Origin of the sequence: Arthrobacter sp. NPDC093128 (assembly GCF_040683875.1) — a bacterium.
Classification (GTDB): domain Bacteria; phylum Actinomycetota; class Actinomycetes; order Actinomycetales; family Micrococcaceae; genus Arthrobacter.
Genome location: NZ_JBFBEY010000009.1, coordinates 168065 through 222417, shown reverse-complemented (window position 1 = coordinate 222417; position 54353 = coordinate 168065). Strand labels below are relative to the sequence as shown.

The following is a 54353-nucleotide window of genomic DNA, read 5'->3' as shown; positions in this document are numbered from 1 at the left end:
GCGGTGCGCATCAGCGCGATCCCGGCTGCCTGGGAACCGGTGAAGCCCACGGCCTTGATGGCCGGATCGGCCACGAGGGCCTGGCCGATGCTGGCCCCGGGGCCATAGATCAGGGAGAAGACGCCCGGGTGCAGACCCAGGTCCTTGACGGCCTTGACCACGGCCTGACCCACGAGCTCGCCCGTACCGGGGTGGGCGTTATGGGCCTTGAAGACCACCGGGCAGCCGGCGGCGAGGGCGGAGGCGGTGTCTCCTCCCGCCGTCGAGAAGGCCAGCGGGAAGTTGCTGGCGCCGAAGACGGCCACCGGCCCCAGCGGGATTTGGCGCTGGCGGATGTCCGCCCGGGGGAGCGGGGTGCGCTCCGGCTGGGCGGGATCGATGCGGACGCCGCGGAAGTCGCCCTGGCGGACGACGGAGGCGAACAACCGGAGCTGGCCGGTGGTGCGGGCACGTTCGCCCTGCAGCCGGGCCGCGGGCAGGCCGGTCTCCTGTCCCGCGCGGATGATCAGCTCGTCGCCGATGGCCTCGATGTTGTCCGCGATGGCATCGAGGAATGCGGCGTGGGTCTCGGGATCGAGAGTGCTGAAAGACGCGTACGCCTCAGCGGCTGCGGCGGTGGCTGCCTTGAGCTGCTCTTCGGTGAGCAGGGTGTAGGCGGGTTCCAGCTGTTCGTTGCTGGCGGGGTTGAAGCCAAAGGCGGTCTTGCCTTCGCCTGCGACTGCGTGCCCTGCGATGAGGGAATGTCCGGTGAGTGTCACTGTGGTTACTCCTAGGAGATGGTGGATCAGGAGACGGTGGCGATGAGGGCTTTGAGGTCGGCCAGGTCCTGCGGTGCCAGGTTCTGCAGCGGCGGGCGGACTCCGCCGGCCGAGCGGCCGATGGCGTCCAGGCCGCCCTTGACGATGGACACGGAGTAGCCCTTGACCCTGTCGCGGATATCCAGGTACGGGATCACGAAGTCGTTGAGCTTCTTGTTGACGGCGACGCGGTCCTGGTTGCGCACGTCCTGGTAGAAATCCAGGGCGAACTGCGGGACGAAGTTGTACATGGCGCTGGAGTAGGTGCTCATGCCCAGCTGCAGCAGCGGGAGGGCAAAGGTTTCCGCCGTGGGCAGGCCGCCCAGGTAGAACAGCCGGTCACCGAGCTTGGCGTAGACGCGCGCGTCGTGTTCGAGGTCGCCCACACCGTCCTTGAAGCCGATCAGGTTCTCGTGGCGGTCGGCCAGGGTGGCTACGGTGGTGTCCTTGTAGATCGCGTTGGCGCGGTTGTAGATGATGACACCGAGCGAGGTGGAGCTGCAGACCGCGCTGACGTGGTCAATCAGGCCGCCCTGATCAGCTTCGGTCAGGTAGGGCGGCAGGAGCAGGATGCCGTCGGCGCCGGCTGCTTCGGCGGCCTGGGCGTTTTCAATGGCCTGGGCCGTCGAGCCGCCGGCCGAGGCCAGGACGGGAACAATGTTTCCCACCTCCTCGACGGCGGCGCGGACCACGCGGGCCGATTCGGCCGGAGTGAGGGAGAAGCCCTCGCCGGTGCCGCCGGCGGCGAAGAGGCCTGCCACCGGGAAGCTGGCCTGCCAGGCCAGGTGCTTGCGGTAGTTCTCCTCGTCGAACTGGAGCTGTGAGTCGAACGAGGTCACCGGGAAGGAGAGCAGCCCGTCTTTCAGAACGCTGGCAAGTTCCTGGGGTGAATGTTTGGCCACGATGAGTCCTCCATGTCGGCGCCGCGTCGATGCGGCAGTTGATGTCTTCTCCTTCAGCCTAGGGAGCCTGATGATGCATGTCTAAGTTCATTTTTGTATGCATTGATACCATCCGTGCATCACTCGTGTTGGGTCAGTTCTCCTGGAACTCGAGGGACCTCAGGGCCCGGGCGAGGGCAGGGTTGGTGATGCTGCGGTTCCAGATGGCGTGGAGCTCCACGGGATCGTTGACGCTGCTCTGCAGCGGCAGGAATTCGACGCCGTGGACGCCCAGCAGGGTCGCCGAGTGCGGCACGAAGGCCACACCCCTCTTGGCGGCGACCAGGGACACCATGGTCAGGATCTGGCTGACGGTGTGGACCACGTTTGCGTGCTGGATGGAGATCATCCGGACCACGAGGTCGTAGAAATACCGGGCTTGGGTCGATGAGTGCATGATGAGCGGCTCGTCCCGGAGGTCCTCTTCGGTGATGTTCCTGGTGAGGCCGGCCAGCGCGTGGCCGGACGGCACTGCCAGCACCATGGCTTCTCGGTACAGCAGGTGGGAATCGAAGACCTCATTGTCAAAGGGTGGCCGGGCAAGGCCGAGGTCGAGTTCACCGGACTGCAGCCCGGCGATCTGCTCACCGGTAACCAGTTCCTGCAGGTCGATGTCGACGTCGGGGAGCGTGGCTGCGATCTCCTCCAGCAGCGGGCCGAGGATACTGAAGCCGCTGGCTGCCGTGAAGCCGATCCGCAGCAGGCCCGACCGCCCCGAGGCGATCCGCCTGGCTGTTATGGGCGCCCGGTCCGCCAGCGCCATCAACCGGCGGGCTTCGTCCAAAAAGGCGCGGCCTGCGGCGGTGAGCTCCACCTTGCGGTTGTCGCGTTCCAGCAGTTCTGCCCCCACCGCCTTTTCCAGCTTCTGGATTTGGCGGCTCAGGGGCGGCTGGGTCATGTTGAGGCGTTCGGCAGCCCGGCCGAAGTGGAGTTCCTCCGCCACGGCAATGAATCCTGCAAGCTGGTCAAAGGTAAACATGATGCCTTCCGGGTATCACTCGATGCATATTCGGGCTTAGACATGCATCATAGTGGCTTCTTACACTCGATACAGCTAACCGGCCGTGATCCGGTTCACAAATGCCCGGGGCTGTTGCCCCACAGTGCTAACGAGGAGTTCCAATGATGCACTTCCCCACCCGCCGAGACTTACTTGGGACGGCTTCGGCCATAACGCTCCTGGCCCTGACTGCGTGCGGCAACGTTGCCGGCGGCAGTGCCGATTCGTCGAAATTCCCCAGCGGACCCATCAACGTGACCGTGGGGCAGGCCGCGGGCGGCAGCACGGACCTGATTGCCCGGGCCGTCGCCGAGGGTGCCTCCAAGACCCTCGGCACCCCGATGCCCGTAGTCAACAAGCCTGGCGCCAACGGCGCCCTCGCCACCAAGGAAGTGGCGGGCAAGCCTGCCGACGGCCAGAACCTGCTCCTGGTGACGGCATCGCTCGTCACCATCACGCCGCTGGCGGTCACAGCGGACGAAGCGGTCAACATCGACGACCTTGACATCATCACCGGCCTGTCCCAGGACGACTACGTGCTGGTTGCCAGCACCCAGTCCGGGTTCAAGAGCATCAAGGACGTGACCGCGGCCGGCCGCAACATCACCTTCGGCACCACGGGCGTGGGCACCGGCAGCCAGCTGGCCCAGACCGTGCTCTTCAAGCAGGCCAACGTACAGGGCACCGACGTTCCCTTCGACAGCGGCAAGCCCGCGCTGACGGCTGTCCTGGGCAACCAGGTGGAGCTGGCGACCATCCAGCTTGGCGAAGCAATGCCGCAGATCCAGGCCGGAAAGGTGGCGCCCCTGCTGGTCTTCTCCGAGGAGCGGAACAGCTTCCTCCCCGAGGTCCCCACGGCCAAGGAGTCCGGCTATGACGTGCCGGTGGCCCAGTACCGCGCCGTCGCAGCCCCCAAGGGGACCCCGCAGAACGTGAAGGACAAACTGCTCGCTGCCTTCAAGGAGACCTTCAAGTCGGATGCCTACAAGGAGTTCAACAAGAAGAACATGCTGACCCCGAAGGAAATCTCCGGCGAGGAAGTGGTGACGCAGTGGAAGGACTACGCCGCCAAGTACAAGTCCCTGGTTGAAAAGTACGACATCAGCCTCAGCGGAACGAAGTGATTCCAGTGAAGGAAACACCTGCAGCGGGGGCCGGCCGCCAGCCGACGGAGCTGCCGGCAGGGCTGCCGGAGGAGTTGCCGGCTGACCTGCCGGACGACCTGACGCCGGAACAGCTTGCGGCGCAATGGGAAGAGGAGAAGCCGCCGGCTGCGGGCCCCCTTGCCAACGCCGCGTCATCCCTGGCGGTGCTCGGCGTCGGCATCGGTGCGCTGGTCCTTTCCGTCGCTATGGGCCTGGGTACTCCGTCAGCACCGCAGCCCGGGCTGTGGCCCTTCATCATCAGCTGCGTCATGGTGGCCCTGGGCCTTTTCCAGCTCATCGCGGGACGCCACAACAGGGACGCGGAGAAGTTCACCCGCATGTCCACGGCCCCGCTGACCGGGCTGGTCACGCTCGCCGCCATGGTGGCACTGATGCCGCTGATCGGCTTTGAACTGCCCGCACTGGTGCTGTGCATCATCTGGATGCGTTTCCTGGGCGGCGAGACCTGGCGGTCCACGCTGCTCATCAGCACCATCGTCGTCGCGGCGTTCTACGGCATCTTTGTCCTGGCGCTCGGCACGTCCATCCCCCACCTCTTCTAGGAGACCCCCGTGGATTTTCTGAATCCCGTTATCAACGGATTTGCGGTTGTCCTGGAGCCGACCAACCTCCTGTACTGCCTGATCGGCGTCGTCATCGGCATGCTGATCGGTGTGCTGCCCGGACTGGGGCCCGCGGCAACCATCGCCATCCTCCTGCCGCTCACTTACAACGTGGAGCCTGTCACCGCCATCATCATGCTGGCCGGCATCTTCTATGGCGCCCAGTACGGCGGCACCATCACGTCCGTGCTCCTCCGGCTGCCCGGTGAAGCGTCCTCCGTGGTTACCGTCTTCGACGGCTACCAGATGGCCAAACAGGGCAAGGCCGGGACCGCACTGGGACTGGCCTCCATCGGCTCATTCGTCGGCGGCACCGCATCCATCATCGGCCTGACATTCCTTGCTCCGGTCGTGGCAAGCTTCGCACTGGATTTCGGCCCGCCGGAGTACACCGCCCTGGCGATGCTGGGCATCCTGCTCGTGGCCACCATCAGCAGCGGGTCCAAGGCCAAGGCGCTCGTCGCCGCTGCCCTCGGACTGCTGCTTGCGACGGTGGGCCGGGACATCTTCACCGGTGAAAGCCGGTTCACCTTCGGCAGCCTGGACCTCGCTGACGGCATCGACTTCGTACCGATCGCCATGGGCATCTTTGGCCTCGGCGAAATCCTCTACAACCTCGAGGAGCGCCACCGGGCTGCGAAAGCGCCCTCCAAGGTGGCCAATGTCTGGCCGTCACGGAAGGACCTGAAGCAGGCCTCCGGTGCGATCGGGCGCGGCTCCGTCCTGGGATTCTTCCTGGGAATCCTCCCCGGCGGCGGCGCCACCATTGCGTCGATGGCGTCCTACGCCATGGAGAAGAAGCGGGCCAAGCAGCCTGAACGATTCGGCAAGGGCGCACCGGAGGGCGTCGCCGGACCGGAAACGGCCAACAACGCCGCGGCAACGTCGTCCTTCATCCCGCTGCTCACCCTGGGCATTCCGGCCAACGCCACCATGGCACTGATGTTCGGCGCCCTGCTGATCCAGGGCGTGACCCCGGGGCCGCAGCTTGTGGAACAGGATCCGGAGCTCTTCTGGGGCGTGGTGAACTCCATGTACATCGGCAACATCCTGCTGCTGATCATGAGCCTTCCGCTGGTGGGCATCTTTGTGAAGATCCTCCGCGTCCGGGCCGCCATCCTGGCTCCCGTCACGGCCCTCATCACGCTGATGGGCGCCTACACCATCAACAACAGCATGTTCGAGGTCTCGCTGGTGGTCGTCTTCGGCATCGTTGGCTACCTGATGAAGAAGTTCGGCTTCGAACCGGGGCCGCTGGTGCTCGCGTTCGTGCTCGGCGAACTGCTGGAAAGCTCCATGCGGCGTTCACTTCTCGTATTCGGCGGCGACCCCATGGGCTTCTTCGGCCGTCCGATCTCCGCCACGCTGATTGTGGTATTCGTCCTGGTCGCTGTGCTGCCGGGTGTCAGGGCCATGCTGGCCAAGCGCAAGGCCTCCGCAGCAGCAGAGCCTGCACCGGCCAAAATCAAGGAGAAGGTATGAGCATCATCGTTGGATTCGTTCCCACCCCTGCGGGCGAGGCCGCACTCACGGCAGGCATCGCCGAAGCCACCCTCCGCAACGAGGACCTGGTGATCGTCAACTCAGCCAGGGAGGGTGCGCTCGTGGACAAGTCCGTGGCGGGCGAGGACGTGCTGGCCCGGGCAGCCCAGCGTGCGGCGGAGGCCGGCGTCACGGCAAAGGTCATCCAGCCGCCCTACCATCATGACCTGGCCGACGAATTCCTGGACGTTGCCCGCGAAGCGAACGCGTCGCTGATCGTCATCGGCCTGCGGCACCGTTCGCAGGTTGGCAAATTCATCCTGGGCAGCCATGCCCAGCGCATCCTGATGCAGGCTGACCGCCCGGTTCTGGCAGTGAAAGCCGACGGCGCGCACTTCTAACGCAGGCACTTCCAGCGTGGACCCGCCGTCACGCGACCCGCCGCCACGCGGCTGGACCGCAGGCGATCCGCACCCCAGGGGCGGTACGCGGCCTTCACAGGTGCGCGGCCGCCCCTTGCCGTACCTACTACAACAGGCCCGCTACTTCCGCAGTGCCCCCAGCCCGGAAATCAGCGCCTCGAGGCCCAGGCTGAAAGCGACGTCGGCAGGCCTTTCGTGGCCCTGTTCCGCCAGGCTCCGGACCGCTGCCGTGAAGTTGGGCGTGGATTCCGCCATGCTGCCCGGATCGAAGATGTCCGCCGGGGCCGTGACGTCGTAGGCCGAACCGAAGATAAACGACTCCAATGCCACGATCGAGGAGACGATGCGCTCCTGGGGGAACCCGGCCTCGCGCAGTCCCTGGCTGACGGTCTCGTACATGGCCAGGGTCTGCGGCGCATCCGTAACCGGCAGGACCGCGATGACCGGGATCAGTGGGGTGTGCTTGGAAAAGACGTCCCGGTAGCTCCACGCCCACTGCCGCACGGCATCGTCCCACGGCTCCGTGCCGAAGGCGGACACATCCACCAGCGATGCGAGGTGGTCCTCCACCAGGACCAGGACGTCCCGTTTGGACGTCACATGGTTGTAAAGGGCCGACGGCGCCACCTGCAGTGAGCGTGCCAGTGCGGCCATCGTCAGGCCGTCGTAGCCGTTCTTGCCGATCAGCCGCAGCGCGGCAGACGTAATGCCCGCCTGGTCCAGCACCGCCGAGGACGGCCTTCCCGCGCGGCGCTTCGCCGGGATATCGGGGTGGCGGGAGTCCGTGGCTGGGCGTGCGGCTGCCGGCATCGTCGGCCTTTCTGCTGGCGGGGTCCCCAGCATTATTCCATTGACCCCTTCCGTGACGTCCCGGAACCCGCTATAGTTTTCGTAAATGAATGGCATTCATTTAGTGGTCCGCATCACAATGGCGGCCACAGAGAGGACATCATGCTGGAACTTGACCGCGACGTCGTTGTCGTAGGAGCCGGCCCCTCGGGCCTCACGGCAGCCCGCGAACTGAAGAAGGCCGGGCTCAGCGTCGCCGTGCTGGAAGCGCGGGACCGCGTGGGCGGCCGCACCTGGACCGACACCATCGGCGGCGCCATGCTGGAAATCGGCGGCCAGTGGGTCTCGCCGGACCAGACGGTACTCCTGGAACTCCTGGACGAACTCGGCCTGGAAACCTACTCCCGCTACCGTGACGGTGAATCCATCTACATGGGCGCCGGCGGGACGAAGACCCGCTACACCGGGGATTCCTTCCCGGTCAGCGAAACCACAGCCGCCGAAATGGACAAGCTGATTGGCCTGCTGGACGGGCTGGCGGCGGAAATCGGCCCCACCGAACCCTGGGCCCACCCCAAGGCGCGCGAACTGGACACCATTTCCTTCCACCACTGGCTCCGCCAGAACTCCCCGGATGAGGAGGCCTGCAACAACATCGGCCTGTTCATCGCCGGCGGGATGCTGACCAAGCCCGCGCATGCATTTTCCGCGCTGCAGGCCGTGCTGATGGCAGCTTCCGCGGGATCGTTCACCCACCTGACGGATGAAGACTTCATCCTGGACAAGCGGGTTGTGGGCGGAATGCAGCAGGTCTCACTGCTGCAGGCGCGGGAACTGGGTGACGACGTCCTGCTTAACAGCCCGGTGCGCACCATCAACTGGACGGAAGAGCACGACGGCGGCCCGCGCGTCACCGTGGTGTCGGAACGGGCCACCGTCAACGCCCGCTACGTGATCATGGCGGTGCCGCCGAACCTGTATTCGCGCGTCTCCTTCAACCCGCCGCTGCCGCGCCGCCAGCACCAGATGCACCAGCACCAGTCCCTGGGCCTGGTCATCAAGGTGCACGCCGTCTACAAGACGCCCTTCTGGCGCGAAGACGGGCTGTCCGGAACCTGCTTCGGTGCCGGCTCGCTGGTGCAGGAGGTCTACGACAACACCAACCACGGGGATTCGCGCGGCACCCTGGTCGGCTTTATTTCCGATGAGAAGGCCGACGCCGTGTTCGAGCTCAGCGCCGAGGACCGCCGCCGCGCCGTCCTCGAATCCGTCGCGGCCTTCCTGGGGGACAAGGCACTCGAGCCGGAGGTGTACTACGAATCCGACTGGGGCTCCGAGGAGTGGACGCGCGGGGCCTACGCCTCCAGCTACGACCTCGGCGGCCTGCACCGCTACGGCAAGGACCAGCACCAGCCGGTGGGGCCCATCTACTGGAGCTCCTCCGACCTCGCGGCCGAGGGGTACCAGCACGTGGACGGCGCCATCCGGATGGGGCAGCTGACTGCCGCCCGCGTGGCCGCCGTCGCCAGGGTCGCCACCCCGGCCTAGGGAGCGGGTTCCGGCGGCGTCTGCCGCCGGAACCGGGCGCCCCGCCATTCAACGTCGAATGAATCCTCAGGAGAGGCAACCCCCATGTCAACCGCCACCCAGCCGGGCAAGGCTGCACACAAAACCCTGAGCGAAAAGGGACTGAAGGCCGGATCGGTGGGGCTGGTCGGCGCCGTCGTCATCGGGGTGTCCTGCATTGCCCCGGCGTACACCCTCACTGCAGCCCTCGGGCCCACCGTTTCCGAGGTGGGCGTGCACCTGCCGGCGATCTTCCTGGTGGGCTTCATCCCCATGCTGCTCGTTGCGCTGGGGTACCGCGAACTCAACAACGCAATGCCCGACGCCGGAACCTCCTTCACGTGGGCAACGCGCGCCTTTGGGCCATGGATCGGCTGGATGGGCGGCTGGGGCCTGATCGCCGCCACCATCATTGTGCTGTCCAACCTCGCCGCCGTGGCCGTGGACTTCTTCTACCTCATGCTGGCCCAGCTCTTCAGCAACCCTGAACTGGGCGGGCTGAGCAGGAACCTGCCCCTCAATATCGCCACCACCCTGGTCTTCATCGCGCTGGCCTGCTGGGTGTCCTATCGCGGAATGGAAGCCACGAAGGGCGTCCAGTATGTCCTGGTGGCGTTCCAGCTCCTGGTGCTCGGCTGGTTCGCGGTGGCGGCATTCAGCCACGTTGCCAACGGCTCGGCCTTCGATGCCACAGCCATCTCGCCGGACTGGTTCAACCCGTTCGCCGTGGACTCCTTCTCGTCCTTCGCCGCCGGTGTGTCGCTGTCGATCTTCATCTACTGGGGCTGGGACGTCACGCTGACCATGAACGAGGAAACCCGTAACCCGGAAAAGACGCCGGGCCGGGCCGCGACCGTTACTGTCCTGGTGATCGTGGTCATTTACATGACGGTGGCGCTGGCCACGCTGTCCTTCGCGGGAATCGGCGAGGAAGGACTGGGCGCCGGAAACCCCGAGAACCAGTCCAGCATCTTCGCAGTGCTCGCCGGTCCGGTGATGGGCCCGTTCGCCATCCTCATGTCCCTGGCAATCCTGAGCAGCTCGGCGGCGTCCCTGCAATCCACGTTCGTGTCACCGGCCCGGACCCTGCTGGCCATGGGCCACTACAAGGCGCTGCCGCTGAAGTTCGGCAAGGTCAGCCCCCGCTACAAATCCCCGGGCTACGCCACGGTGGCCGCGGCCGTGGCGGCCGCCGCCTTCTATGTCATCACCCGGACCACGTCCGAGAATGCGCTCTGGGACACCATCACCGCGCTGGGCATGATGATCTGCTTCTACTACGGCACCACGGCCCTGGCCTGCGTCTGGTTCTTCCGCGCCCAGGCCTTCAGCGGCGTCCACGCTTTCCTTTTCAAGTTCCTGGCGCCGCTGCTGGGCGGCGTCATCCTGCTGGTCATGTTCGTCAAAACGGCCTATGACTCCATGGATCCCGACTACGGTTCCGGGTCCTCCGTGGGCGGCGTGGGGCTGGTGTTCATCCTCGGCATGGGCGTGATCCTGCTGGGCGCGGCGGTCATGCTGGTGATGGCGAAACTCCGCCCGAAATTCTTCCACGGGCAGGTCCTGGCCCGCGGGATCTGAGGTCCCGCGGGTTCTGGGGTCAGGCGCTATTCCTGGCACGCGCCCGCGAGGCCCTGATCATCATCGAAATGCTGATCGCTTCCACCACGGCAATGGCAGCGCACATCCAGTAGAGGCCGTTCAAAGCGACCAGGCCGATGGCGATCAGGCCGGTTACGACCGTGACGATGACCGGCATCAGCCAATCCGGTCGCACTGATTTGGGTGTGGTGTCCGGCGTGGTCATGAGTTGCTCCTGGGCTTGGGTGGCTTGTGTTTGGTGTTGCCCGTCATTGAAAGTAAGCACGCTTACTAATAAGCTGGGCCGGGTGGGGACCTTCCCCAGCTTGGACCAGAACGGGGTGAAAAGCATGTCTGACACAGCGACCATCAACAAAGTCACGGAGATCATCAACGGTTCCTATATCGGGATGCTGACCACCATCAACGAAGAAGGCGCCCTCGTCAGCCGGCCGCTTGCCGTCCAGGAAGTGAAGGACGACGGCGACATGTGGTTCTTCACGTCATCGGAAACTTCCCAGGTGGCGCACGTCCGCGCCGACCCGCGCGTGAATGTGTCCTTCGGGAAGAACACCGAATGGGTGTCGGTGGCCGGCACGGCTGAAGTGGTCACGGACCGGCAAAAGATCCACGGCATGTGGAACCAGGTGGTTGAAGCATGGTTCCCGGACGGACCGGACACCCCGGAAGTGGTCCTGCTGCGGGTCGACTCGGATTCGGCGGAGTACTGGACCAGCCCCGGCGGCAGGGCGGCAACGGTGTTTCAGTGGATCAAGTCCAAGGTGACGCACAGCCGCATGAGCGTCGGCGAGAGCGGAACCGTGGATCTGTAGTCCTCACTGCTGTTGCCGGAGTGCCGACAGCACCTCCGGCAGCAGCACGTCATTCCGTCCCCACACCGGGTCCAGGACCTCCACGTACCAGGAATCAGCCAGGACCAGGGCCAGCGATTCGTTGGTTTCATCCGACCAGTCGCGGAGCTGTTCTTCGTCCACGGGGTTTTCGCTGGACCCGAGCACCGTAACCACGTCGGCGCCGTCGAACGTGACCGGTACTGCCGCCGCGCTCGTTTCACCGGGGGCATGGCCGATGGTGATGAGCTCGGACCGGGTGGACAGGGCCATAAGTTCGGCCGCCGCCGCTGCGCTGCAGAAACCGGTCACGTACTGGCGCTGTGCATGGCCGTCGTCGGAGCGCACCCCCGGCTGGGATTCCTTCGTGAAGAGCCCGTTCCGGTTGATTTCCGCGAGGTCGGCGGCGATGGGCCGGGTCTCCTCGTCGAAGCTGGGCGCAAAGGTGCCGGGCTGGTATTCGCTCCGGGACTCAAGCCACCGGGCGGTGAGTTCACCGGCCGCTGCGAGCGTGGTGGCCTGCCGCCAGACTCCCCGGTCCGATCGCAACCTGCCGTGCTGGTCTCGTGTGTCCGTGACTAAAGGCTCCATTATGGGATGCTACCGCTGCCGGCTCAGGCCAGCCCAATGTCCCCGACACACCGGTTAACGTCCGCGCGGTGTATTTCCCGCGGCCTACGGCGGCCCTGGCGACTCACGGGGAAGGGACACCCGCTGCAGCTTCCGCCCGCCCCAGGGCATGTTCCAGCCGGGCGACGGCGGGAACGTAGCCCGCGGCTTCGACGGCGCGGAGCCGTTCGGCCTCTTTCATGGCTTTGATCAGGGCCGCCGTTTCGGGCCGTCGCACGTCGGTCATATCCGGGAAGTCGATGCAGCACGCAGGATCGAGCTCGTAACGCTGCCACCGGGCCAGTACCGTCCGGTGACGTGCGGCCGCCGCCTCCAGGTCCTGGTGTGTGGCGGCCCGGTGCAGCCGCTCTTCCTGCCAGGCCAGCACGCGGGGACTCCACACAAACGACGCCACCGCCGTGAATGCGGCGAGGGAACCCGTTGCCAGGCCCAGCCAAGGTGACGCAAGTGAGGGGATCAGGACAGCCGGGAACACTATCACCAGTCCGGCGAAGGCGTCCCAGAAGACGGCGTCGAGCTGCCCGGCGTCGCGCCTGGCGTGGTACCGCGCCGAAAAGACCGCACCGGCCACGCCGCACACCACAACGGCGGCACAGACGGCCAGCTGCAGGGACCCCATGGGGACCGACTCCGTGATGTCAGACACCGCTCCACCTCCGACGGAACCTGACCGGGGTGGCTGGGTTCCGTTAATTCCATTGGAATCCCGGCAGGCCCGGCCGTCAATGGGCAGGACTCCCGGCGTGTCCTGCCCGGGATTTTTTGCGGCCCGGTCCCGTTCCGGCGCGGGGGGCGCACGGGTAGCCTAGGCAGCATGCGACTAAAAATGTGCAGCATCCACGTCAAGGACCCGGCCTCGGCGCACCAGTTCTACACGGAGACCCTCGGTTTTGAGACCCTCATGGTCATGCCCGAATACAACCTGTACATCGTGAAGGATCCCGGCTCCAACGGGGGCAGTTCCGCGTCCGTGGGGCTGCTGCTGGAGCCCAGCGACAATCCCATTGGGGCGAACTACATGAACGGCCTGCACGACGCCGGGATTCCGGCGATCGTCTTCGGCGTTCCCGACGTCCGGGCCGAGTACAAGCGGCTCACTGCCCTGGGCGTCATCTTCCAGGCCGAACCGACCGAGGACCCCACCGGCATCTCAGCGGTGCTGGACGACGGCTGCGGGAACTTCGTCCAGCTACACCAGGACTAGGGCAGGACCAGCGGCGCGGGGGCCTGGACCGGACCCGCGCCACGGCTGGTACTGTGGCCGCATGACTGCAGCTTTGGTTCGGCCCAGGAATGGCAAGATGATCGCCGGCGTCTGCGCCGGCCTAGCGGCAAGGTTCGGTATTTCAAAAGCCCTCGTCCGAATTGGCTTCGTGCTGTTCGGCCTGTTCGGCGTGGGTGAGCTGGTCTACATCGCGTTGTGGATCGTTATGCCGAAGGAGTGACTTCCTGTCCTGAGCATGGTGCCGCCACCGAATCCCGCACCACCAGGGGGCATGCCAAAACGGTGGGGTGGGCTGCGAAGGGTCCCAGATCAGTCTTGCCTTCAATGGCGTCAATGAGGTTTTCCGTGGCCCAGACGCCCATCTCGTAGTGCGGCAGTGCCACCGTGGTGAGGGCCGGATGGAGGTTCTCGGCGATGAGTTCCTGGTTGTCGAAGCCAACCACCGAGAGCTCGTCCGGAATCCTGAGGCCAAGTTCGCCGGCGGCCCGGTACAGGCCCATTGCCATGCGGTCGTTGTAGCAGAACACGGCCGTTGGCCGGTCCTCCGACTGCAGCAGGCGCACTGCCGCCTGGTAGCCACCGGGAACTTCGGAGTGCTCGGACTGGACCAGTCGGGAGTGGAACTCCAGGCCGGCATCCGCGAGCGTCTCCTTGAAGGCCCTGAGCCGGGAGTGCGTGGCGGGGACGTCATCGGTGTTGTTGATCATCCCGATCCTGGTGTGCCCGGCGTCGATCAGGGTCTGGACCGCCGCGCGCGCCCCACCCTCCTCATCAGGGATCACTGACGGGACGGTGTGGCCCACGTCCTCGGAATCGACCAGAACGGACGGAAGCCCGGCCAGGCTTTTCGGCACGCTGAACCGGCGGTGGTACATCGTGGCGTACAGGATGCCGTCGACCTGGCGGTCCAGCAATGCGGCAACATCGTTCTCCCTTGAATCCGCCGATCCGGTGCTGGTGGAGTTGATGATCATGATGTTGTAGCCGCGGCGCTTGGCGGTTTCTTCCGAGCCCAGGATGATCCTGCCGGCGTGCGGAGTAGTGGCGATTTCCTCGCTGATGAACCCGATCATCCCGGAGCGCTGGGTCCGCAGCGCCTGCGCCAGCCGGTTCGGGCCGTACCCGAGCCGGCGGGCAGCCTCGTGGACCCGTTCCCGGGTTTCAGCCCCCACCCGCGCGTAGGCAACATGGTTAAGGACGTGGGAGACGGTGGTGACGGACACTCCGGCCGCGGCTGCTACGTCCTTGATTCCCACTGACTTGCTCATGCGTCTCCCACGTCCTTATGTTGTTGCTGATTCTACGTGCGGCTCACACGGGCCGCGGTCAGCCTCCCCACATGGCCCGGTTCAGGGGAGTCACCGTCATGCTTTCGAGCCGCGCGGTTCCGCCTTCGGAGAAGACCGAGATGTTGGTCGCGCCAGCGTCCGGAAAGACCTGGTCCGTGATGGTCGTCAGGCCGTCCTGGGCGAAGAGTTCCACGGATGCACGGTCCACATACAGGCGCAGGCGGAGCCGGCCATTGATCAACTCGACCCGCGGGTCGGCTACTGAACTGAAGGCTGGATGAAACCCCTCGTTGCCGGAGCTGGTCCTGTCGATGGAGAGCCGTTTTGTGGACGGAGCGTAGCCGATCCGGGTGGCTTCGGTTCCGTTGCCAAGGACCTTCAGGCCAAACGACGACGCCGTGCCGGGGGAGAACTCGGCATCAATCTGCACCACGTCCCCTGTGACCGGAAGCGTGGTGGTTCCCGGCACGATGTCCTGGGCCGGCGCCGTGTACGTGGCCGCCGTGTTCTTCAACGCATCGGCCTGGGACACCACCTGCTGCCGCAGCCGCGGGCCCATGGACGTCTGGGTCAGTACGACTTCACGCGGCAAGGCCATCGTTCCCCGCCAGGTGGTGGTTGGGGTGTCCTGGCCGTAGTCCCAGTTGTTCATCCAGCCCACCATGATGCGCTTGCCGCCGGGAGCATTGTTGAAGGACACCGTGGCGTAGTAGTCCCTACCCCAGTCCAGCCAGTCGTGCTGCTCGAGATGGGAGGCGTCCGAGGAAACAAACTCATCCGCCAGGAGGTGTCCCCAGCCGCCGCGGCTGTTGTCCACGATCCTGATGGTGGCCTGGCTGCCCTTGTAGGCGCTGACGTCCCAGGCTTTCCACTCCAGATGTTCGGAGTCGTTGCCGGTGGCGGTCCGGACGGTCTGGCCGTTCACCACCAGGTTCACCGTGGTTTCGTTGCTCCGGGGCTTCGCCTGCTCCGAACCCAGCACCATGTGGTCAAGCGTCAGGTGGCCCCATGGCCCCGTTGCGTTGTCCACAACCCGGATGCGCGCGATCTGGCCGTACCAGGGGGACACGTCCCAGTTCTGCCAGTTCAGATCGCCTGAATTCGTTCCGGTTGCGGTACGCACCGGCACGCCGCCCACCAGCAGTTCGACCTGGAGTTGACCGTCAGTGCGTTGGCCACCGCCAAGAAGGAAACCGATATTGGTGTTGGTGAGGTAGAACTCCGGGGACGTTATGGTGCCCACATTGTTGTCCTGATTCGGTCCCCCTTCGAAGGTGTTGATCCGTTTTCCGATGGCGAATTCACCGCCCGACGTCGAGGGGTTGACTGCCGCCTGAAAGTCGCCGGCGAGCTGCCAGCCGGCTTGGGTGAGCGTTCCGGGGTAGTCGAAGCCGTCGAACAGCAGATAGCCCGGAGGGGCCTGGTTTCCCGACTGCTTTCCGGGTTCCTGCGGGTGCTTTCCGCCGCCGGCAAGGAAGTTGAGGTAGTCCTTGTCCACCGTGAAAGGTGCTGATTCCATGGTGCCAACCGGGTTGTCGCCGGCGTGGAAGCCGTTCACCAGCCCGCCTCCGATGTTGCCTGTGACCGCCATCTGTCCTGAAAGACTTCCGGGGGCGGGGGCGCTTCCCCAGGGACCGGAACTGTTCGATGGATCGTTCTGGACGTTCCAGCCGCTGTAGTTGCCGCCGTTGAAGCCGGCATAGACGTTGCCGGGTGGAAGCTGGTCGGCGGGATCGATGTTGTCGGCGGTGAACGTTGTGCCGTTGAAGGTTCCGACGAAGTACTGTCCGCCGCTGCCGCCGGCGACGGCTCCGGGGTTGATGTTCACGGCGAGGACCAACTTGACGTTATTAGGGTCTCCGTCGACGGCAAGGGGGAACAGATCCGGGCATTCCCACTGCCCGCCCGTAGCATTTGCCGGACCGAAGTCGTCCAGATAGTTCCATTGCAACAGGTCGTTGCTCTTGTAGAAGAGGACCCGGTGCTCGTCTGCTTCAACGGCGGCCATCACCCAGTAGTCCGGACCGGTCGGGTTGTCGTACCAGAAGACCTTGGGGTCGCGGAAGCTGGAGGTGTTCCTGTTGAGGACCGGGTTGTTGCCGTACTTGGTCCAGGTCTGCCCGTCGTCGGTGCTGAACGCCAGTGACTGCGCTTGTTTGCCGGCGAGGGTGGGGTGTGCGGCAGTGTAATTGCTCGTGTAGGTGGCCACCAGTGGCGGATCCAGGAGAGTCCCCAGTCCGCTGGTGTTCTGGGTGTCCACCACTACCGACCCCGAGAAGATTTCCTCGATGACCTGGCCGGATCCGTTGAAACCCCGCGGAATGGCGAGCGGCTGTTCCTCCCAGTGGATCAGGTCGGTGGAGGAAGCGTGGCCCCAGCTCATGTCCCCCCAGCGTGTCCCGTTGGGGTTGTACTGGTAATACATGTGGTATTTCCCGTTGTGGTAGACGAGCCCGTTGGGGTCGTTCATCCAGTTCGCTTCCGGCGTGTAGTGCACGTACGGCCGGTATTGCTGGGTGGCCGGGTCCGGGTCGGTGGCCTGGGCGGTACTGGCGGCAACGGTGAATGAGGCGGCAGTGAGTGCCACGGCCGCCCCGATCGACATTAAGGCTTTGATGCGATTTGTCATCTTTGACAGACCTTTCGTCTAAGGCTTGCGTTGCAGTACGACGACGGCGGACCCACCCTTGGGGCGGCGTCCGCCGTCGTCCTTTTTCATGCGGTCCGGTTACGGCGTGGGCCTGAACGCGTAGTTGGACGCGTACCGCACCACCTGGTTGCTATCGCCGCTGTCCAGCACCTTCGACCCGGAAGTTGACGCGTCCAGCACAACGGTATGCACCGTGATGGCTGACACCGTGTTGTTGGTGGCGATGTAGTTGTTGTTGCCGGAAGCCACCAGGATGATGGTGGGCGTCTGCCCTGAGGGTGTGACGGACCCGGAGGCCACGTCGAAGCTGAAGTGGTTTCCCGTGACGGTGTTGTTGCTGCCCGCGATGTGAACCAGTCCGAAGAGATCGTCCAGCCCGTTGTTGTAGGGCTTGAGCGGATCGAAGGGTTCCATCTGGCGCAGGAAATGGTTGGCCCCCACAAGGTTTTCCGTGCAGCTTCCTTCAAAATTCACCATGCCGGGGTAGAACGCATGGAAGCGGTTGGACGTGATGGAGGAACGCGTGCAGTCCTTGAAGTGCACGCTGCTCTTGCCCCTCGGGAAGACGTTGTTGCCCGTGACCAGCAGGCCCATGTGTCCCTCGGCGAAGATCGAGAATCCCACGTAGCCGGCCCCCATGAGGTTGTCCGTGACCTTCGAGGCCTGGCCCGATCCGGCCAGCTCCACGCATGATCCGCATTCGGCCAGGAAGTTGCCGCTGACGCTCAGGGCGTCCGTATCCCTCACCACGAGCCCATGCTCGAGATACACCATTCCCATGCCTTCGACCCGGCAGGAATCGTTGGCAGAATCGAAGCGGATGCCTGTTTTGCCGTTGGTGTAGTCGTTCTCGTTGGACCCGAAGGACACTCCGTCGAGGCAGAAGTTTTCGAATACCACCGCGCTGAGCCGTGGATCCCCGGTGCGGTAGACCCGGAAGGCGTCGGTGTTCCCGTCGGTGTTTTCCACCCGGACGCGGCTGCCGCCGGGATTGATCTCGTGCCAGCCTGAGGTGCTGCCGGCGTTGTAGCGGATGCTCAGGGAGGTGAAGCCGTGGCCCGATCCGCGGATGGTCAGGAAGCTGATGTCCACGTTGACGCGGGTTTTGAGGGAGTAGTCTCCCGGCGGGATGTAGATGACGGCGCCGGGCTTGGACGCCTGGCTGGTCTGCTGGCTCTTGATGTCAGCGATGATGCTGTTGATGATGAGCCCGATGTCGTTGTACGGGGTGGCGGACGGATTCCCTGGCACGCTCCAGGTGGTGACGTCGTAGACGGTGGTCAAAGCTGGTTCTCCTCACATCGTTGGGGGCTGAACATTGGTGCTTTCGGTGCTAGGCCCACGCTGCCAGGGAGGCAGTGGGGACTAGAGGACGCCGATCAGGTGGCGGTGTCCCGACGGCGGTAGTCCGGCCTCGGCCGTTTCTGCCACCTGAGCGGGTGCTGCGGCTGCAGCACTGCCGGTGGCTGGCAAGGTGAAGGCAGCGCCAGCCACTGCTGCCGACGCCGTGAGGGCGCGCAGCACGCTCCGGCGGCTGATGATGTCCGGGATGGGTTTCATACGTTCTCCTTTGAATGGGGTCCCCGGCTGAGCCGTACGACAGTTTGGGAAGGGGTCCGAACTTTAAGAGCGGTTTGCCGGCGGACGGGAGGGTGCGCCGTCAAGCGGGAAGCGGAGGCACACGGCCGATGCCAAAACTTGCCAAATCAGCCAAAATATGCCAAAACGGTTTGTCTGCCTGCGCCGCTGACTCTAGGGCCGCGCTGGCCCGCACGTCAAGGCCCAAAATATTTCGCGTTGTGACGCTTGACACCCTTCCGCCAGCGCCCCTAAAGTGATGCCAAGTCGTTTTGGCAAAACGATTCTCCACCCCTAAACACTCTTGCCATCCCGTTCCGAGAGAAAGTCGACAGCGATGTCCACTCGAAAGACCATCTCCAGGCTCGCCTCCATCGGCGGCCTTTGCACCGCAGTCGCCCTTGTGGCCACCGGGTGCGGTGCAGGGGGCCCGGCGTCATCCGGTAGCGCCGCAAGCTCCGTCAACGTCCTCGTCGAAGCCGGCGGGCACGCCGAGCTTGCCGGCGTTGCTGAGGCCTGCAAAAAGGACACCGGCCTCGACGTCAATTTCGTCGAATTGCCCTACGACGGCCTGTTCAACAGGCTTTCCAGCGAACTCTCCTCCGGCACCGTCTCCTTCGACGTCGCCGCCCTGGACTCCGTGTGGCTCCCCAGCTTCAAGGACGCAGTCCAGCCCATCGACGAGCTGTTCACAGATGAGGCCAAGAAGGACATCTTCCCCGCGCTGGTCAAGGAAGCAAACATCGATGGCCACTTCATCGGCATGCCCGCCTGGACCAATGCCGAAATCATCCTGTACCGGAAGGACCTCTTCGAGGACGCCAAAAATAAGGCCGACTTCAAGGCAAAGTACGGTTACGAACTGGCAGCCCCCACCACCTGGAAGCAGTACCAGGACATCTCTGAATTCTTCACCAAGGACGGCATGTACGGCACGGACGTGAAGGGCGCCGTCGAAACGGAATGGTTGGCCCACGTTCTCCAGGCTGGGTCTCCGATGGTTCTGGACGACAAGAACAACGTCGTGGTCGACAACGCGGCCCACAAGGAAGCTCTCGACTTCTACACGAGCCTTGTGAAGTCCGCACCGTCCGGAGCCGCGCAGGTTGACTGGGCCGCCGCGCAGAACCTGTTCAACCAGGGCAAGACCGCGATGACCAAGTTCTGGGCCCACGCCTACCGACAGATTCCCACCGACGCCGCTGTCTACGGCAAGGTGGGCGCGGCGCCCATGATTGGCGGATCCGCCGGCGTTGCCGGTGTCCCGGGGCCGTGGTACCTCTCCGTCCCCAAGGCGACGAAGAACGCAGACGCAGCCAAGAAGTTCATCAAGTGCGCCTACGACCACAACGATCTGGGTATCGAGTCCACGCTGGGCCTCGCCGCCCGCATCTCGGCCTTCGAGAAGTACCAGGACAAGCCCGGTTATGAGAGCTTCGGGCCACTGATCGAGACGCTCAACGGCAAAGCCACGGCAACCCGCCCGGCAACGGCGAAATGGCAGCAGATCGTGGACACCGTACTTGTTCCGACCCTGCAGAAGGCAGTGGCCGGCGGGGACAGCGCGTCCCTCCTGGCTGAGGCCAAGACCAAGATCCAGGCCCTCGTCAAGTAAGACTTCGCGGCTGGCACCGCCTGACGCTGCACTGACAGCAGAAGGGGTGCCGGCCGCGGACCCAACCAGCGGAAGAGAACCCCGTGCGTATCACTGATCGCCGCTTCGCCCTCTATTTGATGACCCCGGCAGCGTTGTTCCTCGCAGTATTCGTTGCCTACCCCCTGTTCAGGCTCGTGGCCGACAGTTTCTTCAGGATTTCCCCCGTCCTCGGCGGTCCCCGTGACTTCGTGGGCCTGGACAACTACGTCCGTGCCTTCGCCTCCGAGGCCTTCATGGGTGCGGGCTGGCGTACCCTCGCCTACACCCTGGTGGTGGTGACACTCGAGTTCGCACTCGGTCTGGGCATGGCGCTGCTGTTCACCACGCTCGGCCGGAAGTCCCAGGTCTGGCGAACCGCCTTCCTATACCCGCTCATGATCGCCCCGATCGTCGCCGGCCTGCTGTGGAAGTTCCTGATGATCGACAACTTCGGTCTCATCGGCACCCTCCTCCACCAAGCAGGCATCCTCTCCGACCCGAACCAGATCGGCTGGTTGTCGAATCCGGACATCGTCCTGTTCTCCGTTGCGATCCCCGACATCTGGCTGACCACCTCGTTCATGTGCCTGGTGCTGTTCGCCGGCCTCCAGAACATTCCGGGCGACCTGATCGAAGCGGCCCGGCTGGACGGGGCACGCGCACCGGCCATGCTGTTCCGGATTATCCTGCCCCTGCTCCGGCCTGTCATCGCTGTTGCGCTGGTTGTCCGCGGCATCGACGCAGCCCGCGCCTTCGACACCATCCTGATCCAGACCAACGGCGGGCCCCAGTCCGCCTCCGAAACCATGAGCCTGCTGATCTACCGGACCATGATCCGCTTCGGCGATCCCGGACTGGCAAGTGCCATGGGAACCATCTACCTGCTGGCCATGCTTGGCATTGCGTTCTTCGCCGTGGCCACCATCTGGCGGCCAGGAAAGGACACCTGATGCGCGTTGCAGAAAAAATTAAGCACGACGGCGGGATGCCGGCTGCAGTGCCTGCCAAGCCTTCTGCGGAGGCGTACGTGCCGGCCGGCATGCGCCGGCGTCGGGCCGTGAACCGCGAAGGACTGGAGGCCGGCAAGCGCAGCACGCGCACCATCCTGTGGATCCTGCTCGCAGCCTCGCTGGTGCTGTACGGCTTCCCGTTCCTGTACCTGCTGCTCACATCCTTCAAGCCCCCCATCGACACCATCGCCGTGCCTCCCACCATCCTGCCCAGGGAATGGACGCTCGTGAACTACGTCAATGCGCTGGGCCGCAGCGGCGTGGTGGCCTCCATCATCAACAGCACCCAGACGGCCATCATCAGCACGCTGCTGTCGCTGCTCCTGGCCGTTCCTGCGGCCTACGGCATCACGCGGTACAAGACCGCCAGCGGAAGGGTGTTCATCATGGCGGCACTCGTCACACGTATGGTCCCGCCGGTGGCTATCGGCATCCCGCTGGCCTCCATGATGGCCTCGGCCGGGCTTGCCGATACTCCGATTGCCCTGTCCATCGCCCACACCACCATTTCCCTTCCCTTGTCCATCTGGCTGATGGCCAGCTTCTTCGAAGCTGTTCCACAGGACTTGGAAGAGGCAGCGACAGTGGACGGCTGCAGTAGGCTCGGCGCCCTGTGGCGGGTGGTGATCCCTGTGGTCTCCGGCGGCATCGCCGTCACGGCGATCTTCGCCTTCCTGGCCTCCTGGAACGAGTTCCTCTTCGCCCTCCTCATGACGGCGATCCGCTCCCAGACCACTCCCGTGGTCATCGCGAATTTCCAGACCCAGTTCGGCCTCGACTGGGGATCCATGACGGCACTGGCTGCCGTCTACTCGATCCCGGTCATCCTCCTCACACTTCTCCTGCAGCGCAAGATCGTCGCAGGCATGACGCTCGGCGCCGTCAAGGGCTGAGAAACCACAGCACAAAGGGAAGAACCTATGTCAAGCAACAACTGCTACGACGTGACTACGTGGCCCGTCGGCAATCCGTCCGAGGACGTCGGTGAAGTAATCAACAGCATCATCGCTGACATCAAGGACCGGCAGACGGTCACCGATGCGAACAATGGAGGAAAGCCAGGCGCGGTGATCTACATTCCGCCCGGGGATTACCACCTCCGCACGCAGGTGGTCATCGATGTCAGCTTCCTCAGGATCCATGGTTCGGGACACGGCTTTACGTCGTCGAGCATCCGGTTCAACGTTCCCGAAGACGAATGGCCCGACCTGCATGAGCTGTGGCCCGGAGGGAGCCGCGTTATCGTCGACATTCCCCTCGGCGGAGACGTGGAGGAATCCAAGGGAGCCGCCTTCTACGTTGAGCGAAGCGGAAGCCCGCGGATCAGCTCGGTCGAGTTCTCCAACTTCTGCATCGACGGGTTGCACTTCAACCCGGATGGTTCGGGGATGCATCCGGAGAACACCTACGTCAACGGCAAGACCGGGATCTATGTCGCGAACGCCAATGACTCATTCCGGGTGAACGGCATGGGCTTCGTCTATCTTGAGAACGCGATCACCATCTACAACGCGGACGCGCTTTCAATCCACGACAACTTCATCGCTGAATGCGGAAGCTGCATCGAGCTGCGCGGGTGGGGACAGGCATCAAAGATCACCGACAACCTCGTGGGAGCAGGCCCTAAGGGTCACTCGATCTACGCCGAGAACCATGGCGGGCTCCTGATAACCGCGAACAACGTCTTCCCCCGTGGTGCGAGCAGCGTCCATCTCAACGGCGTCACGCGGTCAAGCGTCACCAACAACCGTTTGCATTCGTTCTATCCCGGAATGCTGATTCTCGCGAACAGTTCGGAAAACCTCGTGGCCACGAATCACTTCCTGCGTGACCATGAGCCCTGGACGCCCTTCCTGGGAGTGGACAACGGACTGGACGACCTCAACGGACTTCTCTCTGTCAGCGGCAGCAACAACTCTGTCGTCGCCAACCACTTCTCCCAGATCATCGACGCACAGAGCATCCGCCCAGCAGGTGCGACGCCTGTCATCATCCGGCTCGTGGCGGGGGTTGGCAACTTCGTCTCCAACAACCACGTGGTGGCGATGGACATTCACTCCACGTCAAGTGACTCGTGCTTCGAGGCTCAAGTGGACGCTCTGTTGACCACCGAGGCTGCGAACGGCCTCGCCGTTACGGCCGTCATGGTCGATTCCGAATCAGCCCGGAATACGATCCTTGATTCCGGAAGTGACGCCCAAGTTATCGCAGACAGGGCTGTTAACGCCTTGAGGGCCACACCCACGGTCGGTTTCCAGACGGCACCTGCACTCGTGGCCAAGTAACCCGCTCAGGCCCGGCGGGACCCAGGGGATCGCCAAACGGGCTCCGGGACGAATAAGCCGAACGTAGTATCACCACCAACACCATGACGTGGGAGACCAAATGACCAATAGATCAGTCGGCATCAAGGATGTGGCGGCCGCGGCCGGGGTCTCTGTCACGACCGTCTCCCACGTCCTCAATGACGTTGCCTACGCCCGGGTGGGCGCAGGAACAAGGGAACGGGTCCACGAAGCAGCCCAACGGCTGGGTTACGGGCCCAACCGGCTCGCCCAGGCCCTGCGCACTCAACGCTCCGGGATGATCGGGTTCATCAGCGAGGAAATTGCCACCACCCCGCACGCAGGCAGGATCATCCTCGGGGCCGAGGAAACGGCTCGGACCCGCGGGTACCGCATCATGATCATCAACTCCACCAGCACCAGCTCCCAGGATTCCAAGGAGAGCCAGGTGGCGGATCTGCTGGACCGGCAGGTGGACGGCATCCTGTACGCCACGATGTATCACCGGAAGCTGGCTGTCCCCATGAACCTGGCCGGACTTCCGGCGGTCCTGGTGGACTCCGAAGACATCAGCCACACTGTTTCCTGCGTCATCCCCGACGAAATGGGCGGCGCAAGGTCGGCCGTGCAAACCCTGATCGACGCCGGGCACACCCGGATCGGCATGCTCAACAACACTGATGACGTGCCGGCAACATACTCCCGGCTCAGGGCCTTCAAGGACACGCTGGCAGATGCCGGGCTGCCGTTCCACGAAGAACTGGTCCAGTCCGAGCTTTCGGAGGTGCCTGGCGGCCACCGGGCGGCCCTGCGCCTGCTAAAACCTGAAAGCCGGCCCACGGCCGTGTTCTGCTACAACGATCGCATGGCAATGGGCGCCTACCGGGCGGCCCGGGAACTTGGGCTTACGATTCCGGACGACATTTCCGTGGTCGGTTTCGACAACCAACAACTCATCGCCGAAAACCTTTACCCCGCGCTGACAACCGTCACCCTGCCCCACTACGAAATGGGCGCATGGGCAACCGAAAACCTGATCGACGCCATCGAGGGAAAGACGGACCTGCAGCTGTTCGCCGCTCACCCGACCGCTCTTCCCTGTCCCATGGTTCTTCGCGATTCCGTCGCCTCCCCAAGACATAGGGGCGCTTCGAGTGGAGCAGCACTGGACTCACCTACGCTCGCCAACACCTGACCTGGAGCGCGTCCAGTAAAGGACGCACACAACCTTCCAAGGACCTCGAATGCACAGCTCCCCAGTTCCGCCACGCCCTGAAACGGATGTCGTCGTCGGCGACTCGGCGCGCCCAGACTTCCCGAAAGAACTCCGATGACTGAAACAACAACGCACCCTGCCGGCCCCGCCGAAGAAACAGCCCCCAACTTCCGGCCGATACTTCACTACACAGCCAAGAACACTTGGCTGAACGACCCCAACGGACTCGTGTGGCACCAGGGTGTCTACCACCTCTTCTACCAAAACAACCCCTTCGGCAACGTCTGGGGCAACATGTCCTGGGGACATGCCACCTCAACTGACCTTCTGCACTGGACCGAACACCCGGTTGCCATCGCCTGCGACGAGGAAGAAGACGTCTTTTCAGGCAGCATCGTGGTGGACCACGGTAATACATCGGGATTCGGCACAGTGGAACATCCGGCCTTGGTGGCCATCTACACGAGTGCCTTCAAGGAAGGCTCGGTGCATCAAGGGACACAAGCCCAGTCCCTCGCCTTCTCCACGGACGCCGGCATGACGTGGAGCAAATACGCAGGCAACCCGGTGCTTGGCCGCGGATCGGCCCATTTCCGGGATCCCAAGGTGTTCCGCCACGAGGGATCGGCCGGTTCCTCCTGGGTCATGGTGGCGGTGGAGGCCCAGCACCAGCAGGTTGTGCTGTACCGCTCGGCCAACCTCAAGGACTGGGAATACCTGAGCACCTTCGGCCCTGCCAATGCGGGCGGCGGTGAATGGGAGTGCCCCGACCTGTTCCCGCTTCCGGTCGACGGAGACCCGGGCAACGTCAAATGGATCCTGGTGGTCAACATCAACCCGGGTGCCGTGGCCGGCGGCTCCGGAGGGCAGTACTTCGTGGGCGACTTCGACGGGATGGAGTTCACCGCCGACCCTGATTCGCTGGTTCAGGCGGATTCGCACGGGAACACGGATCTCAGACACTGTCTGTGGCTCGACTGGGGACGTGACTACTACGCCGCCGTTTCCTTCAGCAATGCGCCGGAGAAGCGCCGCATCATGATCGGCTGGATGAACAACTGGGACTATGCCAACTCCTTGCCCACGTCTCCGTGGCGCTCCGGGATGTCTCTTGCCCGCGAGGTCGAACTCGTGACGGTGGACGGTTTGCCGCGCCTGGTGCAGCGCCCGGTGCTGCCGTTGGGCTGTGGAGAGCCTGCCCGCATCATCCAGGACCTGGAACTTCACGATTCCGCCTTGGAACTGCCAGACGCGGTGCCCGGATCAGCCCAGCTGATCGAGGCCGAGATCCTGCCCGGGACGGCCCGGACCGTTGCTTTCAGGCTTCTCGGCGCAGCGGGCGGGAGCGCCGCGACGGTTCTCAGCTTTGATGCCGTGACGAGCCGGCTCAGCCTGGATCGCCGCAACTCCGGAAACACCGCCTTCCACGGAAAGTTCGCGTCGGCTGAGTCGGCACCCGTGAAGCTCGACGGCGGCGTGTTAAGGCTGCGTGTGATCGTCGACCAGTGCTCGGTGGAGGTCTTCGCCCAGGGCGGCAGGGTTGTCCTGAGCGATCTGGTGTTCCCACTGTCCGGGAACCGGGGCACCGACGTGCGCGTGGAAGGCGGAACGGCCATTGTGCGGAAACTGGCCGTCACGGCCTTGTCCTAAAGACACCACCGCTTGCGGCTCCCACCCACAGCCTGTTCAACGGTCCGCAACGGGAGCACAATGAATCCACCCTTATCTTGGTGGTGGACGCGTGACGCTGGCAATCGTGGTTGTTTGCACGTTCTTGCTGCTCGTTGCCGTGGTAATGGTCATCGCTTGGGGAGGACGCTCCGTAAGGGCGCCCGGGGGGCCCGCGTTGACGGCGGATCTTCCCGTGCCTTCATCAGTGCCCGCACGGGACGTTGTCGTGGAGGCCCAGGTTTCCGCACTGCGCCGCTACCTCTGGTGGGCCAACGTGGCAACGGCGGCCGCCCTCGCATCCGGGATCCTGGTGGCGTGGGCCGGCGGCAGGCTGGCGATGCGCATCCTGGCCGCCACCTCGCCGGCGTCGGCCCAGGGGCGGCTGACCGAGGCCCAGGCCAACGTGGGATTTCCCACCATTGAGGGCAGCATTGCCCTGCTGTTTTTCGGGGGACTCCCGGCCGGCTTCGCCGCCGCGTTCATCTATGTGCTGCTCCGCCGTTGGCTCCCCGCCGGAAGATGGGCGGGACCGGTGTTTGGAGTGCTGCTTCTCCTGGTCTTCGGCGCCTCCGTGGAACCGTTCCGGGCCGACAATATCGACTTTGCGATTGTGGGGCCGGGCTGGCTGTCCGTGGCGCTCTTCTCCGCGTTGGCCGTCCTGCACGGCGCCGTCGTGGCCGCTGTGGCGGGCGCGTTCAGCGGGCGCCTTCCGCTGCCGTCCCGACAGGACTGGAAGTACTACCTTCCGCTGCTGGCGGCCGTCCTGTTCGTGCCCGCGGGCGTGGTGCTCGGCATCGGTGCGCTGGTGGTCATGGTGTGGGCCCAGCTGGCTGCAGTTCCACGGGCAAGGCGGCTGCGTGCCGGCCGCGGGACGCGTGTGGTCAGGCCGCCAGATGTCGCCCGCCGCGGAGGGGCCGGTGACTGGGCAGGGCGCGGGATTCTCGGCGTGGCAGCGGTGGCGGCCTTGCCTCTCTTCGTCACTGCAGTGACGTCGATTGTCTCTCGCTGATCGGCCCTGCCCCGGCGGCGGCACCGTTGATTGCGTCAGTGAGTGCCTCCAACACGTCGTTTTGGGCGCCGCCGGCATCGATCCGGAGGAATCCAGGGAACTCCGGAAGTGCACGGTAGCCCTCGCTGAGCGCTGTCAGTTCCTCGAGTGTTTCGGTGTCGGTCCCGCGCAGCAGGATGCGTTCCAGTGCCTGTTCCGGAGCTAGGTCGAAGTGGATCACGAGGTCCGGTTTGGGCAGGCGCCTCAGGAGCCAGGGAAGGAACCGGCCGCGCGGAATCCCGCGGACGCTGCGCAGCCCAAGCTGGCAGTAGACGTGGCGGTCCATGACCACCAGGCCGGCAAACCTGCGGGCGCGGGTATGTGAAACCACCACATTGAAGGTCCGGATCACGGTTTCCAGGGCATCCGCCAGGCGGGGACTGAGGGGGATTCCGGAGCGGGCCGACCACTGCGTTAGGTTCCGGCGTCCGGCATGATTGCGCAGGAGCAGCGCCTTGCTGCCGGCCAGACGAGCGGCTTCCACGGCTCCGCGGGCGGCAGTGGTTTTCCCGGCACCGTCAATTCCGGTCAGGACAATCAGCAGGGGTGGCTCGTTTCGTCGGGCGGCAGCTCGTGCGCCGCAGGTCGGGTGTCACGGTCGGGTCTCGGAGGTTGTGTGTCGGGAGCGGGGGCTGCGCCAGGGTGTCATTACTTCAACGAGGGACCGGCCCCCGTTGTCCCCGACGGATGCCGGCGGTTGTCGGGTTTGCGGCCTGGGGGCCCTGGGGGCCGGGCTGCGCCGGTTCAAGGGCGGCGGCGAATCATGTTCGCTGTTCGCCGTCCGGATTTCATCCGCCGTTAATGGCGGCCTTCTAGTGTGGTTCCTCAGGCACCATCCGCTAGAAAGGGATCCATCATGGCCGATATTGCCGCTGTGCTGGGACGGCTCACCCCGGAAGAGCTCGACGAGCTCCGTGCCCTTGGTCCCCAAGGGCATCTGACCAGGCAACTCATCGATGCCCTGGACAGGGCAGCCGGAGGGTCGGGTGCGGGCCGAGGGTATTACGTGCCTACCGGGAGCGTGAGCGCAACGGGCGGACCGCATCTTGTGCTGCGCAGCGACGTCTCCGCCTGGCTGTTCGGAGCAGCCCCGCAGATTCCGCACGGACAAGCTGCGGACGCCGCAGCCGGGACGTTGCCGGCAGGAACCGACTGGTCCGAGCTGCGACCCGGCGACAGGGTGTCCATCGTGCGCGGCAACCGCGTTACGGCGTCGGGCATCGTGGACACCATGACCGAGGATGCCTCGACGGTGTGGGTGCTCTTCGACGGTGTTGCACCGCGGCGCATGTTCCACCGAGGCGACCCGGACGAACTGCGCCCCGTGCGCTAGTTTCCCTGTCAGCGGGGTTGGGCTGTTCCCGCACCGCAGCAGTTGGACCTACTCGGCCTTGGCGCGGGCTTTCTTGGTGTCCTTCTTGGCGGCCTCGTCCTTCACACGCTGGGCTTCGGCGCGGACTGCGGCGTGCGTGGAGCGCTCGGTGACCAACCAGGCGGGGGGCGCCTGGAGCAGCGCGGTGATTTCCGCTGACGTGAGGGCTTCCTCGACGCCGCCGCGTGCCAGGCCGCTGATGGATACGTTCAGCTTTTGTGCCACCACCGGGCGGGGGTGCGGGCCGTTGCGGCGGAGTTCGGCCAGCCACTCCGGTGGGTTGGCCTGGAGCTCGGCGAAATCGGCGCGGGTGATAACCGAATCCTGGAACTCCTGGGGTGTTGCGGGCAGGTAGATGCCAAGCTTCTTGGCAACGGTGGCCGGCTTCATGGACTGGGAGTTTGCAGAGGTCATACTTCAAGGGTATCTGGCGGGCAGCCTGCAAGGCACCAAAACAGCACCAAAGCAACACCAACACAGCACCAAAGCAGCACCAAAGCAGCACCAATAGCGCGCCATAGGAACTAAGCCGACGCTGTGCAGCCCTCGCCGCGGGGCCTTCCTCGAGCTCTGGCGGTACTGTGAACGTGTGTCCGCTGAAGAAGATATCCCGCAAGCACCCGCACCTTCGGAACCGGAAGGGCGGGGGCTGCGCTTCGCGTACGTTGCCGGCGTGACGCCGGGGAAATGGATCCGGCGCTGGGAAGAGCGGATGCCGGACGTTCCGCTGAGCTCCTTTATGTCCGACGACGGCGCGCAGCTGTCAGTCCTGCGCGACGGCGCCGCGGACCTCAGTTTCGTCCGCCTCCCGGTGGAGCGCGAGGGCCTGAACGTGATTCCCCTGTATGAAGAGCAGCCCGTGGTGGTTGCCCCCAAGGGCCACGAGATTTCGGTGTTCGAAGAGGTGGCACTGGCCGACCTTGCCACCGAAACGTTCCTGGACGTGACCGGGCTTGGCGGCCCGGAAATGGCGTTGCAGGTGGTTGCCGCCGGCGCGGGGCTCGCCATCCTGCCGATGTCGGTTGCGCGCCACTTCAACGTGAAAGACACTGTGGCGCGGAAGCTCACCGGCGCCCCGACCACGCAAATTGCGCTTGCCTGGTCCAGCGAGCCCAACGACCATGCACCGGACGAGGTGATTGAGGAGTTCATCGGGATCGTCCGCGGGCGGACCGCCCAGAGCTCCCGCCAGCCGTCGGCGCAGGTTGAGAAGCCCAAGAAGGAACCGAAGCCGGACCGGCGCGGGACTGGTGTCAAGAAGCCCAAGGTTGCACAGCGCTATGCTCCCAATCCGGACAAAGGCCGCGGGAAGGGTTCACGCAAGAAGGGAAAGCGCTAAGGCTCCTGCCGTAGGTTGCGCAGTTTTTGGACCCCGCGGGCCATTAGGCCGTGCAGGCGTCCTTCAGGGCTGTGACGGACTCAGCGGGAACCTGGTCGCCGGCTTCGGCGATCTGCCGCAGGGGAGTGGTGATCTCCGACGGCACGCCTGCGGTCTCCGCGCCGGCCACAAGGCCGCCCAGCAGTTCCTTGTCCTTGACGCTGACGAGCCCGTCTTCCACGAGGCCGCAGATCTGGCCCTTGACCTGGTCGGCGGCTGCGGTGCCAACCTGGGATGCTCCGTCGCTCACGGCCTTTTCGGCTGCCCCCTGAACCTGGCCGCAACCGGTTAGCACAACGATGAGGGCGGCAAAGGACAGGGCGGCGAGGCTGGATTTCATGCTTCCACCCTAGCAAGGGCTTCTGTGCGTCGACTGAACCGGGTGCCGGCGGTCCGAATCCAAGCCGCCTGCGCCTGGTCCGCCTGCGCCGCTGCGTCAGCCGGAGGCGCGGCCCGTGGTGCCGCGCACGATCAGGGCGGGCTCGATCAGCTTGCGGCCGGGTCCGAGGGCGGGGTCTTGGATCCGTGCCAGCAGGGTGTCTGCGACGTCGACGCCCACCAGGTCGCTCCGGTTGTCCACGGACGTGAGGTCCAGGTACCGGGATTTGGCCAGCTGGGAGTTGTCGTAGCCGATCACCGAAAGGTCTTCCGGCACGGATAGGCCCCTGGCCTTCGCGGCCGCGAGGGCACCGAGGGCCATGGTGTCGTTTGCGGCGAACAAAGCAGTGGTGTCGGGTTGGTGGTCAAGCACCCAGCACGCGGCCGTGTAGCCGTCCTCTTCCGACGTTCCCTGCGATTCGCCCGCGATCCGGACCTCGAGCCCGGCTTCGACGATGCGTTTGCGGAAGCCCTCACGCCGGTGCGCGGCGGCCCCGTCCGAACCGGAAAGGTGCCCGATGCGGGTGTGGCCGAGCTCCAGCAGGTGGCTCGCCGCCAAGCGGCCGCCTCCGTCGTCGTCGTTCGTGATGAGGTCGGCGCCGGCCGGAACACCGTGACGCCAGCCGGCGACGACGGTGGGCACCCAGGTGCCCGAAAGCATGGCCTCGCTGGGTTCGGCGGCGATTACGAGACCCGCGACGTGCAAGGCAAGCAGGCCGTCGGTAGCCTCCTTGATCCGGTTCTGCCCGGGCCGCGAGTCGGCCACGGTCACCTGGTAGCCGTGCGCCGACAGCGCGGATTCCATGCCGCGCAACAGATCGACGAACCACGGGTTCCGGAAGTCGTCGATCACGAGTCCGATGCTCTTGGTCTGGCTGCTTGCCAGGGCTGTTGCGGCGCGGCTGGGCCGGTACCCGAGCTCGGTCATGGCGGCGAGCACGGCCTCCCGGCGCTTGTCGCTGACCTTCGATGGGTTCTGCAGGACCAGCGACACCAGAGACGGGGAGACGCCGGCATTTTTGGCGACGTCGTAGATCGTGGGCCGGCGGGACCGGGGGGTGTTCAAGGTCATGGGAGAGCCTTTCGTGTCTCGTTATCGAGGATAGCTTCACGATGATTGACAGGACATATAGACAAAGCTACGCTTTTTGCAGCGGACAATTTTGTAGCGCTACAATTTTCCGGACAGGCCACGGGTCTGGCCGAATTTCAAAGGAGAAATCAATGGCTGATAGCCTCGGCGTCGCCGTCATCGGTGCAGGCATGGCCGGCAAGGCCCACGCTGCCGCGTACCGCACGGCATCCGCCCTCTACAGTCCCGTTCTTCCGCCGGTTCGCCTGGTCTCGATCGGCGACGTCAACGCCGAATTCGGCTCGTTGGCTGCCCGACGCTTTGGCTACGAGCGCAACGACACGTCATGGCAGGCAATCGCCGAAGCCGATGACATCGACGTCGTCAGCGTGGTCATCGCCAACTCCCTCCATCGCGAAGTGGTGGAAGGCCTGCTCGCCGCCGGCAAGCACGTTCTGTGCGAAAAGCCGCTGAGCGACTCACTGGAAGACGCCCGCGCCATGGCCGATGCGGCCCGCAACGCCTCCAGCATCGCCCGGATTGGCTTCACCTTCCGCCGCACCCCCGGCATTGCCTACATCCGGGACCTTATCCGCACCGGTGTCCTCGGCAAGGTGCTGCATTTCAGCGGCCGTTACTGGACCGACTACGGCTTCAGCCCGTCCGCACCCATGAGCTGGCGCTACAAGGGCGGGCCCGGCTCCGGTGCGCTGGCCGACGTCGGAAGCCACCTTGCCTATGTTTCCGAGTTCCTCTGCGGCGACATCAGGTCCATCAGCGGTGGCCGCCTCAGCACGGCGATCGACAAGCGGCCCCTGCCGCTGGGCGCAGTCATCGGGCACGACCATGCTGCTGTCAGCGACACCTTTGAGGCCGTGGAGAACGACGATTACGCCGCGTTCAACGCAGAGTTCGAAAACGGCGCCGGAAGCTTTGAGGTTTCCCGTGTGGCCGCCGGCCACGCCAACAGCCTTAACTTCGAGGTGTTCTGCGAGAACGGTGCCGCTAAGTTCGACCAGCGGCGCCCCTCCGAAATCCAGCTCTTCCTCAACGACGGATCCGGCAACGAGAACGGTTACCGCCAGGTGATCCTCGGCCCGGGCCACCCCTACATCGCCGGTGGCCTGGCCATGGACGCCCCCGAAGTCGGCTTCGGCCAGAACGACGCGTTCGGGTACCAGGCCCGCGCGTTCCTCGAAGAAGTTGCCGGCCTCAGCGAAGAAGAATCCCTGCCCCGCTGCGCCAGCTTCGATGAAGGCGTGCGCAACATGGAACTGCTCGGCGCCGTCACGGAGTCCGCGCTCAACAACGGAAAGACGATCACGCTATGAAACTCGGCGTCTACAACGCAATCCTGCACGACCGGCCGCTTCCCGAGGCCCTCAAGGTCATCGCCGATCTAGGGCTGACCGGCATCGAAATCAACACGGGCGGATTCCTGCCCGCCGTCCACGTCCCCAACATGGACCAGATCCTGGAAAGCGACGCGGCCCGCGACGACTATCTGGCGATCTTCGAGGGGACGGGCGTCGCGATCGCCGGCCTGAATTGCAACGGCAACCCGCTGCACCCGAAGCGGGAGATCGGCGAGAAGCATGCCGAGGACATCCGCCGCTCCATCCGGCTGGCGCACCGGCTGGGACAGGACCGCGTGGTGACCATGTCCGGCCTGCCCGGCGGCGAGCCCGGGGCCACGACGGTCAACTGGGTGGTCAACGCCTGGAACTCGGCCGCCCTGGACGTGCTCGACTACCAGTGGGGCATCGCCGCCGATTTCTGGAAGGAAACCGACCGCCTCGCATCCGACCACGGCGTCAAGGTGGCCCTCGAGCTGCACCCGCAGAACATCGTGTTCAATACCGCCGATGTCCACAAGTTCATCGAGCTCACCGACGCCACCAACGTCGGCGTCGAGCTGGACGCCTCGCACCTGTTCTGGCAGCAGATGGATCCGGTGGCGGTGGTCCGGGAGCTCGGTCCGCTGGTCTTCCAAGCCGCCGCGAAGGATGTGCGTGTGAACCGGGAACACGCAGCACTGAACGGCGTCCTGGACAACAGCTTCCGCCGGCTTGCACCGGAGGAAAACCGCACCAACCTCGGCGGCGACGAGTGGGCCAACGAATGGCCCAAGAACTCGGCCTGGGACTTCGTGGCCCTCGGCCGCGGACACGACACCGCGTACTGGACCGAGTTCCTGCGCGCGCTCTACGAGGTGGACCCCAACATGCTCGTCAACATCGAGCACGAGGACACCTCCCTGGGCCGGATCGAAGGCCTCCAGGTGGCGGCCAAGGTCCTGCGGGACGCTGACGCGGCACTGACTGCGTCGCATGCAGAGGCGCTGCACCTCACGTCGTAAGGGCTGATAACCAGCATGCGCCGGGCGGCGGTTGTGGTCTTCAATGCCCACAACCGCCGCCGGGCGTTGGCCTGTTAACGGCTATTCGGTGAGGAACGCCGGCGCGTGTGCCTTGACGTGCTGGAGGATGGTCCGTCCGGCCTGGTGCAGGGCTTCGGCCGCCAGGCCGGGGTCACGGGATGTGTCGTGGGCCGTGATGTCGGTCAGAGCCACAACTCCGGCGAGGCCCAGATTGCTGGCGGCTTCCCCGTTGAGCATCGAGGTGCCGACAGCCGCCCACACCGGCGTGCCTGCGGCGCGCGTGCAGACGGCGGAGATGAGTTTGCCGTCGGATGTCTGGGCGTCGAGGCGGCCTTCCCCGGTCACCACCAGGTCTGCCTGCTGCGCGTGCTCATCAAAGCGCAGGAGGTCGAGGAAGTAGTCCGCTCCGGAGACGAGTGATCCGCCCAGAAGCAGCAGTCCGAAGCCGATGCCTCCCGCGCTGCCCGCACCCGGAGTGCCGGCGAGGGCCTCGGCGTCGATCCCCGGAAGCGGCCGGCAGGCGTTGACCAGACCGTCCAGTCCCCGGTCCAGCAGCGAGACCTGGGCGGTATCCGCCCCTTTCTGCGGGCCGAAAACGTGTGCGGCACCCTGCAGTCCCCGGAGCGGATTGGTGACGTCGCTGGCGCCGATGATTGCTGTTCCGCCGAAATCGAAAACGCCGCCAAGGTCCACCTGGACGATGCGGTCCAGCGACCCGCCGTCCGGCTCCACTGGGTTCCCGAGGGCATCCCGGAATTCCGCGCCCAGGGCGGCCAGCATTCCGGTGCCGCCGTCGGTGCTGGCGCTCCCGCCCATGGCCACCACGATTCGTTGCGGCTTGAGCTGCGCGGCCGCCAGAATCGCCTCACCCAGCCCGCGGCTGGAAGCCGACAACGGACGCAGCGCTCCCCGCAGGGTGCCCAGGCCGCACGTCCCGGCCACCTCGACGACGGCGGTTGTCCCGTCAAACGCGATCTGCGCTCCGGTCATTTCTCCGTCCGCGCCGGTCACCTCGACCGTTCGCGGCCGTGAGCCGGCGAAGATCGCCGCCTCGACGCTGCCGTCCCCGCCGTCGGCCAGTGGCAGGACGGTGACCTCAAGGCGGGTGCCGTTTGCGGCGGACTCGATGCCTGAGCGGATGGCGCCAGCGACCCCGATCGCGTTCAGGCAGCCCTTGAATTTGTCCGGTGCAATCAGGATGCGGACCGGGCGCGCTGCCTCCGGCAGGGCGTCGGTGATGGAATCGTCGGTTCCGTGGGTGCTATTGGCGGACTGCAGCATGCTGGTGGTCTCCGGTGTGGTCGGCGGATGGGGTTTTGGCTGTCGGGCCTTGGATTGTCTAACAAGTACACACGATGCAACTTCGATTGTCTAGCAAGTGCACATGGCTAGCAGGTACTCTTGTCTTTGGAGCTGACGTAAAGTTTTGTTCCGAGACTGAGGAGAGTGCCGTGGCCACGCAGCTGATGACCGTATCCGTCGTTCAGGCGATCGCCGACGATATCCGCTCGCGGATCTTGCGCGGGGAGTACCCGTCGGACACGTCCTTCACGGAGACGGATGTGGCCGCACGGTACGAAGTCGCCAGGCCTACGGCGAAGGCCGCGATAGAAAAACTGGTTTCCGAGTCGCTCCTGGAACGCCCCACGAACAAGACGGCAAAAGTCATGACGCTGGGACCGGATGACGTCAGGGACATCTACCTCACCCGGGCACGGCTGGAGAAGGCCGTGTTGCTGGAGCTGGCGGAGTCCCGCACCGTGCCGCCGGCCGCCGTCGCCGCCCAGCGCGACCTTGAGAGGATTGACTCGGGTTCCGGCCTGGACACCGTCGACCCGGACATGCGGTTCCACATGGCGCTCGTGGACAGCATCGGCAGCCCGCGGACCAGCCGGATGTACGAATCGCTCGTCTCGCAGGTGAGGCTCTGCATGGCACAGGTACAAGGTTTGGAGCTGGTCCAGCCCGAGCGCATTGTCAGGGAGCACCAGCACCTGCTCGACCTTATCGAGGCCGGCGACGGGCCGGCTGCCACCGCATTCCTGGATGAGCACCTAAGCCGGCCCCGGGAACGCCTGGTCGCAGCCGTGGGCGGCGTGCCCGGTCCCGAGGCCGACCTCGGGTCGTCGCTGGACGCGCAGGGCTAGGCAGGCCCTAGCCCTGGCGGGCCTTCATCCGGGGATTCTTCTTGTTGATGACGAAGGTCCTGCCGCGGCGCCGCACGATCTGCGCCCCGGGTATCTTCTTCAGTGCCCGCAGTGAGTTCCGGACTTTCATGGGTGTTTCTCCTTTTACTTGGGTGGGGGACTGAGGGTTGTGGCCTGCCTCGGTTAGGCGGTCCGTTGCCCCACTGGACTGGGGCTTCGCCGTTTGATCGGCCAGCCAGGGGCCGGTATTTTCGAGCCAGAAGCGGGGTCCGATTCCCTGGATGGCGATCCTGCAGTCCGGGGCTGTCGCGATCCACAGCCGGCCGCGCAGCCAGCAGCACCCCTCGGCCAGCCTTGCCAGGGCGTCCCGGAAGCGTTCGGCGTGGAGTGGGCGCCGGACTCTTTTCGTGACGGTGCCGAACGGTGAGGCGGGTGCTTGGGCCGGAGTCCGCATGGACCCGGTGATGGTCCTGCCCATGGCCTCTGCATAGTTGTGGCTGCCGCGTCGTTCGGCATCCGCGCCGTCAGCGATGCGCGCGTGCGGTGCCAGCTCGTGGAGCAATTGCACGCCACGGGCGCGCTGGTCCGGGTTCACCGGAACGAGCAGTGGATCGGCCAGCAGGACAGTGTCGCTGAAGGCGAGTTCACCGATCAGGAACTCTCCGGGCGTGCGCTGGTCCTCCGGCGTCGGGGTGAACCCGGATTCGAACAGGGTGTGGTGGTCCCAGATATGGTCCTCGAGGGTGTCCGGTGCGCACGCCAGCATCACAGAACGGACGGTGAACTGGCTGGTCAAACCCTGTTTCAGGGCGCTGACCGCTGCCGCGGCGGCGACCGCGGGCGGCAAAGCAATGATGACGTGCTCCTTGCCGCGAGCGAGCAGGCGTTCGACGGTCGGGACCACATCCAGGCGCACCGTGCAGCTCAGGCATCCGTGCTCCAGGCGGGTCTCCTCACGGTCCAAGGGGGCTTTGGGGCCACAGACGCGGCGAACGACGACGCCGTCGTCCAGCAGGTCATGCACAACGAGCATGGCCTCAGGATGGGCAGCGGCCAGCATTTCGCAGGCACGCTGGCGGCACAGGACGTCGAGGGAACTGACAACAGTAAGAAGCATGCTCCCACTCTAAATGAGAATGGTTCGCATTTACAACCGGCCCTTCGACGCCCCATAACTCAGGCTTCGTGGCCTTATTCGGCGTCGCGCGCCCTTTCCAGGCCGTCGAGAACCAGGTCAAGCCCAAAACCGAACTCCTCGGCGAAGCTGTAACCCGGCTGCAGGACATGCTGGGACGTGAGTTCGGCCAGGTGGGGGTATTCATTCGCGGGCAGGTGCGCGAGCATCACGTGCGCCATCGCAGCCGCCTGCTCTCCGGAGTCGAACGGCAGGCCCCTTTCCTGTTTCGCGAAGCCGTAGATGTATGCGTCCAGGACCGAGAATGCGTGTGCCGTCATGGCGACGGAGAACCCCGCGCGCCTAAAGGTGCCGAGCACGCGGTCGTGGTGCCTTAGGGTGGCGGGGCCCGGGCTGGTGCCCGAATCCATGAGCCCATTCGCCCAGGGGTGGCGCGAAAGCATCTCCCGGACTGACAGCGACCGCTTCCGCAAAGCTGTTTTCCAGTCATCGGCGGGAGGCGGCAGTTCGATTTCGGCAAAGACGGCGTCGATCATGCCGTGCAGCAAATCCCCCTTATTGGAAACGTGGTTGTAGAGCGACATCGCTTCCACGCCGAGCTCCACTCCGAGCTTGCGCATGGTGAGCCGCTCGATGCCTTCGGCGTCCGCCAGCCTGATGGCCGTCCCGAGCACGCGCTCCCGGTTGAGCCGCGCCCGCGATTCCATCACCGGCTCACTTCGTGGCGCCATTCCCTGCCCTCCTCATCACTGCCTCTTGACCCGCTTACATTGTAAGAGTACCTTTCACTTACATCGTAAGCTTACAACGTAAGGAAAGACATCATGAGTTCTTTGGTAGTTCCCTCGCTTCAGAAGCCGCAGTACGGGCCGCTCGACTTTCGCCGTTGGACACAGGGCACAGCGAGCCTGGTCTCCGGCATCGGGCTCGCAGTCATGGCTGCGCTGATGATTGCCGGCTACTTCGGCGGCATCGTCCCGCTGGTCACTGCCGGAGATGCGGCCCGAACGGCTTCGGACATCTCCGGATCGCCGTCGCTGTTCCTGGGTGGCGTGGCCTGCATCTTCGTCGTCACCCTGCTGGACATCGCGGTCGCGGCCGCCTGGTATGTACTGTTCAAGCCGGTGAATCGCAGGCTGTCCGCTGTTGCGGCGTGGATCCGCGTCATCTTCGCCGGACTGTTCATGCTGGCTGCGGGCCATCTGGTGAGTGCGTTCAGCCTCCTCGGCCAGCCGGAACTGGCGCTGCAGGAAATTCAGCAGTTCAACAGCATGTGGCTCATCAGTCTGGGTCTCTTCGGCATCCATCTCTTGCTGATCGGCTACCTGGCGGTGCGCTCCGGATTCATGGCCAGGATCTTCGGCATCCTGCTGGCGATCGCCGGGCTCGGGTACATCGCGGACGCTGTTGGAACTGTCCTGAGCGTGGAGGTCCCGGTCGTTTTCGGTTCATTCGGATTCGTGGGCGAAGTTGCCGTCATCTTCTGGCTCCTTATCAAGGGCCGTCGCCTCGCGGCCTAGCTCCGTTCTTCGGTCCGATCAGTTCGGTCCGCGGCGGCGCCCGTAGGATGGCATAATTCCGCCCTCCAGACACGTAGGGCGGGGCGACAACGTCCTCATGCCCTGATAGGAAGGCTGGAAGCCGGTTGCGCTTGGTGTTTTACTGTGTGAAGTACGGGGTGCGGGTGGTTTCTCTCTTTCCCCTCGACCGCATTGCACAACGGGGATGCCGGTCCGCGGTTTGCGATCTGGTCGCAGAGGGAGCCGGTCACCGTCCTGGGCGCTTGGATGTCCGGCAGCGGACCCGAGGAGGTGGGGAACATCTTCCGCCAGTTGGAAAGCTCCTTCTCGGAATGCACGTCGTACTCGCACGAAGTCATCGCGGCCGACGTGATCGGAGACATGGCCTACACGGTTGGCTACGAGCACACGAGTGCCTCGGTGAACGGAGAGCCGAGGACATACACCCTCCGCGTAACCCAGGTGTATCGCCGCGAAGAGGGGGAGTGGAAGGTGGCTCACCGCCACGCCGACACAGCGGTGCAGCCGGAAGCGTCGTTGGGACCGTCCCGGGGACCTGAGCCAGCATGACCGCACCTGACGGGCCGGGGATGGGGTCATCAAGGTTATCGACAACGGCAAGCGCCGAACCGTCGTAGACTTTTCGAAGCATCATCGGTAATGGGGGCAGCCGATCATGGATTCCCCGTGCTATGAGCGCCATCGGCCAACAGAAACGGGAATAAAAGAACTATGAGTCACCCCAGTTACCCTCATTCGCCCCAGAATGACGCGGGAGCAGGAGCTCCCCCGATCCCGCCAGCCGGCTTCGGAGGGCAGTACCCGGGCGGACAGCAGGGCGGCTACCAGCCAGGACCCGGCCCGGGCCCCTATGGACACGTTCCCTACGCCAATGGTCCGGGGAAGTCCTTCGTGACCACCTGGATTCTGTCCCTCCTCCTGGGCGGCCTGGGTGTGGACCGCTTTTACCTGGGCAAGATCGGCACCGGCGTCGCCAAGCTGCTGACTGCCGGCGGATTCGGCATCTGGTCCATCGTGGACCTGATCATCACTCTGACCGGAAGCGCCAGGGACAAGGACGGCCGTCCGCTCGAAGGCTACCCGGAGAACAAGAAGATGGCATGGATCGTCACCGGCGTCGTCTGGGTCCTCGGCATGATCGTGGGAACCGTGGTCACGCTGGCAACCATTGCGTCCACCGCAGCCATGGTGGAGGAACTTCAGAAGTCCCCGGCAACACAGTCTGCCGCTGCAAACGACCCCGCAGCAACCGAAGCGGCGCCCGCTCCGTCCTCGGGAACCGCCAACGATGCGAACTCCTTCGTGGCTACCGTATCCGAGGGCAATACGGTGAAGGTCAGCGTCACTGACTCCGTCTATGTCACTGAGATTCCCACCCAGTCCTACCTGAAGCCGAACAATGGAGGCTTCCTCCTGGTGGAGGTCTCCTGGGAGACGCTGACCGGAACCAGCAGTTCCAACCCTGCAAACTTCGAGGCATACGACGCAGACGGCAATGAAGGCGAGCGTATCTACCTGGAGGAGGGGAGCCTGCCGACCGAAACGAGCAGCCAGGTTGGGCAGGTCCACCGCGGGGTAATTGCGTTTGACATCAAAAACGGTCCGACCACTATCGCGATCATGGATGACTTCGGTGACAAGGCATCGACCTTCACCCTGACGGCTCCGGTCGGTTAGTAGTCGATTCTCGCCCGGCAAAAACCCGCGGCCCCGTTGAGGGCGGCGGGTTTTTGTTTTTACTATGGTCGGCGTTCTGCTCAGGTGTGTCTGGGAGAGCCGCTGGATTCGCGGGGAATGAGTGTTGGCATGGCCCGGCGTATGTGGGGTTCCTTGCCTGGGTTGACGATGAGGTCGATGGCGGTGCCGGCGATCTGGTCGAGGGGGACCCGAACGGAGGAGAGGGGGGTCGGGAGCCTCGCCGAGAGCGGTATGTCGTTGTAGCCGACCAGCGCAAGGTCTGCTCCGACGGTTATGCGGGCTCGATGTGCGGCTGCCATGATCCCCATGGCAATGTTGTCATTGGCGGCGAACACGGCGGTCGGGCGCTTCCCGGTGTGTTTCGCCAGCAGGGTTTCCCCTGCCGTATATCCGTTTTCGATGCCGTAGCCCGCGGCGATTAGCCACTCGTCCCGCGCGGCGATGCCTGCTTCTTCCATTGCCCGGCGGGCGCCGGCGAGGCGGGCGATGCCCGTAGAGGTGAAGGCGGGGCCGGTGACGACCGCGATGTCGCGGTGGCCCAGGTCGATGAGGTGGCGGACCGCCAGGTAGCCGCCTATTTCATCGTCCCCGAGCGCCGATGGGCTCTCGCCGTCGGTGCGCAGCACCAGGGCGTGGGCCACGCCGCGTTTCCGCAGCAGCCGGGGGAGTTCGTCATCGAGCCGGGCCGTGGCCAGGATGAGCCCGTCGACATTTCGGTCGAGGAGTGTTTCCGCGGCCCGGCGTTCGTCGTCGGGGTCGTCGCCGCTGGTGGCGACCATGGCGAAGTAGCCGCGGGCTGCTGCGGCGCGCTCCAGTTCCTCGAACATCAAAGCCATCACCGTGTCGCTCAGGCGTGGCACGAGCACTCCGAGCGTGCGGGTTTCGCCCCTGCGCAGGCTGGAGGCGAAGGAGTTCCTGCGGTATCCGAGCTCCTCGGCGACCTTGCGGACGTGCGCAGCTGCTGCTGACCGGGAGGCTGTGCCGCGCTCGTCCAGTGCGCGGCTGGCGGTCGAAAGACTCACCCCGCTGGCGGCCGCAACGTCCCTGAGGGTGACGTTCGTGCCTGGGGCCGGTTCCATGCGAATTCTCCTGTTCGGGGTGGTCTTAGTAGACACTCTATTTCCTCTTGTTCGGAACTTGCCCCTTGACAGTGACGTGGGCCACGTCGCAAAATGAAAACGTTCCCGCAAACGTTCTCATATTTAGCGGGACTACCGATCCACAAGACAGAGGAAGCTCTCATGACCATCGATCTTCGCGGGCTCGTTCCCGCACCCGTAACCCCGTTCAACCGCGACGGCAGCATCGACGTCGACGCGATCCACCGCCTCGGTGGCTGGCTGGGCAGCGTTGAGGGCGTCAAAGGCCTCGTTGTCCTGGGCCACGCCGGCGAAGGAACCTTCCTGACCCAGGACGAGCAGGCACTCGTCATTCGCGCGTTCAAGGAATCGGTCAACGGCGAGATCCCGATCATTGCCGGCATCACCGGGGAGGGCAACACTGTCGCTGCCCTGGAAGCGAAGCGCGCGGTTGAGGCCGGCGCCGAGGCGGGCCTCGTCTACCCGTCGCACGGCTGGCTCCGGTTCGGTTACCAGAAGGGTGCCCCGCAGACCCGCTACAAGGAAATCTACGAAACGTCCGGGCTGCCGCTGATCCTCTTCCAGTACCCGGACGCCACCAAGGCCACCTATGACCTGGAAACCCAGCTTGAGATCGCGGGCCAGGAAGGGGTGTTCGCCACCAAGAACGGTGTCCGGAACATGAAGCGCTGGGACACCGAAATCCCGGTTCTGCGGGCAACCTACCCTGACCTGCAGATCCTCACCTGCCACGACGAGTACCTGCTGCACACGATGTTCGACGTCGATGGCGCGCTCGTCGGTTATGGCGGACTCGCTCCCGAGCCGTTGGTGGAGCTCATCGCCGCCGGCAAAGCCCAGGACTACGCCGCGGCGCGGGCGATCCACGACCGCCTCCTGCCAGTGACCAAGAACGTCTACCACCGCGGTTCGCACATGGAAGGCACCGTGGCACTGAAGGAAGGCCTCGTCGCCCGCGGCATCCTCGAGCACGCCACCGTCCGGCCCCCGCTGCTTCCGCTTGCCGAAGGCGCCGGCGATGAAATCGCCCTGGCCCTGAAGTCCGCGAACCTGGGCAGCGTCACCGTTCCCGTCTGATCCCCGGATCCCTCAAGGATGGCGGGCACAGCCCGCCATCCTTATCCGAATGCTTTATTCTCCAATAAGGTCAACGACGACCCCCAGCACCGCAGCTGGAGAAGGAGGACTCGCAATGCGCGAGCCGAACAAGACCGCCACCGCAGTTAAGGATCAACCAGTGCAGACGGTCACCCCCGACGGCGCTTCGCATCCGGCGCCACCGGCCAAGCGCCGGACCTTTCTTGGCTATCTCGCCCTCATGGGGCCGGCCTTCGTGGTGGGAGCCTGGCAATTTGGCCCCGGCAACCTCACCACCGCCGTGCAGGCCGGCAGCCGATACGACTACACCCTTGTCTGGGTCATAGCTGTCTCCACCATCCTGATGATCTTCTTCACCGACATGAGCGTCAGGCTGGGAATCGCCACACCCACCTCGCTCATCACCTCCATCAAGGACCACCTGGGCAAATGGGTGGGCGTCCTGGCCGGATTCGGCGTCTTTGGCATCACCCTGATGTTCTCCGTCGGCAACGCCGTCGGCTCCGGCCTGGGCCTGTCCCTGGTCTTCGGCGGTTCCCCGGTTCTGTGGACCGTGGTCTGCACGGCCGCCGTCGGGTTCGTCCTGGCCTTCCGCAACGTCTACGGCATCGTGGAGAAAGCCCTGCTGGCCATCGTCGTCCTCATGGGCATCGCCTTCATCGCCAGTACCGTCGTTGCCCAACCCGACTGGTACCGGTCCATGGAAGGCATGGTCCCGACGCTTCCGCCCGGAAGTGAGATCCTGATCGTGGCGCTCGTCGGAACCAACTTCTCCATCAACGCCGCCTTCTACACGTCCTACGGCATCAAGGAAAACCGCCGCACCCGCGCCGACTACCGCGACATCACCCTCGTCGACACAATCCCCGGCATCGTCGCCCCCGGCATCATGACAGCACTGGTAATTATGGTGTCCGCCGCCGTCCTCGGCCAGACAGGAGGGGAAGCCACCTCCATCGGCGCCCTCGCCTCGATCTTCGCGCCGCTGGCAGGACCTGTCGGCTCGATGCTGTTCGCTCTGGGTCTCTCGGGCGCGGCATTTTCGTCCATGATCGCCAACGCCACCGCCGGCGGCACCATGCTTTCCGACGCCCTTGGCCGCGGCGCCAAGGCAGGATCACCCACCGCCCGCATTTTCACAGGAGTCATCCTGGCCTTCGGACTGGTCATTACCATCTCCTTCCAGGCCTCACCCGTGGGACTCATCGTCATCGCCCAATCCCTCACCGTGCTAATAGCACCCCTCCTGGGCGTCCTGTTGTTCGTCATGAGCAACAAGGCGGCAGTGATGGGAGGCCTCCGCAACAAGTGGTGGCAGAACCTGTTCGCCACCATCGGCCTCATCGCCATCATCGCCTCATCCCTGCGGCTCATCACCACCCTCCTCGGCTAAAGCAGCCGACCGTTGTCAGTCGCAGGGGAGAGGCCTAGACTCAGCCCACAACCCCTATCGGGGAGAACTCCAGAACCCTTCAATCATCCGATGTTCTGGGCGTGCGGAATGGTTCGTGTTCTGGGCACAAGCAGAACGGGAGTCAGCCATGACCAAGTATTTTTTCCAAGCAAACTATGTGGGCCAGGGAATCAAAGGCCTGATGCAAGAGGGCGGGTCCAAGCGTCGGGACGCGGTGGTTAAGGCCCTGGATTCCGTTGGCGGATCACTGGAATGCATCTACTACGCGTTCGGGGAGACGGACGTCCTGGGGGTTCTCGAAATTCCCGATCAGCCCAGTGCCGTGGCCCTTTCCCTGATGATCAATTCCACCGGCGCCGTGAACCTGCACCTCACGCCGCTCATGACGCCGGAGGATATCGACGCAGCAATGGGCAAGACACCTGCCTACCGGGCTCCCGGTCAGTAACTGGTCCGTCCGGGGGTCCGTTTGCAGCCGGTCAGGATTCGGCAAGGGACCTGACGCACGATGCGAGCAGGTCCCGCAATTGCTGTTGTTGGGTGATGGTGAGCCCCCGACCCATTTGAGTCTCCACGGTCCTGGCAGCGGCACTGGCGGCCTGCAGCCGCTCCCGGCCCAGCGGCGTGAGCTGGACGGGAAGGGCCCGGCCGGCGGAGGGCTTATCAGGCCGGGAGACGAGTCGATCCCGTTCCAGCGACTGCAGCAGGACGTTCATCGACTGTCGGGATACGAAGGCGCCGCGGGCCAGGTCGGAGTTGGAGAGACCGGGGCGCTGGGCGAGGAGCTCAAGGCATGCGTACTGCGGCACCGTCATCCCCAGCGGACGCAGGGCAGCATCCATCCCGGCCCGCAGCACATTGTGCGCCTGTTTGAGGAGGTAGCCCAGGGAAGTATCCAGGTCCACTCCAACGCCGTCTTGACTCATGTCAATATTCTGACATACGTTGGTGCATGTCAATGTACTGACATAACGAGGAGGCACTTCCATGGCTGCTATTGGTCCCGATTTCATTTCCCTGCAGGTGCGCGATTTGGAGCGCTCGGCGGCGTTCTACGAACAGCACTTAGGGCTTGCGCGATCCAAGGCCGGCCCGCCGCACGCTGCCGTCTTCGACACGCACCCTGTTTCGTTCGCGGTGCGCGAACCGGTACTGGGAACCAGCCTCGACACAGTCCCCCAGCCAGGAGAAGGCATTGCGCTCTGGCTCCGTGCGACGGACGCCCAGCAGCTTCATGATGATCTTGCCGCGCTCGGCACCCCGATCACCTCGGCGCCGTTCGACGGGCCCTTCGGGCGCACGTTCACCTTCGCCGATCCGGACGGGTACAGGATCACGATCCACGACGGTGTCTGACGGGAACCGTCCGGATCGCTCGCGGACGACCAGAAGGCCCCCTCGCTGAGGGGGCCTTTCCGTCCGTTGCCGGAATCATGCCGAAGACGGGCTCAGATCCACTTGGGCGCGGCGGGCACCGCGCCATTTGGGACTGCTGCGCCGGGCCCAGTGGCGGTGACGTCCCGGGTGCCGCGGCCTGCGGCCCATTCGGCGACGGCGGCCAGGGTGCCGGTGACCACGGTGGGGGAGTCCGACGTCGTGTCCCCGAACGTGAGATCGCGGTCAGTCACCTTAACAACCAGGTCCTTATCGGTGCCGCGGGTGTGCCAGGCGCCGGTGATGTCGTTCAGGAGCCGTTCCAGTACGGGTTCCGGGATGTCGGTGAAGGTGGCGCCGTTGGCGAGGTCGACGGCGTGGATCCAGACTTCGCGGGTGCGCATCCAGACGGTTTCCTCGGCCGGGACGGTCCGGCCCTGGGCCGTTTTGACCTTGTGGTGCCAGGCCTCTGCCGGGAGGTCGCGCCATTCGACGTTCAGGTGCACCGCGGAGTGGTCGAAAAGGTGCCGCAACGCTATCGGCGAGAGCGTGGCCCCGAACTCGATCTCGTGGTTCCGGGCCTCCGGGGAGGCATACATCGGTGTCTCCACCCCGGTTCCCGCCCACTCAACCAGCCGCGCGATGGCGCGGGCGTTGTAGCCGATGTGCGCGGTGAGGTGGCGGCGGGTCCAGCCCGGCAGCAGCGAATCGCCGTCGAGGTCCGCGTCGGTGAGTTCGTTGAGCTTGCGGGCGAAGAACGCCGTGCCCCGGCGCGCCTGCAGCAGTGCCTCCAGGAGCTCCGGGTCCGTCGTCTGGTCCTGGCGGGCGACCATCAGGCTTCCTTGATGACGCGGTTCTTCAGCTGGCCCAGGCCCTCGATGGTGGTGACCAGGAGCTGGCCGTCCTGCAGGTACCGCTTGGGGTCCTGGGCGTGGCCCACCCCGCCCGGGGTGCCGGTGGCGATGACGTCGCCCGGGTTCAGGGTGATGATGGTGGAAATGTAGGAGACCAGGAACTCCGGGGTGAAGACGACGTCGTTGGTGGGGGTCTGCTGCTGGATCTCGCCGTTCACGGCGGTGGTCATGAGGCCGCCGCTGAACTCGTCCCTGGTGACCAGGGCGGGCCCGAACGGGGTGGACTTCTCCCAGGTCTTGCCCTGCAGCCACTGGACGGTGCGGAACTGGTAGTCGCGCATGGACACGTCGTTCAGGACGGCGTACCCGGCGATGTGCCCGGCGGCGTCCGCTTCGCTGATCCGGCGGCCCTTCTTGCCGATCACGACGGCGAGTTCGGACTCCCAGTCGACCGTGTCGGATTCCTGCGGCAGGGCCAGGTCATCGTTGGGGCCGATCAGGGATTCCCGGTACTTCGCGAACAGGGTGGGGTACTCCGGGACTTCCCGGCCCATTTCCTTGATGTGATTGCGGTAGTTGTGGCCCACGCAGATGATCTTCCCCGGGAAGGGGACGACGGCGTCGAGGTCCGCGCCGTCGAGCGGGTGCGTGGCGCCGGCCGCGGCCTTCGCGATCGCCTCCCAGTCCGGGGTGCGCAGGAGTTCGCCGACGTCGGCGAAGCCGTCGATTTCGGTCAGAATGTCGCCGTCCTGGCGCACGGCCTTGGTAACTGTTGTTCCCTCATTCGAGAGGCGGAGTGTCAGGAGTCTCATTACTTGTTGCGTCCTTCGGTGTAGGCGCGGCTGAAGTTCAGCCGTTCGAAAATGGGGGCGTCGCTGAAGCGGAAGAGATCGAATTCCATGTCTGCCTGCAGGGACCATTCCTGCCAGGAGGGGACGACGAAGAGGTCGCCCTTGGCCAGGGTCCTGGTCTCGCCGTTCAGGACCACGGTGCCGGTGCCTTCGAAGACCTGCCAGACGCTGGAGCCGACCTCCCGGACGGCTTCGGTGGCGGCACCGGCGCGGAGCCGGTGGAATTCGGCGCGGATGGTGGGCATCACGTCCCCGCCCGTGGTCGGGTTCGTGAAGCGGACCGCGGCGTGGCCCTGGGACACGGTGGCCGGGTGGCCCTCGTCCTCGAGCAGCAGCTGCTCGGCCAGGGCGCGGTCGGTGTGTTCCCAGCGGTACGCGGCGATGGGGGAGCTGACGGTGTCATCCATGCCCGAGAGCGGGCGCAGGCCCGGGTGGGCCCAGAGCCGCTCGGACCGGGAGATGTCCGGGGTGGCCTCGTCCGTGACGCGTTCGGTGCCGAACTCGAAGAAGCCGGCGTCGGCGTAGTGCACGAACGGGATGTCCAGGCCGTCGATCCAGGCCATCGGCTCGTCGGTGTCGTTGTGGTGGCCGTGGAAGTTCCAGCCCGGGGTGAGCAGGAAATCCCCGCGGGACATCCGCACCGGGTCCCCGTTCACCACGGTCCAGACGCCCTCGCCCTCGACGACGAAGCGGAACGCGTTCTGGGAGTGGCGGTGCTCCGGGGCGGTCTCGCGGGCCCCCAGGTACTGGATCGCCGCCCAGAGCGTCGGCGTGGCATACGGCGTACCGGCCAGGCCCGGGTTCGCCAGAGCGATCGCGCGGCGTTCCCCGCCGCGGCCAACGGGGACCAGGTCACCGGCGCGGGCGGCCAGGGGGTACAGATCGCTCCACCGCCAGACGTGGGGGACGGCCTTTGGCGACGGGACCATCGGCATCAGATCCGCGATCTCGGTCCACAGCGGGATCAGGTTCTCCCGGTCAAAATCCCGGTACAGCTCCTCCAGCTGGGCAGCTTCCTCCGGCGTCGGCTCCGGAGCAGCATGCCCCGCAGCCACTGATTCATGGGTCGTGTTCTCGGCGCTGATGGACACGTGGGCCTCCTCGATAGGTCAGAACAGTTCTTTGGCGTAGTTCGACCCTACGGATGCGGCAGTGTGACCCCCAGCATATTCTGCTGGTCAGAATTGTGTGTTCGAGCCCGAATTATCGGGACCGAAGGAGGTTCAGTCCGGCTCCGCCGGGTTGGCCGCGATATCGATCTCCAGCTGCCGGCAGGTTTCGCGCAGGGCGCCGACGAGTCCGGCGTCGAACACCCTGCGGAACCGGGTCGCGGGAGTGGCGACGCTGAGCGCGCCGACGACGTGCCCGTGCCGGTTGTGCAGGGCGATGCCGAGGGCGCTCACGCCCTCCTCCGTGCCTTCAAAGTTGGCCGCGAAACCGTTGGAGCGGATGGACTCAAGCTCGCGCAGGAACGCCGGGTACTCCGCCGCGGCAATGGTGTCCCCGCCGATTTCGGCATTGTTGCTGCGGAAGAGCTGCCCGATCATGGGGGGTTCCAGTTCGGCGAGCATGGCCTTGCCTCCGGAGGTCTTGTTGGCTGGCATGACCGTTCCCTGCCGGTCACCAACCCGCAACACGTTGCCACCTTCCACGGTGGCCAGGAACCGCACCTTCGTGCCCACCCGGACCATGAGGTTGACGGTCTCATTGAGCTGTGCCGACAGCAGCTCCATGTGCGGCTGGGCGAGTGAGCGGAGCAGCCTGGTCCAGCTCAGCCCGGCCGGCCCCACCCCCATCGCCGGACCCGGCACATAGCGGCGGTTTTCATCCTGCACGGCGAAGCCCCGGTAGACCAGCATCGCCAGGAGCCGGTGGGCGGTGGACGGGGCCACGCCAAGCTCCCCGGCGGCGTCCTTGAGCCGCAGCGCACCACCGTCCCGGAGCAGCTGCAGGAGCTGCAGCGCGTTATCCACTGCTTCGATGGAATACGTGGGCCGCTTCTGCACGGGCTTCCGGGACGTCTTGGACGATGGGATGTTCTGCACATCAGAATTCTATGGTGCTTACCATGCCGTGGCGCTGACAGTAGTGGGATGAATCACACACTTCCCGCTGCAGCGCCGCACGGGTCCTCGCCGGCCGCTCCTGCCCCCACTGCCGCTAACGGGTCCGCATCGAGGTTCTCCAAGGGCTCGGCGGCGGCCGTCCTCGTCTGCTGGCTGCTGGTGGTCTTCGACGGCTACGACCTCATCGTCTACGGCACCGTCCAATCCTCCCTGATCTCCGAGACCGGCTGGGGGCTGAGCAAGGCCACCGCCGGAACCATCGGATCCATGGCCTTCGTCGGCATGATGATCGGGGCGATCTTTGCCGGCCGGATGGCCGACTCCTGGGGCCGCCGCCGCACCATCCTGGGCTGCGCCGTCATTTTCTCGATCTTCACCATCCTTTGCGCCTTCGCGCCCAACGCAGCCGTCTTCGGCGCCCTGCGGCTCCTCGCCGGCATCGGGCTCGGCGGCCTGGTGCCGTCAGCGAACGCCCTCGTTGCCGAGCTGGTGCCCGCCAAATGGCGGTCCACCATTGCCACCCTGATGATGTCCGGCGTCCCGATCGGCGGATCCATCGCCGCGCTCGTCGGCATCCAGATGATCCCCGCCTTCGGCTGGGAGTCAATGTTCCTGGTGGCCGTGCTGGCCCTGGTGATCGTGGTGCCGCTCGGACTGAAATTCCTTCCGGAGACGCTGGCCCCGGTCATTGCCACCGACAAGGCCGCGAAGACAGCCGGCAAGGCCAGCGGGATCAGGGAACCGTCCGGGTTCAGTTCGCTGCTCCGCGCCCCGTACCTGGGGGTCAGCGTGCTGTTCGCGGTGGCGACGATTGCCACCCTCTTCGCCTGGTACGGGCTGGGCACCTGGCTGCCCAACCTCATGCAGCTGGCCGGTTACAACCTGGGCTCCGCCCTGACCTTCGCCCTGGCCCTCAACCTCGGGGCGGTGGCCGGCTCGGTCATCACGGCTTGGGCGGGCACCCGCTTCGGTCCGATTCCGACGGCGATCGCCGCCGCCGCCGTCGCCGCCGGGGCGCTCGTGGTCCTCGTGATCAGCCCGCCCGTCGGCGTCGTCTACTTCATGCTGGTCCTCGCCGGCGTGGGCACGCACGGCACGCAGTGCCTTATCATCGCCGCTGTCGCGAGCCACTATCCCGGCCATCTGCGGGGGACCGCGCTGGGCTGGGCCTTGGGGACGGGGCGCATCGGCGCCGTTGCCGCACCCCAGGTAGGCGGCCTCCTGCTGGCCGCCGGACTGGGCGTCAGTGCCAATTTCCTGGCCTTCGCCGGTGCAGCCGCCGTCGCCGCGGTCCTGCTGGCCGCCGTCGGCCTCAAACTCAAGTCCAAACTCTCAACCACACCCTCACTCTCACCAACAGGAGCAAGCAATGTCTGAGCACGCCACGTCCACCGATGTCCTCGTCATCGGAGGGGGGATGGCCGGACTGGCCGGAGCCCTCGCCCTGCGTGAAAACGGCGCCACCGTCACCCTCGTGGAACGGGCCCCTGAATTCGGCGAGGTCGGCGCCGGGCTGCAGATGGCCCCCAACGCCTCCCGCGTCCTGAAGCGCTGGGGCCTGCTGAAAAAGGCACTGGAAATCGGTGTCCAGCCCAAGCACCTGGTCTTCCGCGACGCCGTCACCGGCGAGGAGCTCACCCGCCAGACCCTCGGCGGGGAATTCGCCGAACGCTACGGTGCGCCGTACGTCGTGATCCACCGCAGCGACCTGCACCGCGTGCTGCTCGAGGGCTGCGAGGCGGCGGGCGTGAAGCTTGTCAACGACGTCATGGTCGAGAGTGTTGAAACCGTGAACGGCCGCGGCGTGGCCCACACCGCCGCCGGCGTGGACTATGAGGCCGACGTCGTGATCGGCGCCGACGGACTAAAGTCCACCCTGCGTCCGCTCGTGGCCAGCGACGAGCCGGTCTCGTCGGCCTACGTTGCCTACCGCGGCACCGTGCCGATCACCGAAAATACGCCGAAGGCCGACCTGGAGGACGTCATCGTCTACCTCGGACCGGACTGCCACCTGGTGCAGTATCCGCTGCGCAAGGGCGAACTGCTCAACACTGTGGCCGTCTTCAAGTCCCCTTCCTTCGCGCGCGGCGAAGAGCAGTACGGGGGAGTGGACGAGCTGGAGGCTGCGTATAAAGACTGTGTCCCGGCCGTTCAGGAAGCGCTGAAAAACCTGGGCACCGGCATGCGCTGGCCCATGTACGACCGCGACCCGATCGAAAACTGGGTCGCCGGCCGGATGGTGCTGATGGGCGACGCCGCGCATCCGATGCTCCAGTACCTCGCCCAGGGCGCCTGCCAGGCGCTCGAGGACGCAGCCGTGCTGCAGGACGCCAGTAACGGCACCGTGTTCACCCCGGACGGCGTGAACACGGGAGGCTGGGACGACGCCATCCGGGAATTCAACAACCTCCGTGCCGGCCGCACCGCCCGGGTCCAGCGCACGGCCCGCATCTGGGGCGAATCCTGGCACGTTTCCGGACTGGCGCGGACGCTGCGCAACCTGCTCTTCAAGAGCCGGAAGGACAACGATTTCCAGTACAACGACTGGCTGTACGGCCAGGAGGGCGACGGCGTGCCGGCCGTTGAGGCGGGTCCCGCCAGGCTGGCGGACCGAATTTCTGCCTGATTCTGCGGTACCCGGCGGCCTCGCACAGAGGCAGTTGGGGGCGCCCGCGTCCTAGTCCAGGTTTTCCTTGAGCAGGGCGCGGTGTTCGACGGCGGCCTCGCCGTGAAGGGTGCGGCCGGCGTCGGTGAGCTCCAGGAACAGGGAGCGCCGGTCGTCTTCGCAGGAATGGCGGGCGATGAGGCCGGCTTTCTCAAGCCTGTCCACCACCTTGGACATGGCGCTCTGGGTCATGGGGGTGCGCTCACCGAGCTGCTTCATCCGGCACGCGGCGTCCGTGCTGTCGGCCACCAGGTCCAGGATTTCAAACTCGGTCAGGCCAATGCTGAACCGCGCTTCCAAGGCACGGTCGAGCGCGCCTGCGGTGCGGAAATACGTGTTCTGGATGCTGCGCCATTGCTCAACCAGCTGTTGGTCCTGCGGTGTTGCCATGCAGCGATTCTAGTTCATGACGAATTAAAAGTCCACGTCATAATATTCCTTGTCATTCAATGACGCGTCATATAAGTTGTTGCCATGACTTCAACTTCCACCCTTGAAAGAGCTGCCGGAGACCGGCTTGCACCTGTGCAATGGACCCGAGCGCAATGGATGCTCCTCCTGGTCCTGTGCACCGTCCTGGCACTCGACGCACTGGACGTATCAATGGTCGGTGTGGCGCTGCCCTCGATCGGCGCGGAACTCCACCTCGGAACCGAATCCCTCCAATGGATCGTCTCCGCCTACGTGCTCGGCTACGGAAGCCTGCTTCTGCTGGGCGGCCGAATGGCGGACCTGCTCGGCCGGAGGCGGATCTTCCTTATCGCGCTCAGCGTCTTCGCTGCGGCCTCCCTGCTGGGCGGGCTGGTGGACGACCCCGCCCTCCTCATTGCCACCCGTTTCGTCAAGGGCCTGGCCGCCGCGTTCACGGCTCCCGCCGGCTTCTCGATCATCACTACCAACTTCGCGGAAGGCCGCGAACGCAACCGCGCAGTGTCCATCTTCACGACCTTCGGCGCCAGCGGCTTCTCCCTCGGCCTGGTCGTGGGAGGCCTTATGACTGCCCTGAGCTGGCGCTGGACGTTCCTGGTTTCGGTGCCTGTGGCGGTCGCCGTCGTGATCCTTGGACTGAAGTACATCCCCCGGGACTCCGCCGCAGGCAAGGAGCAGGACAGCGGGCATGACGTCTGGGGTGCCGTCACGCTCGCGGCCGGCATGCTGGGGCTGGTCTACACGCTGGTTTCGGCACCCGGGAACGGCTGGGGATCTGTGGCAACTATCGCCGGATTCGTGGCCTCCGCAGCGGTGCTGGCAGCGTTCGCCGTGATCGAAAACCGCGTCAAACACCCGCTGATCCGGTTCAGCATCCTCAAGGAAGGCTGGGTGGCCCGGGCCAACCTCAGTGCCGTGGGGCTGTTCGGCTCGTATCTGAGCTTCCAGTTCATCCTGACGCTCTACCTGCAGTCCGTCCTGGGATGGAGCCCGCTCGGCATGGCCCTGGCGCTGCTCCCGACTGGCCTGCTGGTTGCCTCGAGCGCACCCTTCGCGGACCGGCTCATCGACAGGTTTGGTGCTCCGCGGCTGATCCTGACGGGACTGGCGTCGTTGACGCTCGGCTACGTGCTGTTCCTTCGCGTGGGCACCTCGCCCAATTACGTAACGGATATTCTGCCCTCCGTCCTGTTGCTGGGCGTCGGTTTCGCACTCGCCTTCCCGTCCATCAACGTCCAGGCCACCGCAGGCATCCGGAACGCCGAGCAAGGACTGGCGGCAGGCCTGATCCAGACCAGTACGCAAGTGGGTGCCGCCCTGGTGCTGGCCGTCACGACGGCGATGGTCAGCGGTCACGGCAATGCGTCGGACCCGGGTGCCGCCGTGGATGCGGCAGCGATGCTGGAACAGTACCGCCCGGGTTTGATCCTGAGCGCAGCGGTGGCGGTGACCGCCCTCGTGATTGCCTCGGCACCGTCACGCCGGCGGAAGACGGCGACAACAGGCAGTTGAGTTTCCCGCCAGCCAGGACATGCACGAGTCCTGGCTGGTGCGGGCCGATTCGCGGCCGGTGCTTCGGATTCCTCTGGGCCGCTAGTCCAGGGGAAAGGTGATGGACACCATGGTGCCTTTGCCGGGGGCGGAATCAATCGAGATGGTACCGCCGGCTTCGTGGACGGCCATCGTCATCAGGCACACGCCGTACCCATGCTGCCTGCCCCCAAGGAGTTGGCTTTGGAAGCCGACGCCGTTGTCCGTGATGGTCAGCCGGACACCGTGGTAGACGGCTGACAGCCGGAGGGTCAGTTCGGTGGCCTGGGAGTATTTGAAGGCGTTGGTGAGTGTTTCCTGCGCGGCCTGATAGAGCAGCAGAGCGCAGGCTGCCGGTATCTCGACGCCATGGTGCGGTGTCTCCCAACGCACAAATACCCCGTTCCGGCGCAGGGGAATGGTCAGCCTGTCCATG

At 65.1% G+C, this 54353-nt stretch carries 57 protein-coding genes and 1 pseudogene (1 of these 58 cut by a window edge); 31 read left to right on the top strand and 27 right to left on the bottom strand.

What is annotated here, in order from left to right; genetic code table 11:
• The 3 genes from AB0N24_RS13055 to AB0N24_RS13045 form a co-directional block, all read right to left on the bottom strand.
• A partial coding sequence (locus AB0N24_RS13055) for an aldehyde dehydrogenase family protein (RefSeq protein ID WP_364124648.1) occupies positions 1–758 on the bottom strand: 758 nt, incomplete at its 3' end.
• A gap of 26 nt (positions 759–784) precedes the next feature.
• Positions 785–1699 (bottom strand): 5-dehydro-4-deoxyglucarate dehydratase, encoded by a 915-nt coding sequence (gene kdgD, locus AB0N24_RS13050; RefSeq protein ID WP_104174650.1) that lies wholly within the window; start codon positions 1697–1699, stop codon positions 785–787.
• A gap of 133 nt (positions 1700–1832) precedes the next feature.
• On the bottom strand, positions 1833–2717 hold the full coding sequence (locus AB0N24_RS13045; RefSeq protein WP_364124645.1) for a LysR family transcriptional regulator: 885 nt from the start codon (positions 2715–2717) through the stop codon (positions 1833–1835).
• Positions 2718–2860: 143 nt separating this feature from the next.
• Here AB0N24_RS13045 and AB0N24_RS13040 point away from each other — a divergent pair, with 143 nt between their 5' ends.
• From AB0N24_RS13040 to AB0N24_RS13025, 4 genes are read left to right on the top strand one after another with little or no spacing between them, the layout of a single operon-like run.
• On the top strand, positions 2861–3862 hold the full coding sequence (locus AB0N24_RS13040) for a tripartite tricarboxylate transporter substrate binding protein (protein ID WP_364124642.1): 1002 nt from the start codon (positions 2861–2863) through the stop codon (positions 3860–3862).
• A 5-nt stretch (positions 3863–3867) separates the two neighbouring features.
• Positions 3868–4446 (top strand): tripartite tricarboxylate transporter TctB family protein, encoded by a 579-nt coding sequence (locus AB0N24_RS13035; RefSeq protein WP_364124640.1) that lies wholly within the window; start codon positions 3868–3870, stop codon positions 4444–4446.
• A gap of 9 nt (positions 4447–4455) precedes the next feature.
• Complete coding sequence (locus tag AB0N24_RS13030) at positions 4456–5988, top strand: tripartite tricarboxylate transporter permease (protein WP_364124637.1); 1533 nt, start codon at positions 4456–4458, stop codon at positions 5986–5988.
• Positions 5985–6389, top strand: a complete 405-nt coding sequence (locus tag AB0N24_RS13025) for a universal stress protein (protein ID WP_104174654.1) — start codon at positions 5985–5987, stop codon at positions 6387–6389. The genes AB0N24_RS13030 and AB0N24_RS13025 overlap by 4 nt, the downstream gene beginning before the upstream one ends.
• Positions 6390–6530: 141 nt before the next feature.
• Here AB0N24_RS13025 and AB0N24_RS13020 read toward each other — a convergent pair whose 3' ends face one another.
• Complete coding sequence (locus AB0N24_RS13020; protein WP_364124634.1) at positions 6531–7220, bottom strand: TetR/AcrR family transcriptional regulator C-terminal domain-containing protein; 690 nt, start codon at positions 7218–7220, stop codon at positions 6531–6533.
• 141 nt (positions 7221–7361) lie between these two features.
• Here AB0N24_RS13020 and AB0N24_RS13015 point away from each other — a divergent pair, with 141 nt between their 5' ends.
• Complete coding sequence (locus tag AB0N24_RS13015; protein ID WP_364124632.1) at positions 7362–8747, top strand: NAD(P)/FAD-dependent oxidoreductase; 1386 nt, start codon at positions 7362–7364, stop codon at positions 8745–8747.
• An 84-nt stretch (positions 8748–8831) separates the two neighbouring features.
• On the top strand, positions 8832–10346 hold the full coding sequence (locus AB0N24_RS13010; protein WP_364124629.1) for an APC family permease: 1515 nt from the start codon (positions 8832–8834) through the stop codon (positions 10344–10346).
• A gap of 19 nt (positions 10347–10365) precedes the next feature.
• On the opposite strand, the gene AB0N24_RS13005 is transcribed toward AB0N24_RS13010, so the two are convergent.
• Positions 10366–10572, bottom strand: a complete 207-nt coding sequence (locus AB0N24_RS13005; protein ID WP_364124627.1) for a hypothetical protein — start codon at positions 10570–10572, stop codon at positions 10366–10368.
• Positions 10573–10696: 124 nt separating this feature from the next.
• On the opposite strand from AB0N24_RS13005, the gene AB0N24_RS13000 reads away from it, so the two are divergent.
• Complete coding sequence (locus AB0N24_RS13000) at positions 10697–11179, top strand: pyridoxamine 5'-phosphate oxidase family protein (RefSeq protein ID WP_364124624.1); 483 nt, start codon at positions 10697–10699, stop codon at positions 11177–11179.
• Positions 11180–11182: 3 nt separating this feature from the next.
• Here AB0N24_RS13000 and AB0N24_RS12995 read toward each other — a convergent pair whose 3' ends face one another.
• Both AB0N24_RS12995 and AB0N24_RS12990 read right to left on the bottom strand, forming a co-directional pair.
• Positions 11183–11788 (bottom strand): hypothetical protein, encoded by a 606-nt coding sequence (locus tag AB0N24_RS12995; RefSeq protein WP_364124621.1) that lies wholly within the window; start codon positions 11786–11788, stop codon positions 11183–11185.
• Positions 11789–11891: 103 nt separating this feature from the next.
• The gene (locus AB0N24_RS12990; RefSeq protein ID WP_364124619.1) at positions 11892–12473 is read right to left on the bottom strand and encodes a hypothetical protein; all 582 of its coding nucleotides are present in this window, start codon (positions 12471–12473) and stop codon (positions 11892–11894) included.
• Between the two features lie 168 nt (positions 12474–12641).
• Between AB0N24_RS12990 and AB0N24_RS12985 the strand changes: the two genes are divergently transcribed.
• Both AB0N24_RS12985 and AB0N24_RS12980 read left to right on the top strand, forming a co-directional pair.
• Positions 12642–13031 (top strand): VOC family protein, encoded by a 390-nt coding sequence (locus tag AB0N24_RS12985; protein WP_364124616.1) that lies wholly within the window; start codon positions 12642–12644, stop codon positions 13029–13031.
• A gap of 61 nt (positions 13032–13092) precedes the next feature.
• On the top strand, positions 13093–13272 hold the full coding sequence (locus tag AB0N24_RS12980) for a PspC domain-containing protein (protein WP_214952027.1): 180 nt from the start codon (positions 13093–13095) through the stop codon (positions 13270–13272).
• On the opposite strand, the gene AB0N24_RS12975 is transcribed toward AB0N24_RS12980, so the two are convergent.
• The 4 genes from AB0N24_RS12975 to AB0N24_RS12960 all read right to left on the bottom strand — a co-directional run bounded on the left by AB0N24_RS12975 (position 13256) and on the right by AB0N24_RS12960 (position 18551).
• The gene (locus AB0N24_RS12975) at positions 13256–14320 is read right to left on the bottom strand and encodes a LacI family DNA-binding transcriptional regulator (protein ID WP_104174664.1); all 1065 of its coding nucleotides are present in this window, start codon (positions 14318–14320) and stop codon (positions 13256–13258) included. The two genes, AB0N24_RS12980 and AB0N24_RS12975, sit on opposite strands and share 17 nt — an antisense overlap.
• Before the next feature lie 58 nt (positions 14321–14378).
• Entirely contained in the window at positions 14379–16970 is a 2592-nt protein-coding gene (locus AB0N24_RS12970) for a GH32 C-terminal domain-containing protein (protein ID WP_364124612.1), read from the bottom strand.
• A gap of 99 nt (positions 16971–17069) precedes the next feature.
• On the bottom strand, positions 17070–18275 hold the full coding sequence (locus AB0N24_RS12965) for a NosD domain-containing protein (RefSeq protein ID WP_364124609.1): 1206 nt from the start codon (positions 18273–18275) through the stop codon (positions 17070–17072).
• Between the two features lie 81 nt (positions 18276–18356).
• Positions 18357–18551, bottom strand: coding sequence for a hypothetical protein (locus AB0N24_RS12960; RefSeq protein ID WP_364124606.1), 195 nt, complete (start codon positions 18549–18551; stop codon positions 18357–18359).
• Positions 18552–18906: 355 nt separating this feature from the next.
• Here AB0N24_RS12960 and AB0N24_RS12955 point away from each other — a divergent pair, with 355 nt between their 5' ends.
• The 7 genes from AB0N24_RS12955 to AB0N24_RS12925 all read left to right on the top strand — a co-directional run bounded on the left by AB0N24_RS12955 (position 18907) and on the right by AB0N24_RS12925 (position 27396).
• Entirely contained in the window at positions 18907–20184 is a 1278-nt protein-coding gene (locus AB0N24_RS12955; protein ID WP_364124603.1) for a sugar ABC transporter substrate-binding protein, read from the top strand.
• An 83-nt stretch (positions 20185–20267) separates the two neighbouring features.
• Positions 20268–21155, top strand: a complete 888-nt coding sequence (locus AB0N24_RS12950) for a sugar ABC transporter permease (protein WP_364124600.1) — start codon at positions 20268–20270, stop codon at positions 21153–21155.
• On the top strand, positions 21155–22108 hold the full coding sequence (locus AB0N24_RS12945; protein ID WP_364124597.1) for a carbohydrate ABC transporter permease: 954 nt from the start codon (positions 21155–21157) through the stop codon (positions 22106–22108). The genes AB0N24_RS12950 and AB0N24_RS12945 overlap by 1 nt, the downstream gene beginning before the upstream one ends.
• A 27-nt stretch (positions 22109–22135) precedes the next feature.
• Positions 22136–23500, top strand: a complete 1365-nt coding sequence (locus AB0N24_RS12940) for a NosD domain-containing protein (protein WP_364124594.1) — start codon at positions 22136–22138, stop codon at positions 23498–23500.
• 100 nt (positions 23501–23600) lie between these two features.
• Positions 23601–24695 carry a LacI family DNA-binding transcriptional regulator gene (locus tag AB0N24_RS12935; RefSeq protein WP_364124591.1) on the top strand — a complete coding sequence of 365 codons (1095 nt, stop codon included), beginning with the start codon at positions 23601–23603 and terminating at the stop codon, positions 24693–24695.
• 135 nt (positions 24696–24830) lie between these two features.
• Entirely contained in the window at positions 24831–26366 is a 1536-nt protein-coding gene (locus AB0N24_RS12930) for a glycoside hydrolase family 32 protein (RefSeq protein ID WP_364124588.1), read from the top strand.
• Positions 26367–26580: 214 nt separating this feature from the next.
• Complete coding sequence (locus AB0N24_RS12925) at positions 26581–27396, top strand: hypothetical protein (protein ID WP_364124586.1); 816 nt, start codon at positions 26581–26583, stop codon at positions 27394–27396.
• Here the strand turns inward: AB0N24_RS12925 and AB0N24_RS12920 are convergent.
• Positions 27365–27958: a thymidylate kinase gene (locus tag AB0N24_RS12920; RefSeq protein WP_364124674.1), complete on the bottom strand. Its 594-nt coding sequence runs from the start codon at positions 27956–27958 to the stop codon at positions 27365–27367. The two genes, AB0N24_RS12925 and AB0N24_RS12920, sit on opposite strands and share 32 nt — an antisense overlap.
• Before the next feature lie 333 nt (positions 27959–28291).
• Here AB0N24_RS12920 and AB0N24_RS12915 point away from each other — a divergent pair, with 333 nt between their 5' ends.
• On the top strand, positions 28292–28768 hold the full coding sequence (locus tag AB0N24_RS12915) for a hypothetical protein (protein WP_364124584.1): 477 nt from the start codon (positions 28292–28294) through the stop codon (positions 28766–28768).
• A 48-nt stretch (positions 28769–28816) separates the two neighbouring features.
• On the opposite strand, the gene AB0N24_RS12910 is transcribed toward AB0N24_RS12915, so the two are convergent.
• Positions 28817–29221: a DUF5997 family protein gene (locus AB0N24_RS12910; RefSeq protein WP_364124581.1), complete on the bottom strand. Its 405-nt coding sequence runs from the start codon at positions 29219–29221 to the stop codon at positions 28817–28819.
• Between the two features lie 175 nt (positions 29222–29396).
• Here AB0N24_RS12910 and AB0N24_RS12905 point away from each other — a divergent pair, with 175 nt between their 5' ends.
• Positions 29397–30146, top strand: coding sequence for a LysR family transcriptional regulator substrate-binding protein (locus AB0N24_RS12905; RefSeq protein WP_364124578.1), 750 nt, complete (start codon positions 29397–29399; stop codon positions 30144–30146).
• A 43-nt stretch (positions 30147–30189) separates the two neighbouring features.
• Here the strand turns inward: AB0N24_RS12905 and AB0N24_RS12900 are convergent, their stop codons facing one another.
• Both AB0N24_RS12900 and AB0N24_RS12895 read right to left on the bottom strand, forming a co-directional pair.
• The gene (locus AB0N24_RS12900; RefSeq protein WP_364124576.1) at positions 30190–30525 is read right to left on the bottom strand and encodes a hypothetical protein; all 336 of its coding nucleotides are present in this window, start codon (positions 30523–30525) and stop codon (positions 30190–30192) included.
• Between the two features lie 96 nt (positions 30526–30621).
• Positions 30622–31635: a LacI family DNA-binding transcriptional regulator gene (locus tag AB0N24_RS12895; RefSeq protein ID WP_364124574.1), complete on the bottom strand. Its 1014-nt coding sequence runs from the start codon at positions 31633–31635 to the stop codon at positions 30622–30624.
• A 152-nt stretch (positions 31636–31787) separates the two neighbouring features.
• On the opposite strand from AB0N24_RS12895, the gene AB0N24_RS12890 reads away from it, so the two are divergent.
• The gene (locus AB0N24_RS12890; RefSeq protein WP_364124571.1) at positions 31788–32966 is read left to right on the top strand and encodes a Gfo/Idh/MocA family oxidoreductase; all 1179 of its coding nucleotides are present in this window, start codon (positions 31788–31790) and stop codon (positions 32964–32966) included.
• A complete protein-coding gene (locus tag AB0N24_RS12885; RefSeq protein ID WP_364124568.1) occupies positions 32963–33994 on the top strand; it encodes a sugar phosphate isomerase/epimerase in 1032 nt (343 codons plus the stop codon). Before AB0N24_RS12890 ends, AB0N24_RS12885 begins: the two co-directional genes overlap by 4 nt.
• Positions 33995–34075: 81 nt before the next feature.
• Here the strand turns inward: AB0N24_RS12885 and AB0N24_RS12880 are convergent, their stop codons facing one another.
• Positions 34076–35296, bottom strand: a complete 1221-nt coding sequence (locus tag AB0N24_RS12880) for a glycerate kinase (RefSeq protein ID WP_364124565.1) — start codon at positions 35294–35296, stop codon at positions 34076–34078.
• Between the two features lie 170 nt (positions 35297–35466).
• Between AB0N24_RS12880 and AB0N24_RS12875 the strand changes: the two genes are divergently transcribed.
• Positions 35467–36162 carry a GntR family transcriptional regulator gene (locus AB0N24_RS12875; protein WP_364124563.1) on the top strand — a complete coding sequence of 232 codons (696 nt, stop codon included), beginning with the start codon at positions 35467–35469 and terminating at the stop codon, positions 36160–36162.
• Between the two features lie 7 nt (positions 36163–36169).
• Here AB0N24_RS12875 and ykgO read toward each other — a convergent pair whose 3' ends face one another.
• The 3 genes and pseudogenes from ykgO to AB0N24_RS12860 form a co-directional block, all read right to left on the bottom strand.
• On the bottom strand, positions 36170–36292 hold the full coding sequence (gene ykgO, locus AB0N24_RS12870) for a type B 50S ribosomal protein L36 (protein WP_011693081.1): 123 nt from the start codon (positions 36290–36292) through the stop codon (positions 36170–36172).
• Between the two features lie 102 nt (positions 36293–36394).
• Positions 36395–36616 (bottom strand): annotated as a pseudogene (locus AB0N24_RS12865) (GTP-binding protein); the annotation flags it as partial.
• 737 nt (positions 36617–37353) lie between these two features.
• Complete coding sequence (locus AB0N24_RS12860; protein ID WP_364124560.1) at positions 37354–38028, bottom strand: TetR/AcrR family transcriptional regulator C-terminal domain-containing protein; 675 nt, start codon at positions 38026–38028, stop codon at positions 37354–37356.
• A gap of 93 nt (positions 38029–38121) precedes the next feature.
• Here AB0N24_RS12860 and AB0N24_RS12855 point away from each other — a divergent pair, with 93 nt between their 5' ends.
• From AB0N24_RS12855 to AB0N24_RS12845, 3 genes are all read left to right on the top strand, one after another.
• Positions 38122–38817 (top strand): DUF4386 domain-containing protein, encoded by a 696-nt coding sequence (locus AB0N24_RS12855; protein ID WP_364124558.1) that lies wholly within the window; start codon positions 38122–38124, stop codon positions 38815–38817.
• 192 nt (positions 38818–39009) lie between these two features.
• Positions 39010–39387, top strand: coding sequence for a nuclear transport factor 2 family protein (locus AB0N24_RS12850; protein WP_364124555.1), 378 nt, complete (start codon positions 39010–39012; stop codon positions 39385–39387).
• A 342-nt stretch (positions 39388–39729) separates the two neighbouring features.
• Positions 39730–40515, top strand: a complete 786-nt coding sequence (locus tag AB0N24_RS12845; RefSeq protein ID WP_364124552.1) for a TM2 domain-containing protein — start codon at positions 39730–39732, stop codon at positions 40513–40515.
• Between the two features lie 80 nt (positions 40516–40595).
• Here the strand turns inward: AB0N24_RS12845 and AB0N24_RS12840 are convergent, their stop codons facing one another.
• Entirely contained in the window at positions 40596–41615 is a 1020-nt protein-coding gene (locus AB0N24_RS12840; RefSeq protein WP_364124549.1) for a LacI family DNA-binding transcriptional regulator, read from the bottom strand.
• Between the two features lie 162 nt (positions 41616–41777).
• Here AB0N24_RS12840 and AB0N24_RS12835 point away from each other — a divergent pair, with 162 nt between their 5' ends.
• The 3 genes from AB0N24_RS12835 (at position 41778) to AB0N24_RS12825 (ending at position 44596) form a co-directional block, all read left to right on the top strand.
• Positions 41778–42713: a dihydrodipicolinate synthase family protein gene (locus tag AB0N24_RS12835; protein WP_364124547.1), complete on the top strand. Its 936-nt coding sequence runs from the start codon at positions 41778–41780 to the stop codon at positions 42711–42713.
• A 115-nt stretch (positions 42714–42828) separates the two neighbouring features.
• Entirely contained in the window at positions 42829–44127 is a 1299-nt protein-coding gene (locus AB0N24_RS12830) for an Nramp family divalent metal transporter (RefSeq protein WP_364124544.1), read from the top strand.
• A gap of 148 nt (positions 44128–44275) precedes the next feature.
• Positions 44276–44596 (top strand): GYD domain-containing protein, encoded by a 321-nt coding sequence (locus tag AB0N24_RS12825; RefSeq protein ID WP_364124541.1) that lies wholly within the window; start codon positions 44276–44278, stop codon positions 44594–44596.
• Positions 44597–44627: 31 nt separating this feature from the next.
• On the opposite strand, the gene AB0N24_RS12820 is transcribed toward AB0N24_RS12825, so the two are convergent.
• Complete coding sequence (locus tag AB0N24_RS12820; protein ID WP_364124538.1) at positions 44628–45074, bottom strand: MarR family transcriptional regulator; 447 nt, start codon at positions 45072–45074, stop codon at positions 44628–44630.
• 61 nt (positions 45075–45135) lie between these two features.
• Here AB0N24_RS12820 and AB0N24_RS12815 point away from each other — a divergent pair, with 61 nt between their 5' ends.
• Positions 45136–45504, top strand: a complete 369-nt coding sequence (locus AB0N24_RS12815) for a VOC family protein (RefSeq protein WP_364124535.1) — start codon at positions 45136–45138, stop codon at positions 45502–45504.
• Between the two features lie 92 nt (positions 45505–45596).
• Here AB0N24_RS12815 and AB0N24_RS12810 read toward each other — a convergent pair whose 3' ends face one another.
• From AB0N24_RS12810 to AB0N24_RS12795, 4 genes are all read right to left on the bottom strand, one after another.
• Positions 45597–46355 carry a maleylpyruvate isomerase family mycothiol-dependent enzyme gene (locus AB0N24_RS12810; RefSeq protein WP_364124532.1) on the bottom strand — a complete coding sequence of 253 codons (759 nt, stop codon included), beginning with the start codon at positions 46353–46355 and terminating at the stop codon, positions 45597–45599.
• Positions 46355–47188, bottom strand: a complete 834-nt coding sequence (locus AB0N24_RS12805; protein ID WP_364124529.1) for a fumarylacetoacetate hydrolase family protein — start codon at positions 47186–47188, stop codon at positions 46355–46357. The genes AB0N24_RS12810 and AB0N24_RS12805 overlap by 1 nt, the downstream gene beginning before the upstream one ends.
• Positions 47188–48318 (bottom strand): cupin domain-containing protein, encoded by a 1131-nt coding sequence (locus AB0N24_RS12800; protein ID WP_364124526.1) that lies wholly within the window; start codon positions 48316–48318, stop codon positions 47188–47190. The genes AB0N24_RS12805 and AB0N24_RS12800 overlap by 1 nt, the downstream gene beginning before the upstream one ends.
• Positions 48319–48450: 132 nt before the next feature.
• Complete coding sequence (locus AB0N24_RS12795; RefSeq protein ID WP_364124524.1) at positions 48451–49272, bottom strand: IclR family transcriptional regulator; 822 nt, start codon at positions 49270–49272, stop codon at positions 48451–48453.
• Between the two features lie 48 nt (positions 49273–49320).
• Between AB0N24_RS12795 and AB0N24_RS12790 the strand changes: the two genes are divergently transcribed.
• A complete protein-coding gene (locus AB0N24_RS12790) occupies positions 49321–50670 on the top strand; it encodes an aromatic acid/H+ symport family MFS transporter (RefSeq protein WP_364124521.1) in 1350 nt (449 codons plus the stop codon).
• Positions 50663–51919, top strand: a complete 1257-nt coding sequence (locus tag AB0N24_RS12785; protein WP_364124518.1) for an FAD-dependent oxidoreductase — start codon at positions 50663–50665, stop codon at positions 51917–51919. The genes AB0N24_RS12790 and AB0N24_RS12785 overlap by 8 nt, the downstream gene beginning before the upstream one ends.
• 51 nt (positions 51920–51970) lie before the next feature.
• Here the strand turns inward: AB0N24_RS12785 and AB0N24_RS12780 are convergent, their stop codons facing one another.
• Complete coding sequence (locus tag AB0N24_RS12780) at positions 51971–52348, bottom strand: MarR family transcriptional regulator (protein ID WP_364124515.1); 378 nt, start codon at positions 52346–52348, stop codon at positions 51971–51973.
• An 84-nt stretch (positions 52349–52432) separates the two neighbouring features.
• Between AB0N24_RS12780 and AB0N24_RS12775 the strand changes: the two genes are divergently transcribed.
• Positions 52433–53899 (top strand): MFS transporter, encoded by a 1467-nt coding sequence (locus tag AB0N24_RS12775; RefSeq protein ID WP_364124512.1) that lies wholly within the window; start codon positions 52433–52435, stop codon positions 53897–53899.
• A gap of 81 nt (positions 53900–53980) precedes the next feature.
• Here AB0N24_RS12775 and AB0N24_RS12770 read toward each other — a convergent pair whose 3' ends face one another.
• Positions 53981–54353, bottom strand: partial view of an ATP-binding protein gene (locus tag AB0N24_RS12770; RefSeq protein ID WP_364124510.1) — the 3' portion only. Its footprint extends 95 nt past the window's final position; 373 of the gene's 468 nt are visible here — the last part of the coding sequence; its start codon lies off the right edge, out of view — the gene reads right to left on this strand; its stop codon occupies positions 53981–53983.

What these genes read in the sequence shown, in the direction of transcription:
- AB0N24_RS13045 (WP_364124645.1), bottom strand. Translation starts at nt 2,717, where the DNA reads ATGTTTACCTTTGACCAGCTTGCAGGATTCATTGCCGTGGCGGAGGAA.
- AB0N24_RS13040 (WP_364124642.1), top strand. Translation starts at nt 2,861, where the DNA reads ATGATGCACTTCCCCACCCGCCGAGACTTACTTGGGACGGCTTCGGCC.
- AB0N24_RS13025 (WP_104174654.1), top strand. Translation starts at nt 5,985, where the DNA reads ATGAGCATCATCGTTGGATTCGTTCCCACCCCTGCGGGCGAGGCCGCA.
- AB0N24_RS13020 (WP_364124634.1), bottom strand. Translation starts at nt 7,220, where the DNA reads ATGCCGGCAGCCGCACGCCCAGCCACGGACTCCCGCCACCCCGATATC.
- AB0N24_RS13015 (WP_364124632.1), top strand. Translation starts at nt 7,362, where the DNA reads ATGCTGGAACTTGACCGCGACGTCGTTGTCGTAGGAGCCGGCCCCTCG.
- AB0N24_RS13010 (WP_364124629.1), top strand. Translation starts at nt 8,832, where the DNA reads ATGTCAACCGCCACCCAGCCGGGCAAGGCTGCACACAAAACCCTGAGC.
- AB0N24_RS13005 (WP_364124627.1), bottom strand. Translation starts at nt 10,572, where the DNA reads ATGACCACGCCGGACACCACACCCAAATCAGTGCGACCGGATTGGCTG.
- AB0N24_RS13000 (WP_364124624.1), top strand. Translation starts at nt 10,697, where the DNA reads ATGTCTGACACAGCGACCATCAACAAAGTCACGGAGATCATCAACGGT.
- AB0N24_RS12995 (WP_364124621.1), bottom strand. Translation starts at nt 11,788, where the DNA reads ATGGAGCCTTTAGTCACGGACACACGAGACCAGCACGGCAGGTTGCGA.
- AB0N24_RS12985 (WP_364124616.1), top strand. Translation starts at nt 12,642, where the DNA reads ATGCGACTAAAAATGTGCAGCATCCACGTCAAGGACCCGGCCTCGGCG.
- AB0N24_RS12980 (WP_214952027.1), top strand. Translation starts at nt 13,093, where the DNA reads ATGACTGCAGCTTTGGTTCGGCCCAGGAATGGCAAGATGATCGCCGGC.
- AB0N24_RS12975 (WP_104174664.1), bottom strand. Translation starts at nt 14,320, where the DNA reads ATGAGCAAGTCAGTGGGAATCAAGGACGTAGCAGCCGCGGCCGGAGTG.
- AB0N24_RS12970 (WP_364124612.1), bottom strand. Translation starts at nt 16,970, where the DNA reads ATGACAAATCGCATCAAAGCCTTAATGTCGATCGGGGCGGCCGTGGCA.
- AB0N24_RS12960 (WP_364124606.1), bottom strand. Translation starts at nt 18,551, where the DNA reads ATGAAACCCATCCCGGACATCATCAGCCGCCGGAGCGTGCTGCGCGCC.
- AB0N24_RS12955 (WP_364124603.1), top strand. Translation starts at nt 18,907, where the DNA reads ATGTCCACTCGAAAGACCATCTCCAGGCTCGCCTCCATCGGCGGCCTT.
- AB0N24_RS12945 (WP_364124597.1), top strand. Translation starts at nt 21,155, where the DNA reads ATGCGCGTTGCAGAAAAAATTAAGCACGACGGCGGGATGCCGGCTGCA.
- AB0N24_RS12940 (WP_364124594.1), top strand. Translation starts at nt 22,136, where the DNA reads ATGTCAAGCAACAACTGCTACGACGTGACTACGTGGCCCGTCGGCAAT.
- AB0N24_RS12935 (WP_364124591.1), top strand. Translation starts at nt 23,601, where the DNA reads ATGACCAATAGATCAGTCGGCATCAAGGATGTGGCGGCCGCGGCCGGG.
- AB0N24_RS12930 (WP_364124588.1), top strand. Translation starts at nt 24,831, where the DNA reads ATGACTGAAACAACAACGCACCCTGCCGGCCCCGCCGAAGAAACAGCC.
- AB0N24_RS12915 (WP_364124584.1), top strand. Translation starts at nt 28,292, where the DNA reads ATGGCCGATATTGCCGCTGTGCTGGGACGGCTCACCCCGGAAGAGCTC.
- AB0N24_RS12910 (WP_364124581.1), bottom strand. Translation starts at nt 29,221, where the DNA reads ATGACCTCTGCAAACTCCCAGTCCATGAAGCCGGCCACCGTTGCCAAG.
- AB0N24_RS12900 (WP_364124576.1), bottom strand. Translation starts at nt 30,525, where the DNA reads ATGAAATCCAGCCTCGCCGCCCTGTCCTTTGCCGCCCTCATCGTTGTG.
- AB0N24_RS12895 (WP_364124574.1), bottom strand. Translation starts at nt 31,635, where the DNA reads ATGACCTTGAACACCCCCCGGTCCCGCCGGCCCACGATCTACGACGTC.
- AB0N24_RS12890 (WP_364124571.1), top strand. Translation starts at nt 31,788, where the DNA reads ATGGCTGATAGCCTCGGCGTCGCCGTCATCGGTGCAGGCATGGCCGGC.
- AB0N24_RS12885 (WP_364124568.1), top strand. Translation starts at nt 32,963, where the DNA reads ATGAAACTCGGCGTCTACAACGCAATCCTGCACGACCGGCCGCTTCCC.
- AB0N24_RS12880 (WP_364124565.1), bottom strand. Translation starts at nt 35,296, where the DNA reads ATGCTGCAGTCCGCCAATAGCACCCACGGAACCGACGATTCCATCACC.
- ykgO (WP_011693081.1), bottom strand. Translation starts at nt 36,292, where the DNA reads ATGAAAGTCCGGAACTCACTGCGGGCACTGAAGAAGATACCCGGGGCG.
- AB0N24_RS12860 (WP_364124560.1), bottom strand. Translation starts at nt 38,028, where the DNA reads ATGGCGCCACGAAGTGAGCCGGTGATGGAATCGCGGGCGCGGCTCAAC.
- AB0N24_RS12855 (WP_364124558.1), top strand. Translation starts at nt 38,122, where the DNA reads ATGAGTTCTTTGGTAGTTCCCTCGCTTCAGAAGCCGCAGTACGGGCCG.
- AB0N24_RS12840 (WP_364124549.1), bottom strand. Translation starts at nt 41,615, where the DNA reads ATGGAACCGGCCCCAGGCACGAACGTCACCCTCAGGGACGTTGCGGCC.
- AB0N24_RS12835 (WP_364124547.1), top strand. Translation starts at nt 41,778, where the DNA reads ATGACCATCGATCTTCGCGGGCTCGTTCCCGCACCCGTAACCCCGTTC.
- AB0N24_RS12830 (WP_364124544.1), top strand. Translation starts at nt 42,829, where the DNA reads ATGCGCGAGCCGAACAAGACCGCCACCGCAGTTAAGGATCAACCAGTG.
- AB0N24_RS12825 (WP_364124541.1), top strand. Translation starts at nt 44,276, where the DNA reads ATGACCAAGTATTTTTTCCAAGCAAACTATGTGGGCCAGGGAATCAAA.
- AB0N24_RS12820 (WP_364124538.1), bottom strand. Translation starts at nt 45,074, where the DNA reads ATGAGTCAAGACGGCGTTGGAGTGGACCTGGATACTTCCCTGGGCTAC.
- AB0N24_RS12815 (WP_364124535.1), top strand. Translation starts at nt 45,136, where the DNA reads ATGGCTGCTATTGGTCCCGATTTCATTTCCCTGCAGGTGCGCGATTTG.
- AB0N24_RS12810 (WP_364124532.1), bottom strand. Translation starts at nt 46,355, where the DNA reads ATGGTCGCCCGCCAGGACCAGACGACGGACCCGGAGCTCCTGGAGGCA.
- AB0N24_RS12805 (WP_364124529.1), bottom strand. Translation starts at nt 47,188, where the DNA reads ATGAGACTCCTGACACTCCGCCTCTCGAATGAGGGAACAACAGTTACC.
- AB0N24_RS12790 (WP_364124521.1), top strand. Translation starts at nt 49,321, where the DNA reads ATGAATCACACACTTCCCGCTGCAGCGCCGCACGGGTCCTCGCCGGCC.
- AB0N24_RS12785 (WP_364124518.1), top strand. Translation starts at nt 50,663, where the DNA reads ATGTCTGAGCACGCCACGTCCACCGATGTCCTCGTCATCGGAGGGGGG.
- AB0N24_RS12780 (WP_364124515.1), bottom strand. Translation starts at nt 52,348, where the DNA reads ATGGCAACACCGCAGGACCAACAGCTGGTTGAGCAATGGCGCAGCATC.
- AB0N24_RS12775 (WP_364124512.1), top strand. Translation starts at nt 52,433, where the DNA reads ATGACTTCAACTTCCACCCTTGAAAGAGCTGCCGGAGACCGGCTTGCA.